This window comes from Moraxella sp. CTOTU48717 (assembly GCF_032057165.1).
In the GTDB taxonomy this organism is placed as follows: domain Bacteria; phylum Pseudomonadota; class Gammaproteobacteria; order Pseudomonadales; family Moraxellaceae; genus Faucicola; species Faucicola tetraodonis.
In genome coordinates this window covers 1-57671 of record NZ_DAMBBC010000006.1, presented here as the reverse complement: position 1 = coordinate 57671, position 57671 = coordinate 1, and the positions used below count along the sequence as shown (strand labels likewise).

Genomic DNA, 57671 nt, shown 5'->3' with positions numbered 1-57671 from the left:
GCAAACCGTGTCTCGTATGCTCGAGCGCGATGACTTCTCAAAACGCTATCACAGCCAAACGCCGATTTCGATTCACGAATTTTTGTACCCACTGGTGCAAGGTTATGACTCAGTCGCCATGCAGGCCGATGTTGAGCTAGGTGGTACTGACCAAACCTTTAACCTACTCATGGGTCGCACCTTGCAATCTCGCTATGGTCAAGTGCCACAAGTCTGTATCACCGTGCCGATTTTGGAAGGCTTAGACGGCGTACAAAAAATGAGCAAATCGCTTGGCAATTACATCGGCATTTATGACAGCGCAGGCTCCATGTACCAAAAAATCTTGTCCATGCCAGACACTTTGATTGCGCGTTATTTTGAGCTACTTAGCTTCAAACCCATGGATGAAGTCGAAGCCTTGCTAAAAGACATCGAAAACGGGCGCAATCCGCAAGAAGTCAAACGTATTTTGGCACTAGAGCTGATTGAGCGTTTCCATGATAAAGAAGCCGCTGAAAACGCTCACAAATCAGCGGGAAATCGCTTGGTAGATGGTGAGTTGCCATTGGATTTGCCAGAAGTGACGATTAGCCTTGATGGGCAAGCGCAGTTATTTATCACCCAAGTGTTAAACCAAGCCAATTTGGTAAAAAACTCAGCACAAGCGAAAGACTTTTTGAAAAACCAATCGGTGAAAGTGGATGGGCAGGTGGTGGATGCAGGATTTGCTCTCACCGCAGGACAAACGGTCGTGATTCAAGCAGGCAAAAAAGCGTATGCGAAAGTGACGATTTCCTAAAGTCTATTGCTTAACCAATAATTTTATTTTAAAATGTAGTGACAATATCACTACATTTTTTGCTTTTTATAGAGGTTAGTAGCTATGACACACTCAACTATGTATCAATTTCGACTTGATGCCAATGAAAAGCGCCAAGCCTTTGAAGTGTTTGACGAACTAGGTATTAAGCCTGCGCAAGCGATTCGTCTATTTTTACGTCAAGTTACGGCAACAAAGTCTATTCCGTTTGACGTCGCAATTCCTAACGCCACCACACAACGTGCGATGCAAGACGTTGACGCCATGATTGCAGACAAGCAAGCCCGATTTAGCAGTAACAAGGAATTGTTTGATGCCCTCGAAAAAGCCGATTAATTCAAAACGCACGAATTTACCAAGAGCCTCAGATTTTACCAAAGATTTTTTGAATGATTGGCAAAGACTAGTGAAAACAGGGCGTTATGACATGGTCAGGCTCAAAGAAGTCATGCTGTTATTAATTGCCAATAATGAGCCGTTAGGGGCAGAGTGGAAAGACCATGAATTAAAAGGAAATTGGGCAGGATTTCGAGAGTTACATGTGGGTGGTGATTTTTTATTAATCTACAAAATTCAAACCATCACAAAATTTGAGACAATTTATTTTACTCGTGTAGGAACACATAGCGAACTATTTGAATAAAAAGGGATTTAAAAATGAAAGCCATCTTCCTCGACCGAGCTACCTTTTCCGCTGATTTAGCATTAACACCCCCACACGGACTGAGCGACTATCAAGTCTATGCGCAAACGCCCAATGACCCCAAAATCATTATTGAGCGTTGCCAAGACGCGGATATTGTCATCACCAATAAAGTTGAGCTTACCGCCGAAATTATCGCGCAGCTCCCAAAGCTCAAACTCATCCAACTGACCGCCACAGGGATGAACAACGTCGATAAAGACGCTTGTGACAAGCACGGCATTACTGTTAAAAACGTCGCAGGCTATGCGGTCAAAAGCGTCCCCGAGCATACCTTTATGCTGATACTCTCAGCCATGCGAGCGGCTCGCCACTATCATCATGAAGTGGTCAAGGGTGACTGGCAAAAAGATGGTCGCTTTTGTCTGCTCGATACACCACTCATTGACCTTGAAAGCAAAACGCTGGGCATTATTGGCTATGGCACGATTGGCAAACGGGTTGGGGAAATTGCCAAAGTCTTTGGTATGACAGTATTGATAGCCGAACACCAAAACAAACCGCCAAGAAATAGCGACTATAGCGCGTTTGATGATGTCCTTGCTCAGTCCGATGTCATTACCCTGCATTGTCCATTGACCGAGCAAACGCAGCATTTAGTGAATGCCGATACCATTGCCAAAATGACAAAAAAACCATTGATTATCAATGTCGCGCGCGGTGGCGTGGTCGATAGTCAGGCAGTGGCTGATGCCGTTACACAAGGTAAATTATTGGGCTATGGGGCAGATGTGTTTGAATATGAACCGATTAAAGACAACGACCCATTACTCACACTTAAAGACCACCCAAGAGTGATTTTTACCCCCCATAATGCGTGGGGAAGCGTCAATGCCCAGCTTAACCTATGGGACATACTGTGTCAGCAAGTGCAAGAGTTTATCCAACTATCGCATAAGGGAAAATAACGAAAATAACGGAAAATAAATATGACAAGTAAACTGCAATTTCAGGACCTAATTATCGGCACAGGTAAAACTGCCGAGCGTGGGGCACTGATTACCGCGCATTACACGGGCTATCTGCCAGATGGCACGGTATTTGACTCATCGCATCACCGCGGGCAACCCTTTGAAGCTGTGATTGGCACAGGGCGGGTGATTAAAGGTTGGGACGTGGGCGTTTTGGGTGGCGAATACGCGCAAAAAATCGGCTATCAAGCCCAAGTTGAAGACCCTGCCAATCTCATAGCCATGCAAGTTGGTGGCAAGCGCAAACTCATTGTGCCAAGTCACTTGGCGTATGGTGAGCGCCAAATCGGAAAAATCCCGCCAAATTCAGACTTAACCTTTGAAATTGAATTATTGGATGTCAAAACTCGTGATTGAGATTACATTGGGTATTTATCAGCACTACAAAGGCAATCTGTATCAAGTGCTGCACATCGCCAAACATAGCGAAACTGAAGAGGAGTTGGTCGTCTACCGTGCGCTCTACCAAGCGTATGGGGTTTGGGTGCGACCGCTTGCGATGTTTGCCGAAACGGTGGAAGTCAATGGCGAAGCTGTGCCAAGATTTAAGCTGATAAAACCGCTAGACAGTTAAGTTTGGCGGTAATTGATAGGGGGCAGTGATACAAAAATGACCGCTAACAAAAAACCCCAAACTAATAAGCTTGGGGTTAATCGATTTATACCTAAGACAAATGATGGTGGCGTGGGGCAGGATCGAACTGCCGACACACGGATTTTCAATCCGTTGCTCTACCGACTGAGCTACCGCGCCATGTTTGTCAGCATCAGTATTTGAGCGGCTATTAAACTAAAAATCGCCAAAGGTGTCAAGCACTATTTTAAACTTTTTGCAAAAAGTTGCTAGTAACTGGCAAAATACTCATTTATATCAACTCGTACATGGCTAAAATACGATGAATTGCGCCGCAGCCCGGTACAAACTTGGTATTGCCTTTTTTGCGCTCAATGTCAGTGACTTGTTTGACAAATTTGGGGGCAAGACCGCGCCCGCGATTGGCAGGATGTAGTACGATGTACTGTAGCAAGCGGCTAGACTCGATGCCTTCATTAAAGCAGCCCATCGCGGCAATCGGTTTTTCATTAAACATCCCCAAATACAGGATATCACCCTTGGCAAAGGCCTTTTCAAAAAACGCCACAGCATCACGACCTGTCGCAAACTCAGGCGAGCTGTCGTACAATTTTTCCACCCGCAATTTGAGTTCAGGGTCGTCAATGCTGTTGTTTTCAAAGTTATTGATGGCAACGGATTCTAATGGCATAAAGCCCTCCTTGTTAATTAGCTCACGTTTTAATTAGCGCATGTTGATTTAGTATAAAATAGTCACTAGGATACCAACAAACTTATAATTGTTATTCCGTGTTTTTTGCTAAAAATAAAAGCTTGCAAGGCGTTGGTCAGACCTTGGCAAGCCGTGATGGTTTTTTGGTTAACCAAATCTTGGATAAACTCTGTGAAATGATAATGTGTTTTTCAAAACAACCTGCTCGATGCCGTCCACTAACGGCGGGCGAAAAAGCCATCGCGGGTAGCGTATTTGGTGATACGTTACAGCTTGATAGTATACGCCTAAAAACCGCATGGTGGGTGCTCAAAGGCTATGCGGTCAGTCCCAATGGTCATGTGTATTTTCATCCAGCAGATTTTTGTGATGATTTTAGCCAGCAAAATATCTATCTGCGCGCGTGGCTGGTGCATGAATTGACTCATGTCTGGCAAATCCAACAAGGCGTTAAGGTGTTTCGCCGCGCCCTGCTCAATCGGCGCTATAGCTACGAGCTGCAAGCCAATAAGCCATTTGGTCGTTATGGCATAGAGCAGCAAGCGCGTATGGTGGAAGATTATTATCGAAAACGTGAGCTCAAACAGGATTATGAGCCATTACTCGCCTTTATTCCGTTTGCCAGTTTACAGCCTGCCACTGCCTAGCGCTATCAACTCTCTGTGTCGCTGTCACTACCTAATGTTTGTAGCGATTGCGGTGGTTTTTTTAGCATAATTGCTTGATAGATGGGTGTCTTAAGGTTCAGTTAAGCTAAATCTGTATGATAGCCTCATCCTAAATTTGGTTATTATATAATGGCTATTTTTTGGTGCATTTAGATAAGGTAAGTAATCGTATGTCAGTGAATAACTCTCGATGGTTAGCATGGCGTCAACAAGGTATTAATACTAAAGGTGTTAGTACTCAAGGTGTCAATGCTTATGTGATGATGGGTATTGTCGCGCTATTTTTGACCCTAACCGCCAATATTACTTTCTTTGATAAAGCCACGGCAGTCTATCCGTTTGCCCAGCATATTGGCTTTATAGGCTCATTGCCGTTGGTGCTATGCGGTGTGATGCTACTGGTTATTGTGCTGCTTAGCTATCGTTACACCCTTAAAGCGGTATTGATTTTTTTGCTATTGACCGCGGCAGTCACGGCATATTTTACCGATACCTATGGCACTGTCTATGATGTCAATATGCTACAAAATGCGCTACAAACCGATAAAGCAGAAAGCGCTGATTTGTTTAACGTCAATTTTATCTTACGCATTTTATTGCTTGGGGTATTGCCTAGTGCGTGGGTGGCGTGGAAAAAGGTCACATTTCCGCCCATTAAGCGCAGCATATTGCAGCGCGGCTTGACGTATTTGGTCAGCATTGGCTTGGTGGTGTTACCGATTTTGGCGATGAGTAAAAATTACGCCAGTTTTTTCCGTGAACATAAACAGCTTCGTAGCTATACCAATCCTGCCACCCCTGTATATGCACTGGGTAAACTTGCCAGTATACAGCTCAAACAAGCACAGGCACCCAAAACCCAAATCATGCATGCAACCGATGCGGTGCAGGTGAGCAACCCCACCACCCGTAAGCCAAAGCTGGTGGTATTGGTAGTCGGAGAAACCGCGCGCGGCGACCATGTGCAGCTAAATGGGTATAACCGAACCACCTTCCCGCAGATGGCAGCGACGGCTGGGGTAACTAATTTTAACCAAGTCATCGCCTGCGGTACCTCAACCGCTTATTCGGTGCCCTGTATGTTTAGTTATGTCGGTATGAAAGACTACGATGTGGATACCGCCAACTACCAAGAAAACGTACTTGATACCTTACATCGCCTAAAGGTCAATATCTTGTGGCGTGATAACAACTCAAGCTCAAAAGGCGTCACTAATCGTTTGCCCGCGGCAGATTTTGTCGATTATAAAACCGCGCGCAACAATACGATGTGTAATACCAACCCCTATGGCGAGTGCCGCGATGTGGGTATGCTAGTAGGCTTAGATGACTACGTCAAACAACTAGCTAACCAGAATACGCTTAACCAGGACACCCTAATTGTGCTGCACCAAATGGGTAATCACGGACCTGCGTATTTTAAACGATATGATAAGCAATTTGAAAAATTCACCCCAGTCTGCCAAAGCAATGAACTTGCCAAATGCGACCCACAAAGCGTGATTAATGCCTTTGACAATGCGCTACTTGCCACCGATGACTTTTTGGCAAAAACGGTGAACTGGTTAGACAAATACGACAGCACCCACCAAGTAGCGATGCTGTATGTCAGTGACCACGGTGAAAGTCTGGGCGAAAACGGCATCTATTTACATGGTATGCCTTATAAAATCGCGCCTAAAGCGCAAAAACACGTCGCATCGATGTTTTGGGCAGGTAAGCACTCAGGCATTCAAGCAGTGCCATCTAATACTGAGCTCACCCATGATGCTATTACCCCAACTTTGTTAAAACTGTTTGATGTGCGTGCGCAAACCGTACAAGGCAAACCCTTGTTTATCAAGTAAAGTTATCCAGTAAAGCCATTTGGGTAATTAGAGCCATTTAAGTAATGTTAGACATAACAAGTGTGTCCAACTCCAGTGACAGTGACGGCAAGATAGATGGTTCAAAATAGATGATTATACAGATCGCTAAATTAAAAAATTTTGCCAGTAGGCAGACCGTGCTCGGACTGGTGCTGGCGATTATCTTTACGCTAACGCTGGAGCACAGCGCCATTGATGTAGCCATCAGTCAGTATTTTTATTCCCCCACAGATGGCTGGCTGCTTGCCAAAGAGTCACTACTCCCTAACTTAATTTTTTATACCATTCCCAAAAGATTATTAATTGCGTTTGAAATCTATATGGCAATCGCATGGCTACAACGCTACTTATTACAACGCCGCGCATCAAGTCACTGGCTTGCCAAGCAACAGGCATGGTTTAAGCCTTTTAGCCCACTATCACTGACTGAAATGGGCTATCTATTCGTCGTGATGGTGTTGGTACCTTTGATTATCGCATCGCTTAAAGGGGTGACGCATGTGGTGTGTCCCAATCACTTGCAAATTTTTGGCGGTGAATATCGCTATCTCACGATACTAGAAGACATCCAAGCCGGCACCCGCTCAAAATGCTTCCCTGCAGCGCATGCTAGTGCTGGGTTTGCCCTGTATGCTTGGGCGTTTATCCCAAGTCTTTGGCACAAGCGCTGGCAAATCGCAGCGATGGTGACGGTGATAGCTTGGCTAATGGGTGGATATAAAATGTTGATAGGTGACCATTTTTTAAGTCATACGCTGGTATCTATGAGCTTGGCATGGGGCATTTGCGCGGCAGTGGCATGGGCTTGGTGTCGGTTCTACGCCAAAGCCGAATCCGCAAAAAATTCATAATGCTAACAGTTCATCGTATAAAAGCATAAAGGTATAAAAAAGCGTTGAGGAATACCCCACGCTTTTTTTGGGTGTCATGACTAGCTTAACCGATTGATGGTCATTACCACTTTATAGCCACCCGGATGACTGGCAGTTAAGCGAGAAGGCAGTTTATCGTTACTGTTGCTATAGCTAAAGGTGGCTGTCCAATCGCCATTTTGGGCACTCACTAGGCGATTAGTGCTGTCTTTTTTATCATTAGCATCACTGGGTGCTGGCTGCCCTTGAATCCAGTAAGGCAGCTGTGAGATGGGCGCTTGCCAACCGGTTGCACGTAATAGCAATTCTTCAGGGGTAGCGGCATTGATGGTACCTTTTTCGTTGGTTAACGTCGCAGATTGACCATTGTAGCTGATTTTGGTTTGACCCGCATTCATCGCACCGGCAATCTCAATGGCAAAGTTTTGACCTTGCTGTGTCCAAATATAAAACGCGCTGCCTGCCTGCTGCGGCGTGGTCATGCCAATTTTACCATTGATGGTAAATTGCGCGCTTGGTAGCGTACTTGCAGCCGCTTGCTCAGTAGATGTGGTCGATTGCGCCGTGGCTGTTTGGGTATTGACCACAGGGGTTGTCATCCCTGTGGCGACAGGTTTGGTTGTGATGGGCTTAGTTGTTGCCTGTACTGACTGACAGCCTGTTAGCAGCATACTACTGATGCCCAAACAGGCAATACTTAACCCCGTGACTTTGCTGGTGACCGCTGGTAATAAATGCATAATATCCTCAAATGTTAATCAAATTTGTTAATCAAGTTTTCATCAAATGTTAACTGGTTTTGCTCAAGTATGATTGTTTAAAAAACCGATGGGTAAACTATAAATAGCCATTGTTAAGCCTGTTTTGCTTAACTGCTCAAATTGGTGAAAAAGCGGTTGTTATTTATCTCTCGTTTTCCTGCCATTTACCTACCACTTATCTGCTTTACAAACCGTCATTGCTCGCTAGTCGTCATGCTCAGAGACGATGTTAGGCAATGCTATTGTAGATTTTCGGGTTGATAACCGAGTTCATTAACTAAGATTTGGTTGATGCGAGCCGCTTCTTTTTGGTTGCCCAAATTTAAGTAGGCTTGTTGCAGCAGCAAGCCGCTAATCACATCGGGTACGATATCAAAATTATCTGATAACAGACTAATGACGGTGGCGTTATTAGCCTGATGCAGCGCTTGTTGCGACAGTATTTGCCGCGCCTTTAAACCGACTTCTTTGTCATTGATTAATGCCGTCAGTATGGCGGTCACTTCTTCATTATTTTGTTTTAAATTGACCAAGGTTTGCGCATATTCGAGTTGATAATCCACGTTTGCCGGTGCAAGTCGAATCAACTCTTTTAACAGTCGCAGTTTACTGACGTCATCATCATCGGGCAGTAACAATACCTTGGCAAATAAAATATCGGTATTATTGGGTAAACTGGTTTGCGCGCTATTAAGCAAGGCTAACGCTTGCGCGGTTTGGTTATTTTTTTGCAAAATGTTGGCTTGCATGATGTAGCTTTGCGGTGCAAAACTGTCAAATTGCTCCCGTAATTTGACGCTACTGGCAATCGCTTCCTCAAAACGACTTTGCGAGATTAATAAATTAATCTGTTGCTGTCTGGCTTTGAGCACCAAATCAGGTTGCATCACTTTGCCATAGTAGCCAATCGCATCATTGAGTAGGTTCTGGCGTTCGGCACTGACAGCCAAATAATAATTGGCTTGGTCCTTAAAGTTGGGGCTGGCAATCAACGCTTTGAGCAAGCGATCTGCTGCGGCGTATTTTTTTAAATCAATACCCACCAAAGCGGCCAGTAGTTTGATTTCTTCATCTGCCAAAAACTGCTGATTAGTACGGGCATTGAGCTGTTGCCAGACCTGCGCGCTTTTGCCTTGCTTTAGCATATAGCGAATTTGATAGACAAATAGCGCTTTATTGTCAGGCACGGTTTTACGCGCCTGCGCAATAAACACAATCACTTGATTACTGGGCGATAACGCTTGCAGAATATCTGCTTTTAACGTCAAAAAAGCCGGGCTTTTTGGGTTGGTTTTAAGCGCCCGATTAATCGCCACTAACGCGGCTTTGGGCTGTTGAAACTGTAGCAACAGACCTGCTTTCATGACCAGTAGTGAAGGGTTGTTTTTGATGTCTAATCGATTGAGCGTAGCAAGCAATTCAGCTTGGTCACGGGTTTCCGTGGGATAAATCCCAATCAAAATCTGACTTAAATCAGCGTCAGGATCGTACTGCAAAATTTGATTGAGCTTTTCACCGGCTAATTCATACTCGTGCGCTTTGAGTGCCAAATGGGTCACATAAAAAATCGCCGGCACATGGTCAGGGTTTTGCTGTTGCCAGGCATTGGCAAAAGCGAGTGACAACTGTGGCGGTTCATTTTGTAAAGATAAACCCAGTGCGCGTTCAAATACCGGGGCCGCATCCGCCAAAAAAGACTGCTGCTTATAGGTCGCTAACGCCTGATCGATACGACCGCGATCTGCGGCAAACTCTGCCATCAAAATCGCATACAGGCTGGGCTGGCTAACAGACTGATTCACAGACTGACTAGCAGATGCAAAATTTGCCTCCGCACTAAAAACTGCTGGGCTAAACAATAAGCTCGCCAACGTGAGTGTAGTCGCGACTACATTTTTGCCTAAAGCGGTAAAAGGTTTAAATACATCAAGCGGCTTTAAGTTAGATTTCAGATTGGGCTTTAGCTTGACAAAAAGTTGGTGCGGTGTTGATAACTGCATCGGTAAATCAATCGATAAACAATAAGGATTGACATATTTCGACGCAAAAAAGCGTGGATTGAGGGGACAACCACGCATAGCACAACAAGCCGATGAAATAACCGCTGGAAACAACTTTCGCATTTAGCTCGCTTGGACAGTAACGTACCTAAAAATTACAGTCAGTATTACAATCAGTGACAAGTAAGATGTAACAAAATGTTCATGATAAAATTGAATTATACGGCTTCAACTGGTCGAACTATGTAGAATTATGGTTAAATCGTATGAGTAAATAGCAACCAAACGAGCAGATGTGGCAGAATTAAGTAAAAAAATACCATAATAGCTCGAATGACTGTTCAAAATGCTAGGCATGCTAGATAAGGTAATGCTTTAAATTGTAATGCTTTAAAGCCTGGCTAAAGAATTTCCCTGAATCAAAAAAGCAGGATGTTTTTCATTTTTTATTAGCAATGGTATAATAATCCACTTTTCTACTTTACTTTTATTAAGTGGTTATTATTAAGTTGCTTTAAGTTTGTTTATATTGCCACTTTTCCCCCTGTGTTATCAAGCATGACAAACGTCGATAGACTGATATAGGCTGGATGTCGCTTAGCTAGCACACTTAGCTAGCAAACTTGGGTTCACAAAAATCGGCTTTGATAAACGCGGTCATTTTTAAGGTCATTACGTTATATGCAGCTTCTGGTTATTGGGTTAAATCATAAAACAGCGCCAGTTGCCATGCGTGAGCAATTGGCGTTTGCTGCTGAAGATTTGCCGATTGCCCTAGATTCGCTCAAAGCGATCACCCAAGGCGCGGTGATTTTATCGACCTGCAACCGCACTGAAATCTATGCCCTAGCCCCTGAAGGACAGACTCTCACTAGCACGATGTCACAAGTGATTGAATGGCTAGCGGCTTTTAAAAACACGCCCATGCAAAAAATCGCGCCACACCTGTATCAATATCAAAATAACCATGCACTGCTACATTGGGTGCGGGTAGCGTCTGGGCTAGACTCGATGATTTTGGGCGAGCCGCAGATTTTGGGACAAATCAAACAGGCGGTGCGCCAATCCCGTGCCAAAGAAGGTATCTCGAGTAAGCTTAGCTGGGTGATTCAGCAAGTATTTGCCGCCGCCAAACAAGTGCGTAACGAAACGCGGGTAGGCTCACAAGCGGTATCGTTAGGCTTTGCCGCGGCCAAATTGGTGACCCAAATTTTTCAAAAACCTAGCAACAACACTTTGCTGGTGGTCGCGGCAGGTGAGATGAATCGGCTGGTTGCGACCAATATTGCAGGTTTAGGTGTCGGCAAAGTCATCATCTGTAATCGTAGTCCTGAGCGTGCCGCGCTGCTCGCCTCTGAGCTTGAAACGATTGTGCCGCACATTGAGATTACCCCGCTTGATCAATTAGCCAGCGTGTTGCCGCAAGCGGATATTGTAACTAGCTGTAGCGGTAGCCTATATACCTTGATTGATAAAACCATGGTGAAACAGGCGTTAAAACAGCGCCGTCATCAGCCCATGTTAATGATTGATTTGGCAGTCCCTCGCGATATTGAACCTACCGTCAGTGAGCTAGATGACGTGTATTTATACTCAATTGATGACTTGCAACATGTGATTGCAGGCAACCTTGAACAGCGTCGCCAAGCGGCCGTAGAAGCAGAATTATTGGTGAGCCAAATCGTGGTGGCGATTGAGCGCAAATACTTGGTGCGCCAAGTGGGTCAGGATATTCAGCAGTACCGTGAGCAAGCCAAACACCATGCGGATATGATTTTAAGCCAATCTTTACAGCAGCTTGCCGATGGTCATGCAGCCGAAGCCGTGTTAACCGAACTGACCCGTAAACTCACCCAAACGTTAACCCATGCACCGTCCAAACTATTGCGAGAAACGGCTAGCGAACAGCCCGTAGAAACCGTCAATTTTGTCGCACAACATCTGACCCATGCCTTTCGCAAAGACAAATGCCCCTATCTTACCCATAACAACACCCTGCTTGATGACGAGCCAGCGTCACCATCTTTTGACAATCAATAATTTTCCTATCGCTGAGCTTTTAAGCCCAAGTTTTTAAGCCTAAGTTTTCGCTACAAGCGGCGGCTAGCTTTTTTGCATCAAATTTGTAATACTTAAAATTGCTCTGCTAACTCTGATAACAATGGCGTCGATTAGGATTTGCTATGTTTACTTGCCCACCGATACTACCGTATTTTACCCCACTGCCTGCGCTTAGCCTGCAAGGCGAAGCCAATCTTGGCATACCCACTTGGTTAGCAGCAGTGGAAGCGGACTTGGATAAGGCGTTGGCATCTGGCACACCGATTCGCCAAGTCGTCATGGGGCGCTGCTGTGCGATTGATAGCATGATGGAAGCCTTATTTGAGTTGTATGAACTCGATCAAACCGATTTGACGTTGTTTGCCACAGGGGGGTATGGGCGTGGGGAATTGCACCCGTTTTCAGATGTGGATTTATTGCTGTTAAGTCCCAACCCGATTGATGAGGCCTTGAACCAAAAAATTTCGCCGTTCGTCGCCAAGCTTTGGGATATTGGGATTGATCCTGCTTTGGTGGTGCGCTCTGTTGAAGAGTGCGATGAGGCTTGTCACGATGATATCACGGTCGCAACAAGTCTGTTAGAAGCACGAATTTTGGCGGGCAATGTTGCCCAAGCTGGGTTGCCGATGCAGCTACTCAATAAAAACTGGTCACAAACCAAGTTTTATGAGGCCAAAATGGCAGAAGCTAAAGAGCGCTATCTTAAACATAATTCGACGGAGTATAACCTAGAGCCTGACCTTAAAAACGCGCCAGGGGGCTTGCGAGATATTCATACTGTCGGCTGGATTAGTAAGCGCTATTTTCGCGTGACAAACTTGTTTGGACTGGTGCAGCAAGAATTTATTACCGAAAAAGAATTTGATGAGCTGCAACAAGCGGAAGATTTTTTGTGGTTGATTCGCCATCATCTGCACAAAATTGCCAAACGCAATGAAAACCGTGTTTTATTCGACTATCAGCGCCTGATTGCTGAGCGTATCGGTTACCGTGACAATTCGCATCCCAATGCCGCAGTCGAGCAGTTTATGCGCGATTATTACCGCTATGCCATGTCAAACTCAACATTGTCTGAAATGCTCACCCAGCACTACTATGAAACGTTGATTGAAGCGCGTCTACCCGATGAACAGCGCCCCGTGCGTAAGGTGATTAATGAGCGCTTCAAACTGGTCGGTGATCGCATTGCGGTGACGCATACCCGGGTATTTGCCCAGCATCCGACCGCGATTTTAGAAATGTTTTTGTTGATGGGTCAGCAAAATATTCGCCATATTCGTACCCGCACGCTACGGATTTTGAAAATCGCCGCGCGAGGCATTGATGAGCATTTTCGCAATGATCCCGCCAACAAAGCCATGTTTATGGACAATATCAAAGAGCAAAATTTGCTATTTTGGCGACTGCGAGTCATGAAGCGTTATGGCGTGCTAGGTAGTTATCTGCCTGCTTTTGGGCAAATTACTGGGTTGATGCAATATGACTTGTTCCACCGTTATACGGTGGATGCCCATATTTTGATGTTAATACGTATGTTGCACCGCTTTACCGATGACAATTATGTTGATACCTATCCGCTTGTCAGTGGTATCTACCGCCGTATTGACCGTAAAGAGATGCTGGTGTTGGCAGCGATTTTCCATGATATTGCCAAAGGTCGGGGCGGTGACCACAGTGAACTTGGCGAGCAAGATGCCATCAAGTTTTGCTTGTCACATGGCTTGAGCCAAGCCGATGCCGAGCTTGTCGGCTGGTTGGTGTCTCAGCATTTATTGATGTCGATGACCGCGCAGAAAAAAGACATCTCTGACCCCGAAGTTGTCGCAGAATTTGCCGATAAAGTCGGGAATGTGACTTATTTGAATTATTTGTATGTGCTTACCGTTGCCGATATGAATGCCACCAACCCACAGCTTTGGAACAGTTGGCGCGCAACCTTGATGCGTCAACTATATACCCAAACCCGCCGTATCCTGCGAGCTGATATCGATGCGCCGATGAACCGCCAAGACATGATTGCCAGTAACAAGCAAAGCGCCCGTGATTTGCTAGCGGGTGATAATGGCTTGGCTGACATTGAAAGCTTGTGGGATGGGCTAGGGGAAGAGTATTTTTTGCGTGAAGTCCCAAGCGATATTGTTTGGCATTCTAAAGCCATCATGGCGCATGATGAGGTACAAAAACAACGCACAGAGAGCGAGCAACCTGAGCCGCTGATTATTTTGCGTGAACATCGCGAGTTGGCACTCGATGCCGTGCAAGTATTTATCTACACCCATGACCAATCCAATTTATTTGCGGTGACCATGACCGTGTTTGACCAAATGGATTTGGACGTACTCGATGCGCGCGTCATCACCGCCTCGCGAGATTTTGCCCTAGATTCTTACGTACTGCTTGACCGACATGGCACACTGCTCACTGATACCGAGCGCCAAACTGAGCTCGTTGAGCGTCTAAAACAAGCCTTTACTAGTCCAACGCTGCCTGAGGTGGCGCAGCGACGCATGCCCAGACAGCTCAAGCATTTTCATGTGCCCACCAAAGTGTCTTTTAGTTTTAACCCGCAATCCAATCAGCATATGATGATTTTGGAAACCCTTGACCAGCCAGCCTTGCTTGCGCGTGTGGGGCAGGTGTTTTTGGCGCATGATATTGAAGTGCATTTTGCCCGCATTACCACATTGGGTGAGCGCGCCGAAGATATGTTCTTTATCACTGACCATGAAGACAAACCGCTATCGGATGAGCGACTAGAAAAACTCAAACAGGCATTGGTAGAAACGCTGAATATCAGTTAACTTGTCAGTGGAAAAATTCGGTGGCAAGCAAGCCCAATCGTAAGCCTAAGTGCAAGCCCAATTACAAGTAAGCTACTGGGTTTGATTACTTTTGGTTGCGCGCCAAATACACCATTAGGCAAACCATGGCAATGAGCGCGATACCTGCCCCTACATAACCCACCATCGCCAGTCCTAGGCTGGCAATCACCAATCCACCGACGAACGCGCCGCCGCCGATACCAACGTTATAAATTCCTGAAAAAATTGACATCGCTACATCAGTGGCATTCGGCGCAAGCTGCAATACGCGTAGCTGCAAAGCAAGGCTAATCGCCGTAATTGCCAAGCCCCATAGCATCGCTAAGGCAAGCCATAAGATTGGCACATGGGGCAGCCAAGCGGATGCCAACAACGAAAACAGCAGCGTTGCCATCGCGCTAATCAAAAACGCCCGTGGAAAACGGTCATAAAAGTGCCCAAATAGCCAGCTCGCTAGCAACCCTGCCACCCCAAAACTCAGCAAAATCACTGTGGCAAATTGCTGACTAAACTGACTAATCGTCAGCATATAAGGCTCAATATAACTGTATGCTGTAAAGTGTGCCGTCACACATAGCACAGTGAGTGTATAGACAGTGAGCAAGGGAATATTATTAAAAATACTGGGTAGACTTGCGGCTGAGCCGACATCTTTGCTCGGCAGTTTTGGTAAAATCCACCACACCATAATCATTGCCAAGAGCGCAGCCGCGCCAATCGTACCAAACGTCATCCGCCACCCAAGCCACTGCCCAATCATCCGACCCAACGGCAGCCCAAGCACCGTCGCCAGCGCGCTACCCATCGACAATAGCCCCAAGGCTTTGGTTTGACGATCTTTGGGCGCCACACGCACCACAAGGCTTGCGGTAATTGACCAAAACACCGCATGCGCTAGCGCAATCAATGCCCGCCCAACCAGCAGCATGGCAAAACTTTGCGCCATCACCGACACCGCATGCCCTCCGATAAAGATAACAAATAATGCTATCAATAGCTTACGGCGTTCGATACGGGCAGTGACAAGCATGGCAGGGAGCGACAAAATAGCCACAATCCAAGCATAAATGGTTATCATATGCCCCACCGTTTCTACCGGCATGGCAAAGCTATGACCAATGTCAGACAGCAGCGCAATCGGCACAAATTCGGTGGTATTAAAAATAAATGCCGAAATCGCCATGACAATCACGCGCCACTGGCGAATTTGGTTGGGATAGTTGGGATTGGACTGGGTGTGTTGACGTAACTGGTGAAAATGACTCATTGCGGACAGGATGGCTAAGGCTGATGGCATACCTTAGCGGCTCACTCTATAAAATAAAAGCAATTTTACGTTATTTTATGATGAAAATAGCTTTGGTAGTAAAAAATCGACTCATAGGCTAGCGCGCCAACCCCAACTCACCAAAAAAGCAATACTCACTAGCCAAGCCACATAGGGATAAGGGGTTAGAAAACTGGCAGTCAGTCCGACTATTTACCTTTGGACAAAATCGCCACTTGGCGAATATAAGTGTGTAAATCAGCCACACTCTCATTCATCAATTCATCATCTTGGGTGTATTCGGCATAGGCAATCCAAATCAGCAGCTGCTTGATAGTGTTGAATTCACTGTCAAAAAAGGTTTTGGTAAATTGTTTTAAGGTATTGTCATCTTGCAAATTTAGGCGCGTTTGCCAACTTTCAATTTTGGCTTGTTGCTCAGGGCTAAAGGTATGGCGAAATAAAAATTCGACAATCGCATGCGGTTCTTCTTCAGCCAGCAATTTACCCAAACGCTTAATGTGACGTTTACGTGCTTCATGGCTAGTAATATCGGCAAGCTGCAGCAAGTCATCCAAAAAAAACTCACTGGCAGGCAGTGCCTTCATTTGTTTTTTTGACAAATTGGCAAGTGGCTCAGCCAGTCGCTGTAGGCGCTCATGGGCTTTTTTTAGTTCGGTACGGCTAACCGCCATATCCATTTCAGCAAAATTAATCATTTATCAATCTCAAAGTTATCAATCATAAGTACAAAGTTGATTCAGAACGCACTACCAGCGGTTTTTTTCACGGTGCTTGATACGTACTACCATCTCTTTGGGTAGCGATTGGGTCAGTGACTCGCCCAACTTTTCTGCGATATACACAGAGCGGTGTTTGCCCCCAGTACAGCCGATAGCGATGGTCACGGTATGGCGATTATTGTGCAAAAAAGGCGGTAACCATTTTTTAAAAAAAGCGATAATATCATTCGCCATGTCATCTACTTCACTGTAGTCATCAAAAAATGCTTTGACATCATCATCTAGCCCTGTCTGGTTGCGCAGTTCAATCTTCCAATGGGGGTTTGGTAGGGTGCGCACATCAAAAATAAAATCGGCATCAATCGGTGCCCCATATTTAAACCCAAAGGATAAAATATTGACGGTTACCGCATTATCCACGCCCAAATGATCGCGGATGACTTCTTTGAGTTGGTGGATATTAAGAAGGCTTGTGTCAATTTTGATATCAGCGCGGATGGCAATCGGCTCTAAAATATCGATTTCTTTTTTGATGGCATTGGGTAGATTACCCGATACCGCCATTAACGGATGCAGACGGCGCGTGGCGTCAAACCGTGCCACCAGGACGCTTTCTTGGGCAGTCACATACAGTATTTTAATCGCCGGTTTGCTATAAGTCTCTATGAGCTTATGATAAACCTCGGCAAACCGCGATAAGTCCGCTTGTGGCGAGCGTACATCGATACCAATAGCGATTTTATAAATTTGGCTGTCATGTACAAGTTTATCAATGGCACTAGCTACTAGCGAGAGTGGCAAATTATCAATTGGATAATAGCCAAAGTCTTCCATGATATTGAGAACCGATGTCTTACCCGAGCCTGAACGTCCTGAAACAATGATAACTTGTAGCGTTGACATAGTTAATCCTTTACAGATGCGGTGGTAGGTTGTTGATTAAAATCGCTAGCTGATGGCTGATTTAGTTCCTGATTCATTTCCCGACTAAATTCTAGGTTATCTAAAAGCCGTGTTTTCTTGCCCAAAAAAGCGGCGGTCAAAATTACCAAGTCTTTATCAGTGGGCTTCGGCGGCTGTAATAAGCGATTTTTAACTTCCAAATAATCCACTTTAAAGCCTGAATCAGCCACCGTCAGGCGATTTAACTTATCAATTGCGCCGGCAATAATCTTGTCAAAATCGGCAAAATTGGCAGTTGTTAACTCATTGGCAAGCTGTTGCAAGCTTTTTTGCAAGGTGGGGGCAAGTTGACGTTCTGCTTCGCTTAGGTATTGATTGCGAGACGATAATGCCAACCCGTCATAAGCACGCACGATATCCACCCCGACAATCTCAATCGGGAAATTTAGCTCAGCGACCAACTGGCGGATAATGGCAAGTTGTTGATAGTCTTTTTTGCCAAAAACAGCGATGTCAGGTTGGACGATATTAAACAGTTTGCTCACCACCAAGCCCACGCCATCAAAGTGGGTGGGGCGAGTGTTGGCACACAAGATTTTGCTAATATCGCCTGACAGCACTTGCACGTTGTTAGGGTAGGTCGGGTACATTTCTTCCACGCTTGGGGCAAATACAAAATTTGCCCCCGCCTCGGTAAGTTTTGCCACATCGGCCTCTAGCGTGCGTGGGTAGGTATCAAAGTCTTCACCCACGCCAAATTGGGTTGGGTTAACAAACACACTGACCACCACGATATCGGCAAGTTCTTTGGCTTTTTTGACGAGTGTCACGTGACCGCTGTGCAAATTGCCCATCGTGGGGACCAGCACTATCTTTGGCGCTGCCGCTTGATGGCGTAAAGGGTTTAAGGTGTCACGTAATGCGCTGATGGTATGAAATACTTGCATTGTTTTGCCTTTATGATTACTAAAAACTATGGGCTGGCGTTGGGAATGTACGCTCTTTGACCGCTTTATGATAGGCTTTAAACGCCCCGGTGATATCTTTGGTTTCGTTATGCTCGTCGGTCAAAAAGTCTTTGACAAATTTGGCAGGTTTACGGGTATATACCCCAAGCATATCGTGCATGACCAGCACTTGACCATCACAATCCACGCCCGCACCAATACCAATCACTGGCACAGGGAAAGTGTCACGCACTTTTTTGGCAAGCTCAGCAGGGACACATTCGAGTAGTAAAATGGCGGCGCCTGCTTCTACCACTGCTTGACAGTCAGCCATGAGTTTTTCCGCTTGGGCATCGGTTTTGCCTTGTACTTTGTAGCCACCAAACACATTCACTGATTGCGGCGTCAAACCTAGATGCACGCAGGTCGGCACGCCGTTGTTGGCAAGCACTGATACGATTTCGGCAAGCTCGGCACCGCCTTCGATTTTGACCACATGCGCGCCTGCTTGCATCACCGCTTGGCTGGCATCGAGTGCGCGCTCAAGCGTGGCAACGCTCATAAAAGGTAAATCACATAAAATCAGTGCATGACTGTTGGCACGAGCCACGTTTTGGGTATGATACACCATGTCTGCGATCGTCACCGGCAAGGTTGAGGTTTGTCCTTGCACCACCATGCCAAGGCTATCGCCAATCAAAATGGTATCAATCCCTGCAACTTGCATGGCTGCTGCAAAACTGGCGTCATAACATGTCAAACACGAGAACGTCTCGCCATTGGCTTTGAGTTTGTTTAAGGTGGACAAAGTCACAGGTAATTTAGGCTTGGTCGTCGCTGCGGCAGATGTTGACTCAGTTGTTGAATCAGGGTTAGATTCTAGGTTGCTAACGTAGCTCATGCGGTTTCCTTTAAAAAGCAAGGTTAAAAGAATCAAGGGTAAAAGAAGTAAAGCTAAAAGAAGCAAGGGCAAAAGAAACAGGCAAAAACAAGAAATAGGAAAAACAAAAAACGTTACTTTATCAATGGTTTAATTTTTTACGATTTCAAATCCATAGCATCAATAATTTGTTAATTGTTACAAAAAACCATGTTAATTGATATGAGTTAAAGCACGGTTAATTTTTCCAAGCCCTGCCACTGTTGACTGGTCGGTAAGTCTGCCAATTTTTGTCCATTTACCATGAGGGTTGGGTCAAGCTCCAACATCGGAATTAGCACAAAATTACGCGCAAATAAACCCTCATGTGGCACTACTAAACGCGCATTGTTGATTGTGTCATCGCCATACAATAATACATCGACATCCAAACTACGCTCACCCCAGTGACGCAAACGCGTGCGCTTGGCAGCGCTCTCCAAACTTTGGCAAAAATCGAGTAAGGCTAAGGGTGCCAAATCGGTATCAACTTTTACCACTGCATTAAAAAAATCAGGCTGGTCGGTGACCCCAAAGGCTTTGGATTGATACAGTGATGATGCTGTAACATTGGCAAAGTGCGGCGATGCGTAAAACGCCGCAATGGCATTGGCAATATGCTGCCTTGGCGTACCAAGCGCGTTTGCGATATTGCCCCCCAAACCGATATAGCAAGTAATCATGGCTGAGGACCGTCGATTTTGACCGCGCGTTTGCGAGTGCGTTTTGGCGCTGCCGGTGCCTCGTTCTCAGTCACCGCTTCTGCTGAGACTTTGCTATCAGTAACTGCTTTTTTACGCGTCCGTGGCGCACGCTTTGGCTTTAGCTGTACCATGACATTTGCCGTGATATTTTCAACCGCTGATTCATTTTGTGGCGAATCATTGACGGTCTTAGTCACTGTATGAGTGTCGGTAACGCTGTTATTTTCACTGCTAAGGCTGACCGGTTCGCCACGCAAATCACTAGCGGATGTTGCAATATCTGCTTGCTGACGTTGCTCCAAAATCGACCAGTTTGAGCTAGGGGTACGTCGCGCACGTTTGGCAGGTACACTCGCTGCCGATAAATAGGCTTTGTCGCGTTTGCGTGAGCGACCTAGGTTCGAATTATTTGGGTGTGAATTATTTGGGCGTGCGCTTGTCTCAGTATAAGCTGATACTGAAGCAGAAACTGTCGGCTGATAAGGGTGGTCATCGTCTTTTTGCGCTGCGATTGGCGCTACGATAAGTGACTTAGCGGGTGCTGAGTTGGTGTGAGTGGCAAGCGATAACTGCTGCAGTTGGGCTTTTTCAAGTTGCTGCTGCTGTGTTAGTTTGTGCGCTTTGGTAGATAGTGACGTATCTTGCAGCGGTTCACGCTCGATTTGGCTATTTGCTGCCAACGGCAAATGACGTCGTTCGCGGCGGCGCTTTCCATGACTAAAATCGCTACCCATGCCTTCTTCATTATCATGCACCGCATCGCTAGTTTGGTAAGCAACACTGTCATCCTCAAAACTGGTCTGATTGACAATATTGGCAAAGCGCAAACGTACTGATTCAAGGTCAAACTCATCAATCGCTTGTTGCTGCTGTTTGGCACCTAGGGTTTGAAACCACGCCCACCAATGTCCCATGCCGTTGGTGCTTTCATCATCAAGCGTAATCGCTGCGCCATGCTGTTTGGCAAGCGCTTGGTTTTTGGCTTCTACTTGCTCACGCATCATCAAAAAGTCATAGGCAGCCCGAAAACGCGGATTTTCAAACAGCTTTTGCAGATTTTTTTTGCGCGGCTGGGCAAGTCGTGGCTGCATGAGCCAAATATCTTTAATAAACTGCTCGGCAAACTTGGGCATGGCCGTGTGCTGGCGCTGCTTGTCCAAGACTTTATTGGCGGCTTGGTTTTGCGCGTCGCTAAACGGTGTGTTCTTTTTAAACTTATCCAATAAATATAGATAATTTTCCCACAAAATAGTCGCATAAAAAAACGCAGGGTTAATGCTTTTACCACTGCCTATGCGCCTATCGGTATTTATGGTGACTTGGTTGAGTAGCGGTGTCACGGTTGTCGGTGGGTAAAACAACAACTGGGAAAACGCACCATAATCAAATAGCAGTGGTAACATCGGCACCAAGTAGCCGCCTGTGAACATTTTTTGCGTTTCATCGTACAAGCGGTGAGGGGATACTTGTGCCAATAATGCCCAGTTTTGCGCATTGAATTGTTGGTTTAAGGCATTGTCAAAATCAAACTGCAATTTTGCTTTAAAACGCAGCGCTCGTAGCAGACGTACAGGGTCTTCTTCCACCCGTTTTTGGGTGTCACCGAGCAGACGAATGGTGCGGTTTTCAACATCTTTTAGCCCACCACAAAAATCATAAACGATGTCGTCAAATGGCTGATAATACAGGGCATTGATACTAAAATCGCGGCGCACCACATCTTGGTAGATATCACCCCACACATTGTCACGCATAATCATGCCGTCTTCGGTGAGATGATTGTTATCCTTAGGCGGCGCGCGAAAGGTGGCAACTTCAATCATATCGCGACCAGAATACACATGACACAGCTGAAAACGCCTTCCGATGATGCGGCAGCGTTTGCCAAATACTTCTTTGATTTGATTGGGGGTGGCATTGGTCACAGCATCAAAGTCTTTGGGCTTTAAGCCTAACAAGGCATCACGCACTCCACCACCGACGATGTAGGATTCAAAACCCGCCTGCGTCAGTGTGCTAATCACTTCTTTGATGGAGTTGGGTAAATCAGCTTTGTTTAAGCCCAGTTTTTTGGCATCCCGGCGAGCCGACTGTCTATCTAAAACATAATCGGTTGCGGCATTGCCAGCAGTGGTTGCTGTGCTAGGTGATTTGCGAGTTTTTTTTGCCATGTATAGTAACCAAAATCCATGAAAACGGCAGAAATTTATTAGCGGTTAGTGTACCAAATTTCTGCCTAACTAGGGATATTAATTCACGGTTACAAAAAATCCAGTGAGCGAAAATATTGTCTACTGATTGATTATCTGTAGGACGTGAGCGCTACAGGATGAGACGGTTTGCTTGCTAGTACAGAATATATAAAAGATGAGAATAGGCTTGTGATAATTGCCCATGCTTTGCTATCACTATTGGGTGGTAATGCGGTGGCGATTTTTATCGACAGTCGCTTTACCGATACCTTTGACGTTGGCTAGGTCATCCGCTGTGGCAAACGGCGCTATCATTTGCCGGTATAAAATAATTTGCTGGGCTTTTTTGGCGCCGATACCATCAAGCTGTGTAAGCTGTGCTTCACTGGCGGTATTGATATTAATCACTTTGGGCGAATTGGCAAGGATATTTGCAGAGGATTTTTTGGTATTACCGTTAGTCCCCGTCAAATTTGTCACTGCCAAAAAAGCCTGCTCGGGCGTCAAGGTTGGGGTACAAATTGGTTGGGCATAAGCAATGCCACAGTAAACTACAAAAGCATTGGTAAGCAAAACGTTTTTTAACCATCGGCTAATCATTATTGAAACCTAAATCTTCTTGTATTGCTTTTTTGGTTTTTGCCAAGAATGGGGCTTGAGAAATAAACACAATAGACCACTGAAATGCGCCTTTTTGATTATATTCTTCCGCAATATAGTGATACTGATAATAACGCAAACTAAATGCCACGCTTAACCATATCATTAACATGGCAATAAAATACATTGGGTTTGGGGTTTTTCCCTTAAAATACTGATAAAAAATCAAAGCAGCCAATGCAAACAAGCTGAAAAACCAAAATACCGCCCCAATCCCCCAAACAACTATTTTCCCACTTGACATATAATGGACTTGGTATGATTGAGAAAAACTAAATCCGCTTAACACTAACATAAATAAAGCTAATGATACCATCAAAAAATTTGCGTGATTTGTTTGAGTGAGTATTTTGATAAATAGAAACAGAAATATAAAATTGGCATATATGGCTAATATTCCATAGTAACCTTTTATAAGGGCGAAAGGTGAGTAGATTGTCCCAAAAAGAACAACCGCAATTCCAGGCAAAATGCCCCCGCTCATAGTAGAAAAATCGATAGCGGGTAGTAGCAGTGAAAGCGAATAAGTCGCACCAATGAAGAATAGTAATAGGCTATACCTTTTTCCATTAGTGTTCAGATTTAATAATAGTGGCTTTAAGTCATTAAGGTTTGTCATGTTTTTCCTTTAACTTTGCCAAATCCCACAAGTTATCCATTTCTGCTAAGCTAGCAGTTTCAGGGGTTTTACCCATTTTAGCGAGCTCATCTTCAATAAAGCCAAAACGATAGCGAAATTTATGCACGGTGGTCAAAGTCGCTTTTTCGCTATCAATGCCCAGTTTGCGAGCAATATTGACTAGGGCAAAAAAACAATCCCCCAGTTCTTTTTCTAGCAGCGCTTTTTGCTCAGGCGTCGGTTTTTGACCATCGATTGGTAAGATTTCTTTGAGCTCTGCCACTTCTTCATCCAATTTGTCCACCGCACCCGACACTACATCCCAATCAAAACCGACTTTATTGGCAGTTTTTTGTAGTTGTTGCGCTTGCATTAACGCTGAGCCTGCCTTGACCGCATCAAGGGTGCGGCGATGGTTTACCAGTTTACCCTGTTTGGCTTTTTCGGCATTTTCCAAGGCTTTGATTTCATCCCAGCGTTTTTTGACATCTTCATCGGTTTTTAGATTTTCTTTGTCAAACACATGCGGGTGACGGCGAATGAGTTTTTGTTGCAAGGTGAAAATCACCTCGCTGATATCAAACTGCTGCTGTTCTTCATATAGACAAGCGTGAAAAACCACTTGTAGCAGCACATCGCCAAGCTCACCCTTGATGTCGTCAATGTCACCTGATTGTATGGCTTCGACGAGCTCATAGGTTTCTTCTAGGGCATAGGGAATGAGGCTGTCGTTGGTTTGTTTTTTATCCCAAGGGCAGTCTTGGCGCAGTCGTGCCATTAAGGCAATGAGGTCAGCAAAATTGGAAGTTGGTTGCATCGTTATCTCTAAAGGGTGATTGATAGTAAATGATGAAAAATTCACAATATAATTGACCTAGCTATTTTAGCGCATTTGACATGGCAATCTAAGTCCATTGGTAAGTATTTGCCTTGACAGTCTAGATGCCTAAAATACAGAGGCTTTAAATACAAATACCTAAAACACAGAGGCTGCAAAATAATCGTTGTCATCGCTATGCCATTTTGTCAAACTATAGTGATATTGGCAAAAACTTACCTAATTTAAAAATATAAGAAATATCAAGGCTAAAAATACGCGACGGTGTCGCTAATTTTTGCTGCGATTCGTAAGGTTCCATCACCCATGATTACAACTATTTTTGTCATTGGGGCAGGCTATGTCGGTCTGTCCAATGCGGTACTTTTAGCCCAGCCAAAACTTGCTAACCAAGTCACCTTGGTCGATATCGACGCCCAAAAGATTGCCCAATTACAACAGCAAGCGTCGCCGATTGACGATGCGTTGATTGCGCAGTTCTTGGCAACCCAGTCCTTGAATTTAGCGGCGCAGTTGGTAAGTGAGGCGGATTTTTCAACCGCAGATTTGGTGATTATTGCCACACCGACCAACTACGATGTCGCCACTGGCAAATTCGATACCTCATCGGTGGAAGCCAGTATCCAAACCGTACGCGCTCACAACGTACAAGTGCCGATTGTGATCAAATCGACTGTGCCGATTGGATTTACCGTTGACATGCAGGCAAAATTTGATACGCGTATTTTGTTTATGCCGGAGTTTTTGCGGGAGGGCAAAGCGTTATATGACAACCTGCATCCGTCACGTATTATCGTTGGCTGTGATATAAACCATGTGCCAGCGCTGCAAGATGTTTGCCACCAACTAATCGTCCAATACCAAACTGCCAGCGAACAAACTGACACGCTAAGCCAAACACCAAGCCAAATTATGCCGCCCACCGAGGCGGAGGCGGTCAAACTATTTGCCAATAGCTACCTTGCCACACGTATTGCATTTTTTAACGAGTTAGATAGCTTTGCCGAAAGCATGGGGCTTGATAGTGAGTCGATTATCACCGGTGTGAGCTTAGACCCGCGGATTGGCATGCATTACAACAACCCATCATTTGGGTATGGTGGCTATTGTCTACCCAAAGATACTCAACAGCTCAAAGCCAATTATGAAGGGATTCCTGCCAATGTGATTCATGCGGTGGTGGATGCCAACAATACCCGCAAACGCTTTGTTGCCCGTCAAATTATCGCCAAGCAGCCTAATACCGTGGGTGTGTACCGCTTGAGCATGAAAAAAGATGCCGATAACTTTAGAGATTCTGCAATTTTGGACATTATTGAACTGCTCAAACAACATGCCATTGATGTAAAAATCTATGAGCCCAGTCTGTCGTCACCGCAGTTTATGGATTGTCCCGTAGTCAATGATTTAGCGAGTTTTTTGGAAACGAGCGATGTGATTGTCGCGAACCGATTACATCCCGAATTAGCGCACGTCAAGACAAAAGTGTATAGCCGCGATGTGTTTGGTGATAGCTGATCATTGCCAGTGAATAACTGATTGTGAATAATTAACAGTTAATTGAATGACATTCTTAATTCTTAATCCCATGAGCCACGTATATGAATGATTTTTCTCCCATCACAATTTCGTCTTTTAAAGCCTATGACATCCGCGGCGAACTCGGTAACAACCTTGACGAGAACATCGCCTACCGTATCGGACGTGCTTTCGCCCAATTTTTAAGTGAACCGCTATCAAATCAGCAAAAATCAGCGATTGTGGTTGGCTGTGACATTCGGCCCAGTAGTGAAGCCCTTAAAAAAGCCACCATTCAAGGTATATTAGATGCAGGCATCGATGTGATTGATTTGGGCATGACAGGCACTGAAGAGGTGTATTTTGCCACCAGCCACTATGGCGCGATTGGTGGTATTGAAGTAACCGCCAGTCACAACCCCATCAATTATAACGGGCTAAAATTGGTGCGTGAACAGTCAAAACCCATTAGCGCGGATACCGGCTTGGCAGACATTCAACAAATCGCAGAAAAAGGCGCGTTCAAAGCGGCAGCCAGTAAAGGCGAGTATCAGTTAAAAGAAGACAAAACCGCCTATATCGACCATCTCATCAGCTATATTGACGTCACCGCGTTACGACCTTTGACAGTGGTCGTTAACTGTGGTAATGGTAGTGCCGCGCCAACGATTGATTTGCTTGAGCAGCGTCTACAAGCTGCCAACGCGCCTATTAATTTTATCAAAATCAATCATGCGCCTGACGGCAGTTTTCCCAATGGTATTCCCAACCCCATGATTATTGCCAACCGTAAAGTGACGGCAGACACGCTATTGGCGGAGAAAGCGGACTTGGCGATTGCGTTTGATGGTGATTTTGACCGCTGTTTTTTCTTTGATGAAAACGCTCGATTCTTGGAAGGCACTTATGTAGTGGGGGTGCTTGCCAAAGCTTTCTTGGATAAAAATCCTACCGAGGCGATTGTCTATGACCCGCGCAATATCTTAAATACCGAAAGCGTCATCGCGGCGGCCGGTGGCAAAGCGACCATCAGTAAGTCAGGGCATTCTTTTATCAAACAAGTCATGCGTGAAAACAACGCAGTGTATGGCGGTGAGATGTCTGCGCATCATTATTTTCGCGATTTTAACTACTGTGATAGTGGCATGATTCCTTGGTTATTGGTGATTGAATTGCTGTCAAAATCAGGCAAAATAGAAGCGCCAAAAAAACTGTCGCAACTGGTTGATGAGATGATTGCCGCTTTTCCCATCTCAGGTGAGATTAACTTTAAATTAGACGGTATCACTGCGCCTGCGGTGTTGGCAAAACTTGAAGAAAGCTACCAACAATTTGATAGCCAAACGGCGACCCTTGATAAACTCGATGGCTTATCGGTCAATTTTCCACGCTGGCGCTTTAACGTCCGCGCTTCTAACACTGAGCCACTGATTCGTCTCAATGTTGAAGCAAGCGGTGATAAAACGCTATTGGATGAAAAAACCAAACAGCTAAAAAACTGGATTGTGGCACAAGGCGGCACGCCAGCCGACCACTAGGTTTTATTAACTACCATAAAAAAAGCCGCTCCTATAAAAAAAGCCGCTTCAATGCTAATTCAATGAAACGGCTTTTTTACTATTTAAGCTAAAACCATCTGGTTTAAAACCATTAATCCTCAGCAAATGGCTGTCGGATTATTTACCACCACGCTCAGCACGGGCTTTATTGATGAGATAGTTAACCACTTGTGGCACTTTACCATCCTCACCCTCAACAACGTATTTGCCATCAACGACAACCGCAGGTACCCCTGATAGTTGAAAGCGCTGCGCCGCATCTTTTGAACGCGCGATACGGGTATTCACCGCAAAAGAATTGTACATACTGTTAAATTTATTGATATCCACACCTTTTGATGCGTACCATTGCCCGATAGAGGCTTGGTCAAATAATTTTTGACGGTCTTTTTGAATGGCGTCAAACATCGCTTGGTGGGTTTTGCCTTGATAACCTAACAACTGTGCGGCATAAAAACCGCGCGCGTTTTGTTCCCACACAGGGTTCATTGCAGCTGGCGTCTGCATAAACACCACATCAGCTGGCAATTTTTTTGACCACTGTGCCATGTAAGGTTCTAATTTGTAGCAGTGTGGGCAACCATACCAAAAAAATTCACGAACAATGATTTTATTGCCTTCAATTTTTTCTGGGTTTGCAAGCACCTTATAGTCTTGACCCGCGACAAAATCTGCAGCTTGGGTTGATAAACTGGTTAAGCCGATAGCGGCGGCGATTGCGGTCATTGCTAATTTTTTCATGGTTGCCTCATTAACAGTCAAATCATAGGGTCTAGCACGGCTCATATCTTATAGTATCTTATAGAAAATCGCTTGCTAGTAGGGCTCAAAATACGAAAATACCTGCGCGTTATACTATCATAAATTGAGGACGTGCCTAAGTGTAATCCTTTGTAAACTAAAAAAAACTACAGTGGTGAAAAACATAAGCAATATGTTAGTTAAATTTTCTAAATTACAAAGTATATTTTTTTTAAGTTTATTTTATCAGTCATACTTAAAGTTGGGCGGTTATGCGGCTGGGTAGTAATCAGCTATTTTACGCTACAATTTTACGCTATCAGCCTGCCACATAAATTCTACAGCGCATGGGCTAAAAGCTGTTAGAATAAGGCTATTTTTGATAGCAATTGTGGTTAGCCAGCAACCGCATTTCAAAAAACGCGATAACACGCTATTGAAGTAACGCTATTAAAGTAAAAAGTATCGAATTAAAAAAATAGCGAAGTAAAAATCAAACGGAACTATCATCATGACACAACCGAACCTACAGCAAAACGTCGACTTACAAGAAGTACAAAAATTTACCGATCTTGCCAATGAATGGTGGGACAAATCAGGCGCGTTTGCCACCTTGCACCAAATCAATCCGCTACGCTTAAACTGGATTGAACAGCAAACCATCGCCCGCCAGCAATCAGGATTAACGGGCAAAAAAGTGTTAGATGTCGGCTGTGGTGGTGGTATTTTGTCACATAGCATGGCAGTGCGCGGTGCCACGGTGAAGGGTATTGATTTGGGAGAGGCGAACATCAAGGCAGCACAAATCCACGCCGAGCAAACTAGCCAAGCGATTAATTTTGCTTGTGTTGCTGTAGAAGATTTTGCCAAAGCGCACGCTGGTGAGTTTGATGTGGTGACTTGTATGGAAATGCTCGAGCACGTGCCAGACCCGCAGTCTATTATCAATGCTTGTTTTACCCTGCTCAAACCCAATGGCGTATTGGTACTATCGACCATCAATCGCAACCCAAAATCCTACCTGTTTGCGGTGATTGGCGCTGAATACCTATTACGCTTGCTGCCACGCGGCACACATGATTATGAAAAATTCATCACCCCAGCCGAGCTAGATCGATTTGCTCAGCGTGCAGGCTGCAAGCGTCAAGATTTAATTGGCTTACATTACAATCCCCTGATCAAGCACTATTGGCTGGCACAAAATGTTGACGTTAACTACATGATGGCAGTCTACAAACCTCAGTAGTTGACTTTACTTAAATATTAATCGTTGATTTGAGCAAAAAATGACTGAAAAATGCCAAGCTGTATTGTTTGACCTTGATGGTACCTTGATTGATACAGCGCCTGATTTTATTCGGATTATTAAGGTGATGTGCGCCAAACACCAACACCCAGCGCCCAGTGATACCGCCATTCGCGAGCAAGTTTCTGCGGGCGCCAGAGCGATGGTCAAGCTGATGTTTGGCGAGCTTGCCAATGTGACTGAGGATGACTCAACTTTGCTGGCTTATCGGCAAGAGTTTTTGGACACCTATGAGGCCGATATCTGTGTCGATAGCCGCTTGTTTGATGGACTTGATTCGCTGTTAACACACTTGGAATCACGTGGCATTGTATGGGGCATTGTCACCAATAAACCGCGTTATTTGGCGGAAAATTTGTTAGACAAGCTGCAGCTAACTGAGCGCTGTGCGGTACTGGTATGCCCTGATGATGTCAAACACACCAAACCTGACCCAGAGCCCATGTATTTGGCAGTAGCGCGTTTGAATGAACAACTCGGGCGTCAGTTACAGCCTGAAGATTGTGTGTATGTCGGTGACCATATTCGTGACATTCAAGCGGGCAATGCGGCGAATATGCGTACGATTTTGGCAGCTTATGGCTATATTCCCCCTGAAGACCAAGCGGATTTGGGCAGTTGGGGCGCAGATAATATAATCCATAGCGTCGCTGAATTGACCGCTTTGCTTGGCGATTGGACGGATGCTTGAGTGGACACTTGAACAAGCAACTAGGCGGTTGATGCATAGACAAGGTGTTAACAATTTGACCGATTTTTAGGGAATTTTTTAGCAAGCTTTTGAGAAAAATATTGAGGAAACTATGACTTTAGCAACGCATGATGATATCCGTAACTTTATCCCACCTGCCGATTGTCTGAAAGGTAAAAATATTTTGGTCACAGGGGCAGGTGATGGCATCGGTAAAGCAGCCGCGCTAAGCTATGCAAAATATGGCGCGACCGTGTTACTACTTGGCAAAACCGCGAGCAAGCTTGAAGCTGTATATGACCTAATTGAAGCTGAAGGCGGTGCACAGCCTGCGTTGTTGCCAATGAACCTTGAGAGCGCCAGCTACACCGAAATGCAGCAATTGGCGATTTTGATTGAGCGTGAAGTCGGGCATTTGGACGGTGTTTTACACAATGCAGGGTTGCTCGGTGTATTAACCCCACTTGAGATGTATGACCCGATTATTTTTGAGCAAGTGATGAAAGTCAATTTTAATGCCACCTTTACCCTTACCCAAGCTTTGTTACCGCTCCTCAAATCTGCACAAAGTGGCTCAGTGGTGTTTACCTCTAGCAGTGTCGGCAGCCGTCCACGCGCGTTTTGGGGAGCGTATGCGCTGTCAAAATTGGCGGTAGAAGGGATGAGCGATATTTTCACCCAAGAAACCCAAAAAACCACCACCCTGCGCTTTAACTGCATCAATCCCGGTGCCACTCGTACCCAGATGCGGGCTGCTGCTTATCCAAGCGAAAACCCCAACACCTTGCTTGCGCCCGAAGACTTGATGAGTGCGTATGTCGCCTTGATGACTGATGAAGCAGCAGGTATCAAAGGTCAGGTGATTGATTTACAGCCACAATAAAATGGCGCGATGACGGGTTTAATACGCTATTGAAATTTGATAAAACCACTACCATATTATGATTAACCTATTAAAATTTAAGGAAAAATATGGCAAGTGGTTGGGCTGCGGATGGCGCAGAAAACGAGCAGATTGAAGCGACTATTAATGATGCGATTGAACGGGCAAAACGCGCATTGCCACAGGGTGAGAGCTTAACTCATTGTGAGGAGTGCGATGCCCCAATCCCCGAAGCACGGCGTCTTGCGATGCCTGGGGTGCACTTGTGCGTGCGTTGTCAACAATCGCTAGAACAGCATCAGCAAAAAGTTGAGCTATTTAATCGCCGTGGTAGTAAAGATAGCCAATTGCGCTAAGCGTATTGGCTAATGCTACAGTTCATAACAATGACAGCTTATAAAAATTTTTCAAGCGGCAGGTGCGATAGCATCCATACTAATGTACGCTGCCAAGGCTTGGTTTGTGGCTCTTCATCATACGTGACGGTTTGACCGTTCTCGAGCGTTGACCACTGAATGTTGTCATCTTTGAGCGACAAGGTGTAGCTAGTTGTTGGCAAGGCTTGCAAAAATTCATTGCGGATTTTGTTGGCAAGTACAGGGTGGGCGATGGCAACGCCAAGTTCGGTATTGGTCAATGCTGAACGTGGATCAAAGTTGAATGAGCCGATATACACCTTTTCACCATCGCTTTCAAACGTTTTGGCATGCAAGCTGGTTGCAGAGCTTCCCGTCAAATATGAATCACGCAGATTGTCTTTAATGGCATTGGGCTTGAGCTCATATAGCTTGACCCCAGCTTTTAGTAAGTCTTTGCGGTGTTTGGCATAGCCAGAATGCACAAGCTTGACATCGGTGGCGCTCATGGCATTGGTCAAAATATTCACCGCTACGCCTTTTTTTGCAAGGTTGATAAAGTAGTCTTTGCCTTGCTCCGTGGGTACAAAATACGCAGAGATTAAATTGAGTTCACGGCTGATTTTGCCTAAGCTTTGGTTGATGTCTAACCCTTGGGTATTGGCTTTGCTGCCCAGTTTGTCGGGATTGTCCGTCAATAGCTGGACGCTTGCCCAGTAGAGCGGCAATTTTTGTTGTTTGATTTGGTTGACAAAGTCGATTGCCACCAAGCGCTTTAGATAGTCGTTTTTCAGCTTTAGCACAGGGTCGAGTTGTTGCGACGCAGGTTTATCAGCTTTTTGGGTTTTTGGGGTAAACACTTGGTTTAGGGCAGATGGCTCAGGTTTTTTGACCAAATCGGTGATAGGAAAAGCCAGTTTATGGTTCCAATATTGGTCAAACGCTTGTGACATCTGCGGCACAATATGCCCAACCATCAGCACATCTAGGTCAGAAAATACCATCTCTTGGTTTAAAGAAAAATACTCATCTCCGATATTGCGCCCGCCTGTGATGGTGATTTGGCTATCAGCGGTGATGGATTTGTTGTGCATACGGTGATTGAGCCGCTCAAAATTGCCCACAAACCCTAGCCAGCGCCACGAGCGAAAACGGTTGGGGTTCATCAATCTTACTTCAATATTGGGGTGTTCATTGAGTAGCCACAGCGTTGGGTCGAGACCACGGGTATTGTTGTCATCTATTAATAATCGCACGCGCACACCGCGCTCTGCCGCTTCTTTGATGGCTTGGAACATTAGATTGCCAGTGATATCGTTATTCCAAATATAATACTGCACATCTAGCGTTTTCTCTGCGGTGCTAATGAGCAGCATACGTGCGGCAAACGCATCCATGCCATCAGGCAAGGGATAAACGCCCGTTTTTTGTGGATTGCTTTTAACCAACTCTGCGATGCCATCGGCCATGCTTTGCGAGCCAAATTGGCGAAAACGGCTGGAGGGCTCATCAGGTGGCATATCCGTTGCCACCGTTTTTTGATGGTCTTTGGTAATGACGGCAGTTTGATAGGTGCTGGATTTGCCCGTGTTGACAGGCAGACGACCCCACCATGCGATAAAAAACAAAATCGCCATACACACCAAAAACAGGCTGGCTAAAAAAATAAGACGACGTTTGAACAGGGGTCTTAGCATGATGGCACCCACCAAGGTCAATTAAGCCATGGGTTAAATTAGTTAAATTGACGCCCAATAAATTTGACGGTTTCATCCTTGGCTTTTTTGACGGCAAGCTTGCGGTTTTGTCCCAGCAGTAATTTGATTTGCCACAGTTTTTCTTGATACAAGGTTGTTGCAGGCGTGTGATACATGGCATTGATGATGCGTTTGCTCGCCAAGACAGCATCGGGGGAGCGATTACTTAATTCTGTGACCAAATTCTTCGCAACTGCCATCGGTGTATCGCTTAGATGGCTGACCACACCGTATTCAAAGGCTTGCTGACCGTCAAAAACCCGTGCCGACATCGCTAATTCCTTGACGATATCGGCGCGTAGCACCCCCATCGCAGACTGGGTCAGTCCCATATCCGGTACCAGTCCCCATTTGGCTTCCATAATGGCAAATTGGCAATCCGCTGTGGCGATACGAATATCGGTCGCCAGTGCCAACTGTAGTCCTGCGCCAAGGCAATGTCCATGCAATACACTGATGACAGGCATCGGCAGTTCTCGCCACACAAGGCACACTTTTTGAAATTTACTTTGAAACGGTTTGATAAGCTCCCAAGCGACCTGTTTTAGATTTTTTGCGTTGTTTAAATCTGCCAAATCAATGCCGGTAGAAAAGCTTTTACCTTCACCTGCCAAAATCACCGCCCGCACGTCCGTCCATGTGGTAAGCAGGTGGGCTAAATCAATGAGCTTATCCATCAACGCAAAACTTAACGCATTGCGCTTGTCAATCCGTGTCAGCCAAACAATGACGCTATCATCACCGCTAAGTTCCAACCGCACATCGGGTGCAAGGTTATCGTTTGCAGCTTTGATACGCTGCGCTAAAGATGAAGCAGTAGTACGCTGAGAAAATGGCAAAAACCCTACACCCGGCAATATTTTTGATACCGACAAAACCGACATACGCATCCTTAAAATTTGACCAACCCAATAAACTTAAAAAAATGTTGCAAGAACGCGAAGATTTGCAATCATTAATCTCACTTTACTGATTTTGTTGGTTTGGCACAAGAGGCGATATCGGACGATACGTTTAAGAAAAGTAACGTGGAATAGCAAGTATGCCAAACCTAGGCGGCATTGTGGTGATGGGTGTCAAATCATCTTCCAGGTCATGTCGTTTTCTTTGAGCTGGGCATATTTGAGTGCAGGGAATTGACTCAAATCAGCCTTTGCCAAGTTATCGAGCGCTTGTAGCATTTGCTCATAATAAGGCGCCAAAATGGCAAATTGCGCAGGCGAGCTATTGTTGATATTTAGCAAGCACTTGTCTTCAAGATTTTGACTGGCTTGGCGTAGCTGTGGTACGCCGGTATAACGACTCGCCCCTAAAATGCGATGTGCGACGTGGGACAAGGCTTGCCTGTCGTGGCGCTGCCAAGCCTGCTGCAAGTCACTTTTTTCCTGCTCAATTGATTCAATCAGCAGGGTAATTAAATTGGCTGCCAAATCAGGCTTGCCTGCTACCCGCATCACCGCATCATCCCAATCAATGACCGCAAGACTTGCTAGTGACTCAGCGCTATGCTGACTGCTGACCGATGGTAGGCTTGGCAGATTAGCGTTGTCATCGGTGGTAGTCGCTGAGGCGGCTAATGGCGTATGAGCAAATACGGCACTCTCTTTGGGGGTTGCAGGTGCAGTACGCAGGTTATTTGCCCCAGACGCTATAGGCGCTATCGAGCGCGCCGAGATGGGTGAGTTGATAGCCGATTTGTCAGAAACCACATCAGCGGATACGGACGTGCTGTGTTTACCCAACCAACGTTGCAGGATTTGCAATAACTGGGCTTGACTAATTGGTTTGCCCACATAGTCATCAATCCCAGATGCCAATAATGTATCGCGTTCATCCGATAGACTATGCGCGGTCAGTGCAATAATCGGAATATGTTGATGTCCTGCTTGCGTTTCAACCTTACGGATTTGGATGGCGGCTTCACTGCCTGACATTCTTGGCATTTGAATGTCCATAAAAATCAAATCCACGGCGGTATCGCTTTGTGACTGGTGGGTGGTGATGTATTCAATGGCGTCAAACCCACTATTAACCGTCACCACATTAATGCTCAGCTCAGCCAATAACGCTTCTAGTACCAACAAATTGGGAAGATGGTCATCCACGGCAAGCACAGTAAAGCCATGCCACTGCGGCAGTGTGGGCTCTTGGCTGCTGGCAGAATTGCTATCAAGCAGCTGGTAAAGCTGGCGACGATCGAGCGGCTGATACAAGGCTTGTGCTTGATAACGCGACAACAATTCTGGCTCAAGATTGACTTGATAGCCAAATAGTAGCAATTTACCGGCATAATGTAAGCGTACTTGTTTGAGCAGCGACGTGGTATCCTCAGTGGTGCCATTGTCCACGATGACCCAATCCCAATGATTGCCTGTTTCTTTGAGCGATTCAAGTAGGCTTGCTAGCGTACTTGCGGTAGTAATGGCAATCGGCAATTCGCGCAGCGAGCCTTTTAACACTTGTAAGCTTGCAGGATGGTCAATCCAAACCAAAATATTTACCGCAGCGATAGCATCAGCCGCCATATAACCGGCATCGGTTTTTGGCGGGACGATGGCGGGTAACTGCCAAATGGGGTCATGGATAAGCAGCCGCTGCTGCTCTTGGTTACTGATGGTCATCGGCAAGGTAAACCAAAACGTCGTGCCTTTGATTTTGTGCGATTGGCTCGCATCACCCGCTTGCTCAGTGGCGTTGTCATAAAAACCAATATTGCCGCCCATCAGATAGGTAAGCTGTTTTGAAATCACCAACCCCAGCCCCGTACCGCCGTACTGGCGAGTAATCGAAGGATCGCCTTGCGAAAAACTTTGGAACAGCACTTTTTGATGCTCAGGCGAAATCCCGCGCCCTGTGTCTTGCACACTGATATGAATTAAATCATCGATGTCATCATCCAGACTGACCCGCACAATGACCTCGCCATCATCGGTAAATTTGATGGCGTTGTTAACAAGATTGGTTAACACTTGCTTGGTGCGTAACGCGTCCCCCACCAGATAATGTGGCACATCGTCATAGAAGAACACCGCCAGCCGTAAATCTTTCTCTGCCGCCAGTGGCGATAGCATATCCACCACGTCGTAGATACTGGCATACAGGTCAAATTCATGACTATCCAGTACCAGTTTACCGGCTTCAATCTTAGAAAAATCAAGCACGTCATTGACCAGTGCTAATAGGTGCGCTGAAGACTTACGAATCGTTTGCACGTACAAGTCTTGCTCGGCATTTAAGCCCCCATGACGGGATAATAGGTTGATAAAGCCATCAATACTGTTAAGTGGGGTGCGTAATTCATGACTGATATTGGCTAAAAATGCCGATTTGGTTTGACTGGCTGAAACCGCGGCATCACGCGCATTGCGAATTGAGATGTTTTGCATTTCCATCTCATCAAAAGCCAATCGTAAATCATCTTCAGTCTGTTCGGCATGATTTTTGAGTTCTTGGAAACTTTTATGCAGACGTCTTAAGGTCTTGACCAAATCCTGTTGTAGTTGGTTGATTTCACCACTGGCGTTGATGGTCATCGGTTTATACAGGTTGTTGGCGTTGGTGCGCTGCAAATGTAACCGCATCTCATAAATCGGCGCAATCCAGCGTCTGGCATATATGTGGGTGGTCAATAGCAGCAGCAAAATAGTAAAGAGTCCGGTAATCGCTAACGCTAACATCACTTGATAGCGAGCCACTTGTAGCGGCTCATTATCAATATTGACAATAATCCATAAGGTCGGTAGTGGGGCAGTCGCATTGGCGGGCGCGCTTAGTACCAATTTTCGACCAAATAAACTACTACCCTTGCTATTAAACAGGCTGTTGGATTGGGTGTTGAGCTGCGTGAGCAAATAAGTTTGCTGCGTATTGCTTTGCGCCTCAAGGTGGCGTCCCAAAAAAGGCAACAAGCGCGGATTGGGCTGTTGTGACAAATCACCAAAACTGACCAACACGTTGCTTTGTTCGTTGACAATCGCCACGCCTTGCAAGTGTTTGTCGTTGATGGCATTTTGTAGGGCAAATTTCACACTGGCTTGTAGCGCCGCCAACTCTTTGGGCGATAGCTCAGCTTTATTTGCGCTGTTTTTGTTTATGCTATCTTTACTTGAGCCATCTTTATTTAAGCCATCTTTACTTGAGCTATTATCGCTATTAGGCTGAGTGCTAGTTGTAGATAGCGCTTGGTTGATTTTAATCAGATTCGTCTGCATAGAAGCGGCGACTGGCTGTAAAGTCACTAGCAAATTATCGGCGGTTGATTGCTGAATGGTACGCGCAGCACGGCTGGTATCCGATAACACCAAAAAACCACCCGTCAACGCGAGTGCGCTAATCGGCAAAAACACCAACAGTATCAACTGTCCATAAGCGGTGGAAAAATCCAAGTGAAATCGTTTGCTCACATTGCTAGCCTTGCATCAGCCTAATTTAGGCATCAGATTTTTTATCAGGGTTTTGGGGGATAGTGTTTCATTTTATAGGATTTTAGCCAATTTTGCTTGTGTAGCTAGGGTTTTTGTCGCAAGTAAATTTTTGACAAGTCTATACCCCAGCAAAAAATCGAGATAAAATCAGATGGGGTGGCGGTGGAAAATGACTGGCACAATAATCATGATTCGCCACTGACGGGTGATACGAATTTTGCTAAACTACGCGCGCAATCCAAAAAATTTACTGTTAAAAAAACTAATCAACGCTAGCTAATCTATAAGCTATACTAAATTTCGTCTACTCAAAACTCGTATTATCAAAAGTTCATGGCCAAAAACTAAGGTTGTCTTATGACCCACAATAATTTCATCACTGAAACCAGCACGCTCAATGACTGCATTGGACATACACCACTGGTCAAGCTGGCGCGATTTGCACCGCAAACCGACCAAGGTACAGCCACACTGCTTGCCAAACTTGAAGGCAACAATCCAGCGGGCTCAGTGAAAGACCGCCCTGCCTATAACATGTTTTATCAAGCGGAAAGGCGTGGCACTATCAAGCCAGGCGACACCATCATTGAGGCCACCAGTGGCAATACAGGCATCGCCCTTGCCATGGTCGCGGCAATGCGCGGCTATGCCATGACGCTGATTATGCCTAGCAACTCTACCCAAGAGCGTAAAGACGCTATGGCAGCGTATGGGGCGACATTGATTGAAGTCGATAACATGGAGTCGGCACGTGACCTTGCCCAGCAAATGCAGGCAGAAGGTAAAGGCATCGTACTCGATCAGTTTAACAACCCTGACAACAAACAAGCGCATTATCTGACCACAGGTCCTGAGATTTGGCAGCAAACCAATGGCACGATTACCCACTTTATTAGCTCAATGGGGACCACAGGCACCATCATGGGCGTGTCCAAATACCTAAAAGAACAAAACCCAAACGTGCAAATTATCGGTTTACAGCCCGCTGAAGGTGCTAATATCGCAGGAATTCGTAGATGGCCAGCCGCTTATTTGCCAAAGATTTTTGAGCCAAGTTTGGTGGATAGGGTGATGGACATCGATCAGCACGATGCGGAAGTGTTTATGCGTAAGCTTGCCCGCGAAGAAGGGATTTTTGCGGGGGTATCATCCGGTGGTGCGGCGTGGGCAGCGTACCAAATCGCTAAAGAACACCCGGATGCGGTGATTGCATTTATCGTCTGTGACCGTGGCGATCGTTATCTATCAACAGGGTTGTTTGGTGTTAAAGATGACGCTTAATACCCAATAACCTAAAGCAGAAACTAACAAGGAAGTATTATGGCTACGCCAGCGCCGATTTTAGTATTTGATATCGAAACCATACCCGATGTTGCCACAGGCAAGCGGCTATACCCTGAGTTGGCTGGGTTATCGGATAACGATGCCATGACCAAGCTTATGGCACTGCGTGAGCAAGATGTTGGGCATCCTTTTATGCCCCTGCCCTTGCACCAAATCGCTTGTCTTTCGGTGTTGTGGGTCGCGGGCGGCAAAATGACCCTCAAATCGCTGTCGCTGGCTGACCATAGCGAAGCGCAAATGATTCAAACCTTTTTTAATGCCATTGAAAAAAATCCGTTGTTGGTGAGCTGGAATGGCAAGGGCTTTGATATACCCGTCATGGTGTATCGGGCGTTACAGCATGGTCTAACCGCGCCCAAGCTGTTTAGCCAAACCGGTGAGATGAGATACAACAACTATATCAACCGCTATCATGACCGTCATACCGATTTGATGGTGAAGCTTGCCATGAATAGCACGTCGCAAAAACTTGATGTCGTGGCATCCTTATGCGGCTTTGCAGGCAAGCAAGCGTTGGACGGCTATGATGTGGTGCCTATGGTGCAAGCAGAGGCATGGGATAAGCTCACTACTTATTGTGAAAGTGATGTGCTTAATACTTGGCTGATTTTTTTGCGCTACCAACGACTCACGGGACAATTTTCAGCGCAGCAAAGCGAGCAATGGGAGTCCACCACCCGAGACTATCTGCAATCGTTCACTAATCAAGACAATAGCCTGCGCCATGATAAATTTTTGCAAGCGTGGCAACCTGCTAGCAATTTAGCCGCTGACCAACGTGTCACTGATATCGCCATCACCCAGCTATCATCTGATAACCCAACCACCCAAGTAGAATCACCATGAATACGATTTTTCCACCCAGCCAAGTGGTGGCACTGCCCATCCATCAATCTGAGCAAACCTTTCCTGTCCGCCGCGTGTATTGCGTGGGGCGCAACTATGCCGACCACGCCCGAGAAATGGGTAGTGACCCAGACCGTGAGCCGCCATTTTTCTTCTGTAAAGCCGGTGACAGTGAGTCGATTATTGCAGTTCGACCCGATAGCGTTGCCCAATTGCCTTATCCGACTAAAACGCAAGCGCTACATTATGAAGTAGAATTGGTAGTTGCGATTGGCAAAGCGGGCGCTAATGTGAGTGTGGCAGAGGCACATAACTTGATTTTTGGCTATGCCGTGGGGCTCGACATGACGCGCCGCGACTTGCAAAACGTCATGAAGCAAAACGGTCGTCCGTGGGAGATTGGCAAAGCGTTTGACTATTCGGCACCCATTGGCGAAATTTATCCCGTTGCTAGCGTTGCTGAGATACAACAAGCAAATATTTCACTGGCGGTGAATGGCGAGCCCAAACAACAAGGCAATATCAATCAGTTAATCTGGAATGTGGCAGAGACCATTGCCAATTTATCTGAGTTTTTTGAGCTCAAAGCAGGGGATTTGATTTTTACAGGGACGCCAGCGGGCGTCGGTGCGGTGGTCAAAGGCGATACCATCCTCGCGCAAATTGACGGACTGGGTAAAATTGAGTTGCTGGTTGTGTAAAACTTCGAGTATAAAAGATGAAAAAAGGCGCTAATAACAGCGCCTTTTTTATTAAGACGATTAATTTTATTGTTACGTTTGTTATAGCACTTTTTCAATCTGAAAACCCATCTTTTGCATGAGTTCAGCTTTATCAAACGGCGCAAGGCTGGCACGAGTAAATGGCTTGTCTTTGAGGTAGGTGGTTGTTACCCGCTGTAAATCATCAAGGCTGACCGCCAAGATTTTGGCACGCATCGCTTGTTGCCAGTCTTTGCCGCGACCATGCAACTCAGCAAACAGTGCCTTGACCGCTTCACCCGCAGGACTTGCGGGCTTATCCATGCCTGCCATCAATCCTAAAATCGCTTCTTCAATCCAAGCATCGGTTTTTTCGCCTGTGGTTTGCGCCAGTAACCAATCAATACTAGCCAAAAAATCATCAAACGTGGCTTGGTCACGTGGGTCACGGTAGCTATAAAACTTGAAAGAGCAAGCATTGCTATCATAGCTCGCCCCGCCGCCATACGCCCCGCCTTGCTCACGAATGGTACGATGCAGATAGTTGTTGCGTAGCACGCTTGAGAGCACCATCAAGGCAGGGGCATCGGGATGGTTGGTCGGCACGGCGTCAAAGACAAGCGCATGATGAAATACATTGGTTTGCGCAAGCCACGCGATATCGCTACCGTCAGTGGTAATGGGCGATTCGATTAAAGTAGCGGTAGGCTCTTCAACAGGCGTTTGCCAGCTCTCGCTAATTGCTTGCTGCAGCGTCGGTAATACCTCTGCTTCGGCGATGATAAGTGCTTGTTTTGGCAGGGCTTTGATGTAGCGATGTAAATTGGCTAAGCGCTCTCCCAGCTTTTGCCACGCACTGCTATCTTGCTCCGCTTGCTGCAAAAATTCAGTTAAGCTATTTAATGCAGGCAAACCACCGCGTACATATTCAAGACGGGCGATTTTACTGGTGTTACGGCTCGCTGTTTGCATGGCATACGCATGACCTGCATTGGCAAGGCGCGATTGCCAGCCCATTTGTTTTTGGGTCAGTAGCTCTTCCATCCGCGCATATTCGGTAAAAATAGTGTCGTTGAGTACTTCTTTAAGCAGCTCAATCGCTTCAAATTTACGTGACAATGAGCGGGTAGCGACCACCAAGAAGCTATCCATTTTTTCGGGATTGTCAGGTGACGTGCGCTGGCTGATTCTGACCGTCACACCGCTTGAATGGCGTGCTTGCCGCGCTTGAAATGCCAAGGCATCGTGTTTGCACGTGCCCACTTCGCTGATCAAGCTCAGATACGTTGGTAAATCTGAGTGATTGATGAGCGCTTCATGACCCTCTAGGGGCATAATCACTTGATAATAGTACAGACCATTGGTGCCTGCTTCATATTCATACAACGTACTTGGCACACCACTTAAAGTGATATCGCGTTTTGTACCTGTTTTAAATTGAATTTGGGCAGGAATATCCACCAATCCCACTTTGGGTAGCAAATCCACATCATCAGGCGTAGCTTGGCGTTCGGCAAGGGCTTTGGCTTGGGTGATGAGCGCATTACGCGTGTCATCGGTCAGTGCCGCTGCGATGGTGTCAAGTTTGGCTTGCTCATCCTTGGCTTGTTGCTCAGATTTGCTCGCATCAGGGATGAGTGTCAAACGCACGCGATGCGGATTGTCGAGCAAAAAGCTGCGAATCAAATCGGCGATAAAATCAGGATTTTGTACTTGTTCACGTAGCCAGTTTAGGTTTTCATCGATGTCCCACACATGCATGGGGTCACCGTCGTGGATAGCAGTACTAAAGCCTTCAAGCATCAAATTTAGACCATATGGCATACTATCGCCACCGATATGACGTTGGTCGATTTCGATTTGGTGCAAAATGGTTTCAATCGCTTCACTGTCCACAGGCTGGTCCGCCACTTGTTTGAGTAAGTCCAAAATTCCTTGCTCAATGGCATCGCCATGCTCAGGCTCAGAGCCACGAACCCCGGCATAAAACACCATCTGATAATGGCTGTCATCCAAGCCCAGTAGCGGCGTTGGGGCAGATGCCAGCGGATGGCTATCAAGATACGCCCGCAGCGGCGAACCTGCATGTTCAACCAATACGCCTTCAAGTAATCGCATAGCCAGGCGCTGTTTACCGTCTAAAATCGATGGTAATAACCATGCCATGACGTGATGGGTTTGTTTGGGTTTCACCGTATCGACACTGTAAGTGTCCGTCACGCTGATTGGCGCGGTCAATGATTCTTCGAGTCGTGAGGCGTGTTTTTGCCCTTTAGCAAACGCTTTGCCTGACACCGCCAATGCATCCTCATGGATACGGGCTTGGGTCTCTGCCACAGGGATATTGCCAAAGCTCATCACCACTGCATTGCTTGGGTGATAGTGACTTTGATGAAACTTGACCAAATCAGCATGAGTCAGCTCGGTAATGGCAGCGGGCTCACCGCCAGAATTGTAGTGATAAGTGGTTGTGGGGAATAAATGACGCGCCAGCGTATGATACAACTGGTCAATCTCGCCACTCATCGCGCCTTTCATTTCATTAAATACAATGCCTTTATACTGTGGTTTGCCGTCATCATCAAGCTCCACACGAATCCCTTCTTGGGCAAAATCGAGCGGATTTAAACTTGGGAAAAATGTCGCATCTAGGTACACCGACAACAAGTTAAAATAATCTTGACGGTTTTGGGTGGCAAACGGATACGCCGTCCAATCTGCCGCGGTAAACGCATTCATAAACGTATTGAGCGACCGCTTAATCATGCTAAAAAACGGGTCGCGCACGGGATATTTTTCAGAGCCACATAGACTGGTATGCTCCAAAATATGCGCCTCACCGCGGTCGGTCATCGGCTGGGTGCGAAAGCCAATCATAAAGGCATTTTCATCACTCGGGTGGGCGAGGTGATAATGAATCAACCCAGTGGCGTTATGCTCGCTCACCAGCACATCAAGCGATAGCGCATCGATGCGCTCATGAGAGCGTAGGGTAAAAGCAGGGTGCAGGGTCAAATCTAAAGTAGAGTCGTGAGAAGTTGCGGGCATGAAGTTACCTGTGTGTCATAATAATATTTGTCAGAATTTATCAGCAAAACCAACGATAAAAACAAACAGAAAGTATAGCAGTTTTGTCGGATTTATTTTGAGTTAAATGGGGTCAAAACCTGCTTTATAAAGGCAAAAAAACACAGATACTACAGATACTACAGATAATACAGCGCCACTCATTTGCCCGTGTTAGCCAATTTTCAGATATTAACTTTGACAGTTTTAATTTACAATGACACCACGTTGAATTTAACTCATCTATTTTTTCCAAAATCGTTAAAAAGGAACCACAATGGCAAAAATCGTCGCCATCGGCAATGCGTTAGTCGACAGTGAATTTGTCGTCACTGATGCACAGCTTAACGCCACAGGCTTGACCAAAGGCAACATGACCCTAGCCAGTCACAGTGAGCAAGCTGACCTCATCGCCTCGCTCACCACGCAAAATATCACCGCGACTAAACAAGCCGGTGGCGGCTCGGCTGCCAACAGTATCTATGCCGCTGCAAGCCTCGGTAGCGATACTTTTTACGCTTGCCGAGTAGGCGAAGACGAGGCAGGGCGTTTTTATTTGGCTGATTTAAATGCCGCAGGTATCAAGACATCTACCAAGTCATTTGCTGATGGTACCACAGGTAGCTGTATGGTGATGGTGACCCCAGATGGCGAGCGCACCATGCAAACACATTTGGGCACTTCAGCAGAAATCAGTGAAACCGATATTGACTTTGATGCGCTCAATGATGCTGATTGGTTGTATCTTGAAGGTTATCTTGCCATGTCACCCTCAGCACAACAGGCGATTGCTCAGCTAAAACAACAAGCCAAAGCCAAAGGCGCTAAAATCGCGGTCAGTTTTGCCGACCCTGCCGTGGTCAAGTTTGGTCGCGAAGGACTTGATGTCATGCTAGAAGGTGGCGTGGATGCGGTGTTTTGTAACTGTGATGAAGCGCAGCTATTTACCAACCAAACCAGTCACTCGCAAGCCGCAGCAGCGTTATTGTCAGTCGCCAATATGGCAGTGGTGACCAATGGTGCAGCAGGGTCAATCGTTGCCGTGCGAGACGATGTTTCACGTGAAACAAAATTGATTGACGTGGCATCGCTAGCCGTTGACCAAGTGTTAGATACCAATGGGGCAGGGGATAATTTTGCGGGCAGTTTTTTATATGCGCTATCGCACGGTCATGCGTTGGCAGATTGTGGCAAATTAGCCAGTAGCGTCGCAAGCCAAATTATTCAGCAGTTCGGACCCCGTCTCAAACCGGCGCAATACCAAGCGATTTTACAATCAACCTTAACATAGCGCACAGCTGATAAGGCGGATTTTGACAACCTATTTTAACAATCTAATAAAAAAGCCCTAGTTTTAGCTAGGGCTTGTGCTGACAAATCTAATCAATTAAGCGGTTTCGTTGAACAGCTCACGACCAATCAGCATGCGTCGTACTTCGCTGGTACCTGCGCCAATCTCATATAGCTTGGCATCACGCCAAATACGACCCAGTGGATACTCGTTGGTATAGCCATTGCCGCCAAAGATTTGGATACCTTCCCCTGCCATCCAAGTGGCTTTTTCCGCTGTCCACAAAATCACGCTGGCGCAGTCTTTACGCACTTGGCGCACATGGTCTGAGCCTAACATATCCAAGTTTTTGCCCACGGTGTAGAGAAAGCTGCGCCCTGCCTGTAAGGTGGTGTACATGACCGCCACTTTACCTTGAATCAACTGGAATTCACCGATGGCCTGACCAAATTGTTTGCGATCGTGGATGTAGGGAATGACATTGTCCATCACCGCTTGCATCAGCCCAATGGGACCTGCAGCCAGTACCGCACGCTCGTAGTCCAAGCCACTCATCAATACTTTAACGCCGTTGTTAAGACCACCCAGAATGTTGTCGCTTGGCACTTCGACATTGTCAAATACCATCTCGCCTGTGTGGCTACCGCGCATACCGAGTTTGTCGAGTTTTTGCGCAGTATAAAAGCCTTTCATGCCTTTTTCTACCAAAAACGCGGTGATGCCTTTTGCTCCAAGCTCTGGGTTGGTTTTGGCGTACACCACCATCACATCGGCATCCGGTCCATTGGTAATCCACATTTTTGAGCCGTTTAATACATATACGCCACCTTTGTCTTCGGCACGTAGTTTCATGCTGGTGACATCTGAGCCGGCACCGGGCTCACTCATGGCTAAGGCGCCGATGAATTCACCGCTGATGAGTTTTGGCAAGTATTTTTGTTTTTGGGCTTCTGTGCCGTTGCGTTTGATTTGGTTGATACATAAATTGGAGTGTGCGCCATAGCTTAGCGCCACTGAGCCTGATGCGCGGCTGATTTCTTCCATCGCCACCATGTGCGCCACATAGCCCATGTCCACGCCGCCGTAGGTTTCGGGTACAGTGATGCCATGCAGCCCAAGCTCGCCCATTTTTTGCCACAGGTCCATCGGGAATTGGTCGGTGCGGTCAAGCTCGGCAGCGCGTGGGGCGATTTCGGCATCGGCAAAGGCTTTGACGGTTTCGCGTAGGGCGTTGATGTCATCGCCAAGTTGGTAATCGAGTCCTAAGTTCATAGTCATTCCTTGTTTATTAACTGACTGTTAAAGATTTACGTTTATTTAAAATCGCTGTTGCCACCTTTGAGCCGTTTTGTCTGCCCAAAAACGCGCTGATTTTTTGTCCGACATCGACCAGTTTGTCGAGGTCAATGCCCGTTTCAATGCCCATGCCATGTAGCAGATATACCACATCTTCAGTGGCAACATTGCCGGTTGCGCCTTTGGCATACGGACAACCGCCAAGCCCTGCTACCGAGGTATCAAACTGCCAAACACCCATTTGTAATGCCGCTAAAGTATTGCTAAGCGCTTGACCATAGGTGTCGTGAAAATGCCCAGAGATATTGTCAATGTCAATATAACGCAAGGCAGCATCCAACGCTTTTTGCACCATGATAGGTGTGCCCACGCCGATGGTGTCAGCAATACCAATATGTTCAGCGCCAATGGCAACGAGTTTTTCTGTCACATAGGCGACTTTATCGGCTGAAATATCGCCTTCATACGGGCAGCCCACGGTACAAGAGATGACGCCGCGCACTTTGATACCATGCGCTTTGGCGGCATCAGCCACCGAGGCAAAACGCTCGATACTCTCAGCGATGCTACAGTTGATATTTTTTTGGCTAAAAGCTTCACTCGCTGAGCCAAAAATCACCACTTCATAATTGGCAAATTGGTCACGATGGGCAAGGGCGGCATCAAAGCCTTTCATATTGGGTGTCAGCACCGAATAGACCACGTCATCACGTTTGACAATGCCGTTTAATACGGCATCATTGTCCGCCATTTGTGGCACCCACTTTGGCGACACAAAGCTGGTGGCTTCAAGCTTGCGCACGCCTGCATTAATCAAGCCGTTAATCAACTCGATTTTGACGTCGCTGGGTACGGTTTGTTTTTCGTTTTGTAGTCCGTCTCTTGCGCCCACGTCGATGATTTTGACAAAGTTTGGATAGTTCATGATTGGCTGCCCGTATCAAGTTTTAATAGCTCATCGCCATCGGATACCAAATCCCCTGCTTTGAACAGCAACTCTGCCACCGTACCATCACTAGGGGCATTGATGGTATGCTCAATCTTCATGGCTTCAATCACTGCCAAGGCTTGACCTTTTTTCACTTCATCGCCCACATTGACCCGAAACGCCACCACTTGACCTGGCATGGGCGATTTTAAGCTACCGCCATTTTGGGGCTCGATGCCCACATGCGCCATGCTATCCACCAAGGTGATGACATCGCTGGCATGATTTGAGAACACATATACTTGCTCATTGTGTCGCCATGCCTGCATCTGTTGGCGCTTACCGGCTGTTTCTCCGTCACTTAGCCATAGCGTGAAGGTATCATCGGCACTGGGCAAATAACGAACATCGCCTTGATAGATGGGCGTGACAACGTCCGCGCCTTGTTTTTCCGCTTTGGCAATGGTGTTAATCGTTAGATGAAATGCTTGCCCATTGATTTCACTTATCACCGCCCGCAATGGCTTGTCGTGATACACCAAATCAAACGGACGCTCATAGTGGCTATACGCGCGCCATGCGTCGGTTTTGCTAAAGGGGTCGTGGTTTTGGGTTTGCGCTTCTTGTGCAAGCTCTTTGACAATCGCGGTGGCTACTAACCAAGGTAGTTCACCACGCTGCTGTCCAAACAGTACGTCTTTTTCACGTTCAATCAATGCGGTGTCAAGATTGGCATGTTTGAACGAATCTGATTGCACCACGTGACGCAAAAACGCCACGTTGTTGGGCAGACCGACAATACGGGTTTCTGCTAAAGCTTTGTCTAGTTTGGCAAGCGCTTGCTCACGGGTTGGTGCATGGACGATGAGTTTGGCAATCATTGAGTCATAGTAAGGACTGATGACATCGCCTTCGCGTACCCCATCATCCACGCGCACATCCGACATCCTAAACTCGCTGTGAGTTGGCGTGCGATAAACGTTTAGCGTACCTGTGGCGGGCAAGAAGTTGTTGTCTGGGTTTTCAGCATTGATACGTGCTTCAATCGCATGACCGTTGATGGTCAAGTCTGCTTGCTGTTTTGGTAACGGCTCGCCGCTAGCAATACGCAGTTGCCACTCGACAAGGTCAGTACCAGTAATCGCTTCAGTGACGGGATGCTCAACTTGCAGGCGCGTATTCATTTCCATAAAGTAGAAATTCATGCCGCCAAATTTATCTTCGGGTGAACACTCACGTTGCTCTACGATAAATTCAACCGTACCCGCCCCCACATAATTGACCGCTTTTGCCGCCGCTATCGCCGCTGCGCCCATCGCCTCCCGCATTGCCACGCTGACATCGGGGGCAGGGGCTTCTTCGAGCACTTTTTGATGGCGGCGCTGTACCGAGCAATCACGCTCAAATAAATACACATAGTTGCCGTGGCTGTCGCCAAAGACTTGAATTTCAATATGGCGGGGACGTAGGGCGTATTTTTCAATCAATACGCTGTCATTGCCAAAGCTGCTAATGGCTTCACGTTGACATGAGCCTAAGGCATCAATAAAATCTTCGGTTTTTTCAACTAACCGCATCCCTTTGCCGCCGCCACCAGAGCTGGCTTTGATTAGCACAGGGTAGCCAATTTTGTCGGCCTCGCTATGTAAAAAATCAGGGTCTTGGTTGGTGCCATGATACCCTGGAATGAGTGGTACATTGGCCGCTTCCATCAAGCGTTTGGACTCGGCTTTAAGACCCATGGCGGTGATGGCAGACGCAGGGGGACCGATAAACACCAAACCCGCATCCACGCACGCTTGGGCAAATTCGTCGTTTTCACTCAAAAACCCATAGCCAGGGTGAATCGCTTGTGCGCCTGTTTGTTTGGCAGCCTCCAAAATGCGCTCCCAACGCAGGTAGCTGTCTTTGGGCGCAGAACCGCCTATATAAATGGCTTCATCACACACGGCTACGTGCTTGGCAAAGCGGTCAGCGTCGGAGTATACCGCAACGGTACGCACACCCAGTTTTTTGGCGGTGGCTGCCACGCGGCAAGCAATCTCACCCCGATTGGCTATTAAGATTTTTGAAAACATAATCGTCCCTTTTTATTTTTTCAAGACCGCATCACCGCGAATCTAACTTGGCATACTTATAAAATTTGGCTTATAAAATCCAGCTTTTTACCTCAGTTATTTTATCTGCGTCATTCAAGCCAGCTTGGTTTACGTTTTTGCAAAAATGACTGTACGCCTTCTTTACCCTCGGCGGATGCGCGGATATCGGCAATGCCTGCAACGGTATCTTTGATTAACTGCTCATTAATCTCCGCAAATGCCACATCCTGCACCAGTTTTTTACACACCTTGACAGCATTTGGGCTAGCATTGACCAAGTGTTTGACCAAATTATCAAGGGTTTGTGTAAACTCTTCTTCATCCACCCGCTCATGGATAAAACCGATTCTTTTGGCTTCTTTGGCATCAAATACTTCAGCGGTTAAGAAGTACCGATGCGCGGCTCTTGCGCCCATCGCACGAATCACATACGGGCTAATGGTCGCAGGAATCAAGCCAAGTTTGACTTCACTTAAGCAAAAATTGGCGTTTTTGACGCTAATGGCGATATCACAAGCGGCGACTAGACCCATACCACCGGCATACACATCGCCTTGAATGGCAGCGACAGTCGGTTTTGGACAGTGGTAGATGGTGGCTAGCATTTGCGCAAGCTTGCCTGCGTCCGCTAAGTTCTCATCGTGGCTATAATCCGCCATCGCGCGCATCCAGTTTAGGTCTGCCCCGGCACAGAAGGCTTTGCCATTGGCAGTAAGTATCACCGCACGCACTTCGTCTTGCTCAGCGCAAAATTGAAACACATCGGTCAGTTCTTGGATGACCTCGTCATTAAAGGCATTGCGTTTGTCTGGGCGATTGAGGGTAATGGTCGCTACCTGCTGGTCAATGTCTAACAGTAGGCTGTCATAAGTCGGTAATTTCATCGTGTTTTTCCTTTGTTTGTTGGGTAAAGTTGAAGAGTTTTTGATGCTTGCTCAATGGTGATAAAACAAACAACCAAGGCTTCCGATTTTACACGCTGAAAATTACATTCTAAATACACCAAAGGTGGTGTCTTCAATCGGTGCGTTATAAGCGGCACTTAAGCCGAGTGCCAATACTTGACGGGTATCGGCTGGGTCAATCACGCCATCATCCCACAGTCTAGCCGAGGCATAATAGGGATGACCTTGCTCATCAAATTTCTGACGCACTGGCGCTTTGAACGCTTCTTCGTCCTCGCTTGACCAGTGCTCACCTTTGGCATGGTATTGGCTGCGTTTGACCGTTGCTAATACTGACGCCGCTTGCTCGCCACCCATCACCGAGATACGCGCATTTGGCCACATCCATAAGAAACGTGGACTGTAGGCACGACCACACATACCATAGTTACCCGCGCCGAATGAGCCGCCGACAATCACGGTAAACTTCGGCACTTTGGCATTGGCAACTGCCATCACCATTTTGGCACCATGACGGGCAATCCCTTCATTTTCGTATTTGCGCCCCACCATAAAGCCTGTGATATTTTGCAGAAACACAAGCGGAATTTTACGTTTGCAGCATAGCTCGATAAAATGGGTGGCTTTTTGCGCTGATTCGCTAAATAAAATACCGTTGTTAGCGATAATACCCACTGGCATACCTTCAATATGTGCAAAACCACATACTAGCGTCGTGCCAAAGCGTGCTTTAAACTCATCAAACTCACTGCCATCGACGATACGTGCAATGATTTCACGGATATCAAAGGGCTTACGGGTGTCAGTTGGGATGATGCCGTACAATTCTTTGGCGTCGTATTTGGGTGGACGCGGGGTTTTTTGCGCGGTAGCGTGGTGGATGGGTGTTTTTTGTTGGTTTAAATTGCCGATGATGTTGCGCGCCAGTGATAACGCGTGCAAATCGTTTTGGGCAAGGTGGTCAACCACGCCTGACAGACGGGTATGCACATCGCCACCGCCTAAGTCTTCCGCGGTCACTTCTTCACCTGTGGCAGCTTTGACCAGCGGCGGTCCACCCAAAAAAATCGTCCCTTGATCTTTGACGATAATCGACTCATCACTCATGGCGGGTACATAGGCACCACCTGCGGTACAGCTACCCATGACCACGGCGATTTGGGGAATGCCTTCGGCGCTCATATTGGCTTGGTTAAAAAAGATACGACCAAAGTGGTCTTTATCTGGGAATACTTCATCTTGGTTGGGCAAGTTCGCGCCGCCAGAGTCGACCAAATAGATACATGGCAAGCGGTTTTCTCGCGCGATTTCTTGCGCCCGTAAATGTTTTTTGACCGTCATCGGATAGTAAGTGCCGCCTTTGACGGTGGCATCGTTACACACAATCATACAATCAATGCCAGCGACACGACCGATGCCAGCAATCACGCCTGCGGCAGGGATATCGGCATCATACATGCCATACGCTGCCATCGGTGAGACTTCCAAAAATGGCGTACCGGCATCTAGCAAGCGCTCGACACGCTCACGCGGCAATAGCTTACCCCGAGCCACATGTTTGGCGCGAGCAGACGCTGAACCGCCCTGAGCAATGACCGCAAGTTTGGCTTTGAGGTCATCAACGATAGTTTGCATGGCAGCGGCATTGGCTTGAAATTCCGCGCCATTTGGGCTTAATTTACTTTGGATAACCGTCATTGTAAATCCTAATTCTGTCAAAGGGTGCAGCTAAATTGCTATTAGATGCCCTCTGTATTTATGTTAAGTTTTTGCTGAAGTTGAAAATTTAGAGTCCCAATTCTTGTGTCATCGCTTCCACGATTTTGAATTTTTGAATTTTACCCGTGACGGTCATTGGGAACTCGTCGACAAACTTCATGTAAGTCGGTACTTTATAGTGTGCAATGTGATCTTTACAGAAATCACGGATGTCTTGTTCGGTTAAGTTGCTGTCTTTTTTGGGGATAATCCAAGCGGCGAGGACTTCACCAAATTTTTTGTCGGGTACGCCCACGATTTGGACGTCACGGATTTTTGGGTGGCGATATAGGTAGTTTTCGATTTCAACAGGGTAAATGTTTTCACCACCACGAATCACCATGTCTTTACTACGTCCGACGATTTTGACATAGCCTTCTTCGTCCATGGTTGCCAAGTCACCGGTATACATCCAGCCATCGACAATGGCTTCCGCCGTTTTATTGGTGTCATTCCAATAGCCGAGCATGATTGAGTAACCTTTGGTACACAGCTCACCTGTCTCACCGATGTCAAGCGTTTCACCCGTTTCTGGGTTGACGATTTTGACTTCTAGGTTAGGCTGTACCAGACCTACGGTTGAGACTTGTTTTTCAAGTGGCGTGTGCTGGTTGGTTTGACAAGATACGGGCGATGTTTCGGTCATGCCATAGGCAATGGTGAGTTCTTTCATGTGCATTTGGTCAATCACGCGGCGCATGACCTCAATCGGACAGCTTGAGCCTGCCATGATGCCGGTACGTAAAGTCGATAAGTCATAATTGGCAAAATCTGGGTGGTCAAGCTCGGCGATAAACATGGTCGGTACCCCATGCAGACCTGTACATTTTTCGTTTTGCACGGTTTCAAGTACGGTGATGGGGTCAAAGCCATCGTTGGGATACACAATCGTGCCACCGTGGGTCAAGATGGCAAGGTTGCCCAGTACCATGCCAAAACAGTGGTAAAGCGGGACAGGGATACACAGACGGTCATCGGCAGTGAAGCTCATGGCTTCACCGATGAAATAACCGTTGTTCAAAATATTGCGGTGGGTAAGCGTCGCGCCTTTAGGCGTGCCTGTGGTACCACTGGTAAATTGGATATTGATGGGGTTATTGGGGTTGAGCTTTTTGGCACGTTCCGCCACTGCCGGATCATCGGCATCGCCTTCGGCAATCCATGCTGAGAATTTTTGCATATAGCTAAAATCCTCAGTGGACTCTGGGCTATCAATCCAGATGACCCGTTTGAGATTGGGTAATTGCACGAGCTCTAAATTTTGGTAGCTTTGGTGACGCGCTTCAGGTGCAAGCTCTTGCAGCATCACCGCGTAGTCGCTAGATCTGAAGTGGCGCATCAATACCAGCACTTGGCAGTCGACTTTGTTGATGGCGTATTCAAGCTCAAAGATACGATACGCAGGGTTGATGTTGACCAATATGATACCGGCTTTGGCTGTCGCCAATTGCATGATGACCCATTCAACGTTGTTGTGTGACCAAATACCCACGCGATCGCCTTTTTGTAGACCCATACGAATCATGCTGCTGGCTAGCTGATTGACTTTACGCTGTAGCTCGCGGTAGGTGAGACGAATGTTTTGGTGAGCAGAAATTAAGGCGTCTTTATCGGGGTGTTGTTCCACCATCTGATCAAAAAAATCACCAATGGTCAATTCTATCAGTGGCGTGACCGGTCCTTTATCATAGCTTTGGGTGAGCGGGGCGTTGGCAGATTTTGCACCCATTACGATGCGTGGCAGGTTTAGCACGTCTTTGGTCATGGTAGCATCCTTACTATCGTGTTTTTTATCGTGTTTTTCTATCGTTTTTTTGGGATGTTTACTAAAGGTATTGACGAAAGCTAGTGAAAACTTCGTGCTTACCTGAGTAAAAATTTTTACCCACTGATTAATACCCAAGTATTCCTTGACTTAAAGTATTGTTATAAAACTCATTTCAATTCATTTTTTTTAAAATTTTTACTGTGTTGAACCATCAATATGTGACATATTAATCAATAAATTATGAACTTGTCAATCTAAAACGAGACAATCTTTATCGAAATAAAAATTATCTTTAGGCTAAAAAAATATTCAATAAGTATTCAATGACACTTACTACCCCTAAGCCAGCCACTGATTTGGCTGACCATAAAAAAACCCATCTCACTATGTAAAGATGGGTTCTACACTCAACAGGATAAAATGGGATAAATTATTTTTCGCTATAGAGTTTGATGCCGGTAGCAAAGGGGCATTGTTTTAAACGAGCGGCTTGTACCATCGCATCACGTTGTCCCATAGCAATCGATAGATTATGACGGTTGCCGCCATTGATTGAGCCTAAGCCGACACTCACGGTAGGATAAATACCATGGCGATTGCCCGATACGCCAATCCCAATGCCTGAAGCCTGCAAACCGGTGCGCTGATTGGCATTGGCATCAATGTATTGATTGACCCGTGTGTACTCATTGGCAAGCGCAACACAGTCATAGCTTTGGTAATTGTTGGCGGATACGTATTCAGGGGTAGGCGTGGTCATACACCCTGTCAAACCTGCCGTAGTGGCAGTCGCTAAAAGTATTGAGATAGCTAATTTTTTCATCATCCTACTCCCTTATCCTAATTGCTTTAGCCTTAAAATAGGTTGAGCGGTTTCACAAATGCCAACGTCAAAATACCCATATAGGCAATAAAAGCAATCAACATACCTATTTTGGCTTGATTGGGCGTAGTGGTCTGGCGCGTGGCTTTGACAGTCGCTGATATGGCAACAATGAGTAACACTATCTTGGCAATCAACCAATGCGGTACTATACCTGCGCCAAATAATGGCATCGCTGTCACCGCGCCTGTCAAAATCACCAAGGCATACATCACGTGGGCGCCGATTTTGGCAGATTTTGGCAAGCCTTGTCCTTTTGGTGCGGTAAATACCAACACAGCTTGCCACAAGAATAAGGCAATTAAAATCAATGCCATCAGCATATGTGCGTGTTTCATACATCAACCTTTTTTATCATAATATAGCGTAAATTAACTCAAGAGGTCTGTGGTTTTAGCTTATGTTGACACTCTTTTTTATCTGTATATTACCCTGCGTTTTGTCCTGCGCAATTGGGACTTTCGGGAGATTGTCCAACCGCTTGCCATTCTGCTTGTGTATAAGCATGAATTGAAAACGCGTGAATTTGCCCACCGCCTTGTGACAGTAACGCATGGATAAGTCCATATACCAACTGATGACGCTGTAACAAGCGTTTGCCTGCAAATGCCTCACTGACAATGGTCAGTTTAAAATGGGTTTCTTTGCCTTCAAAATAGCCAGCATGGCGCATCGACTCGTTTTCTAGCTGATAGACACTGGGCTGTAACGTTTGCAAACGCGCTGTCACGGCATCGGCAATCGGGGTAGCAAGTTGACTCATGTCGTCCTCGGTTCACTGATTTTATTCATCAAAAATGGGTAGTCAATGACAAACCTAACTGGTCACCACTTACCGCATTTTAGCCATTTTAGCATAGTTTTAAGGTAGCCTAATCTATCAAATTGGCTCGACTGGCAAAAATAATCTTGTGTCAATACCGCTCAAATTTTCTCTATGTTTGATGGCTCACTAGCTTCTATGGCTCACTTGGACCAATATAGCAAGGATAAAATACCCGCGGCAATTAACGGACCCACCGCCACCCCGCGAAACAATACCACCCCTGCTACTGTGCCAATCATCAGCCCCGTGACCACGTTGGGGTCAACTTTCATTAAATTCACCCCTCTTGCGCCCAGCCAAGTCACTAGCAATCCCACAGCGATGGCCAATAATGAGCGCCAACTGGCAAAAGAGGTCATCAAGGCTTTGCTACTGACTTGCTCGGAGGCGATAGGCGCAATGACCGCAATGGTGAGCAGCAAAATACCCAAGTTGAGTCCATATTGTTGAATATAAGAAAAGATAGGTTGGTTGTTGGGTAAAAATTTGATGATAATTAGCGCAGTCGCACTGACCCAAATCGTGGGATTGTGCACAAAAATACCGCAGCCCAAAATGACGAACAAGACTAGCAAATTAATATCAAGCTGATTCATGGATTTACCCTATAGCTGTGACCAAACGCTTATTATGCCACTGACAATGCCGCTGTGCTGTTGAGATATTTAAAAAACTTCAATCAATCGGTTTTTTGACAACTTGTTAGGCTTGCTAGATAAATTGATGAGTAGGTAAATTGTTGAGTAAATTGATGCGCAATGGATTATTGTGGATAAGCAAAATTTTAATCGATCCGTTATTTTGATTACCAAATTTGCTCACTAAAAAAGCCAATATCAACTGCATATTGGCTTATAGCATACGAAGTTAAAATTAACGGTAACGGCTTTGTTGGTACAACGGCATCACACGTGGCAATAATGATTGAATAGTGGCAATACGTGTTGAGCTCACCGGGTGGGTACTTAAAAACTGAGGTGGCTCGCCGCGACCGCCCGCACTCTGCATTTTACGCCATAGGCTAACTGCTGCATTAGGGTCGTAACCTGCCCGTGCCATCAACTCTAGCCCCATCAAATCAGCTTCCGTTTCTTGAGTACGGCTATTGGGACGGGAAATACCCAAATCCCCAGCTAAGCCTGCTAACTGCGCCTGACCTTGAGATAAACCTAATACACTTGCGGCAATACCAATCCCTGTTTGGGTCGCCACGTCACGCGATAGACGCTCACGGGTATGCTCACGCAATGCATGCGCCATCTCATGACCCATAATCGCAGCAATCTCAGCATCGGTTAGATTCAAGCGATCGATAATACCTGAGTAAAAGACAATTTTACCGCCGGGTAATACGTGTGCATTGAGCTCATTACTTTTAATGACATGCACTTCCCAAGACCATTGTCTTGCATCGCTGCGATAGGCACCTGTCTGCGCAATCAGACGCTGAGAAATTTTCTGTAAACGCGCCAATTGGGCAGGATTGGTATCAAGCAGACCTTTGGCACGGGCGGCGGCAATTTCTTGTTGAAAAGCTTGATTTGAAAGTTGTTGCACCTGCTGATCGGATACTACCAACAACTGATTACGGTCGACGCCAATCGCCCCAGTATCAGTGGTGGTCGAGCAACCGGTGACAGCTACTGCAATGACGGATGCCGCCAAACTTGGCATCATAAGTTTTTGTGAAATTTTCATCTTATCGTTATCTCCAAATACAGCAAAAAGGACCAAGAGAAATAGCAAGTTTAAACGCATTATAGCGAAGTCATTAAAAAACAATCTGCTGAGATTTGCAGTAATTGCGTAACGATAGATACATGGTGTGTTTCAGAGTGTGATAAAAAAAACTAATAATTATGGTTAGAAAGGGAAAAGGTCATACGAGAATAGACATTTAAAAAAGCTATTTCTCAATAAAACCCAGTAAAAACAGTTAAATTTAAAAAAAACGTATTTTTTTGAATTTTTTTTGCAAAAATGCTTGACGCCGTATTAAAAATCCTTATAATACGCATCCACAACGACGCAACAAACATTCAAAATTGCTAGTTGACCACCTAATGCGGGAATAGCTCAGTTGGTAGAGCACGACCTTGCCAAGGTCGGGGTCGCGAGT

Annotated in this window: 50 protein-coding genes and 1 tRNA gene (1 of these 51 running past the window's edge); 21 read left to right on the top strand and 30 right to left on the bottom strand. The window is 46.2% G+C overall.

What is annotated here, in order from left to right; translation table 11 throughout:
- The 6 genes from tyrS to RT084_RS05185 form a co-directional block, all read left to right on the top strand.
- A protein-coding gene (gene tyrS / locus RT084_RS05210) for a tyrosine--tRNA ligase (RefSeq protein ID WP_313097887.1) crosses the window boundary here: on the top strand, window positions 1-781 show its 3' portion. It extends 440 nt beyond the left edge of the window; only the last 781 of its 1221 coding nucleotides appear in the window; the start codon falls outside the window, past its left edge; the stop codon is at window positions 779-781.
- Window positions 782-865: 84 nt separating this feature from the next.
- The gene (locus RT084_RS05205) at window positions 866-1138 is read left to right on the top strand and encodes a type II toxin-antitoxin system RelB/DinJ family antitoxin (RefSeq protein WP_007116581.1); all 273 of its coding nucleotides are present in this window, start codon (window positions 866-868) and stop codon (window positions 1136-1138) included.
- Complete coding sequence (locus RT084_RS05200) at window positions 1116-1445, top strand: type II toxin-antitoxin system YafQ family toxin (RefSeq protein WP_203171227.1); 330 nt, start codon at window positions 1116-1118, stop codon at window positions 1443-1445. Before RT084_RS05205 ends, RT084_RS05200 begins: the two co-directional genes overlap by 23 nt.
- A 14-nt stretch (window positions 1446-1459) precedes the next feature.
- Complete coding sequence (locus tag RT084_RS05195) at window positions 1460-2413, top strand: D-2-hydroxyacid dehydrogenase (protein WP_203171226.1); 954 nt, start codon at window positions 1460-1462, stop codon at window positions 2411-2413.
- A 21-nt stretch (window positions 2414-2434) separates the two neighbouring features.
- The gene (locus RT084_RS05190; protein WP_100274308.1) at window positions 2435-2833 is read left to right on the top strand and encodes an FKBP-type peptidyl-prolyl cis-trans isomerase; all 399 of its coding nucleotides are present in this window, start codon (window positions 2435-2437) and stop codon (window positions 2831-2833) included.
- Window positions 2814-3050, top strand: coding sequence for a DUF1653 domain-containing protein (locus tag RT084_RS05185; protein WP_286130682.1), 237 nt, complete (start codon window positions 2814-2816; stop codon window positions 3048-3050). The genes RT084_RS05190 and RT084_RS05185 overlap by 20 nt, the downstream gene beginning before the upstream one ends.
- 104 nt (window positions 3051-3154) lie before the next feature.
- Here the strand turns inward: RT084_RS05185 and RT084_RS05180 are convergent.
- Window positions 3155-3230, bottom strand: a tRNA-Phe gene (locus tag RT084_RS05180).
- A 112-nt stretch (window positions 3231-3342) separates the two neighbouring features.
- Entirely contained in the window at window positions 3343-3741 is a 399-nt protein-coding gene (locus RT084_RS05175; RefSeq protein ID WP_007116574.1) for a hypothetical protein, read from the bottom strand.
- 98 nt (window positions 3742-3839) lie between these two features.
- On the opposite strand from RT084_RS05175, the gene RT084_RS05170 reads away from it, so the two are divergent.
- The 3 genes from RT084_RS05170 (at window position 3840) to RT084_RS05160 (ending at window position 7149) form a co-directional block, all read left to right on the top strand.
- Window positions 3840-4409 (top strand): type IV secretion protein Rhs, encoded by a 570-nt coding sequence (locus RT084_RS05170; RefSeq protein WP_409418420.1) that lies wholly within the window; start codon window positions 3840-3842, stop codon window positions 4407-4409.
- 191 nt (window positions 4410-4600) lie between these two features.
- Window positions 4601-6277, top strand: coding sequence for a phosphoethanolamine transferase (locus RT084_RS05165; RefSeq protein WP_312384946.1), 1677 nt, complete (start codon window positions 4601-4603; stop codon window positions 6275-6277).
- Window positions 6278-6387: 110 nt separating this feature from the next.
- A complete protein-coding gene (locus tag RT084_RS05160) occupies window positions 6388-7149 on the top strand; it encodes a PAP2 family lipid A phosphatase (protein WP_312384945.1) in 762 nt (253 codons plus the stop codon).
- Between the two features lie 80 nt (window positions 7150-7229).
- Here the strand turns inward: RT084_RS05160 and lolB are convergent, their stop codons facing one another.
- Together lolB and RT084_RS05150 are read right to left on the bottom strand one after the other, a co-directional pair.
- On the bottom strand, window positions 7230-7910 hold the full coding sequence (lolB, locus tag RT084_RS05155) for a lipoprotein insertase outer membrane protein LolB (RefSeq protein WP_312384943.1): 681 nt from the start codon (window positions 7908-7910) through the stop codon (window positions 7230-7232).
- A 260-nt stretch (window positions 7911-8170) separates the two neighbouring features.
- A complete protein-coding gene (locus RT084_RS05150) occupies window positions 8171-10054 on the bottom strand; it encodes a tetratricopeptide repeat protein (RefSeq protein WP_313097879.1) in 1884 nt (627 codons plus the stop codon).
- Between the two features lie 558 nt (window positions 10055-10612).
- Between RT084_RS05150 and hemA the strand changes: the two genes are divergently transcribed.
- Together hemA and glnD are read left to right on the top strand one after the other, a co-directional pair.
- Entirely contained in the window at window positions 10613-11971 is a 1359-nt protein-coding gene (gene hemA / locus RT084_RS05145; RefSeq protein ID WP_313097876.1) for a glutamyl-tRNA reductase, read from the top strand.
- Between the two features lie 143 nt (window positions 11972-12114).
- A complete protein-coding gene (glnD, locus tag RT084_RS05140) occupies window positions 12115-14793 on the top strand; it encodes a [protein-PII] uridylyltransferase (RefSeq protein WP_313097875.1) in 2679 nt (892 codons plus the stop codon).
- A gap of 85 nt (window positions 14794-14878) precedes the next feature.
- On the opposite strand, the gene RT084_RS05135 is transcribed toward glnD, so the two are convergent.
- The 10 genes from RT084_RS05135 to mazG all read right to left on the bottom strand — a co-directional run bounded on the left by RT084_RS05135 (window position 14879) and on the right by mazG (window position 24585).
- Window positions 14879-16111, bottom strand: coding sequence for a sugar transporter (locus tag RT084_RS05135; RefSeq protein ID WP_227716703.1), 1233 nt, complete (start codon window positions 16109-16111; stop codon window positions 14879-14881).
- 179 nt (window positions 16112-16290) lie between these two features.
- Window positions 16291-16800 (bottom strand): ribosome biogenesis factor YjgA, encoded by a 510-nt coding sequence (gene yjgA, locus RT084_RS05130; RefSeq protein WP_007116564.1) that lies wholly within the window; start codon window positions 16798-16800, stop codon window positions 16291-16293.
- 51 nt (window positions 16801-16851) lie between these two features.
- On the bottom strand, window positions 16852-17727 hold the full coding sequence (rapZ, locus tag RT084_RS05125; protein ID WP_203171219.1) for an RNase adapter RapZ: 876 nt from the start codon (window positions 17725-17727) through the stop codon (window positions 16852-16854).
- Window positions 17728-17729: 2 nt separating this feature from the next.
- Complete coding sequence (panC, locus tag RT084_RS05120; protein ID WP_203171218.1) at window positions 17730-18674, bottom strand: pantoate--beta-alanine ligase; 945 nt, start codon at window positions 18672-18674, stop codon at window positions 17730-17732.
- Window positions 18675-18693: 19 nt separating this feature from the next.
- The gene (panB, locus tag RT084_RS05115) at window positions 18694-19575 is read right to left on the bottom strand and encodes a 3-methyl-2-oxobutanoate hydroxymethyltransferase (RefSeq protein WP_203171217.1); all 882 of its coding nucleotides are present in this window, start codon (window positions 19573-19575) and stop codon (window positions 18694-18696) included.
- A 206-nt stretch (window positions 19576-19781) separates the two neighbouring features.
- Complete coding sequence (gene folK, locus RT084_RS05110) at window positions 19782-20276, bottom strand: 2-amino-4-hydroxy-6-hydroxymethyldihydropteridine diphosphokinase (protein WP_203171215.1); 495 nt, start codon at window positions 20274-20276, stop codon at window positions 19782-19784.
- Window positions 20273-22468 carry a polynucleotide adenylyltransferase PcnB gene (pcnB, locus tag RT084_RS05105; RefSeq protein WP_313097869.1) on the bottom strand — a complete coding sequence of 732 codons (2196 nt, stop codon included), beginning with the start codon at window positions 22466-22468 and terminating at the stop codon, window positions 20273-20275. The genes folK and pcnB overlap by 4 nt, the downstream gene beginning before the upstream one ends.
- 237 nt (window positions 22469-22705) lie before the next feature.
- On the bottom strand, window positions 22706-23089 hold the full coding sequence (locus RT084_RS05100) for a ComEA family DNA-binding protein (protein WP_050325282.1): 384 nt from the start codon (window positions 23087-23089) through the stop codon (window positions 22706-22708).
- Window positions 23082-23768, bottom strand: a complete 687-nt coding sequence (locus RT084_RS05095; RefSeq protein ID WP_050325281.1) for a hypothetical protein — start codon at window positions 23766-23768, stop codon at window positions 23082-23084. Before RT084_RS05095 ends, RT084_RS05100 begins: the two co-directional genes overlap by 8 nt.
- Window positions 23755-24585, bottom strand: a complete 831-nt coding sequence (gene mazG, locus RT084_RS05090) for a nucleoside triphosphate pyrophosphohydrolase (RefSeq protein ID WP_313097866.1) — start codon at window positions 24583-24585, stop codon at window positions 23755-23757. The genes RT084_RS05095 and mazG overlap by 14 nt, the downstream gene beginning before the upstream one ends.
- Before the next feature lie 327 nt (window positions 24586-24912).
- Between mazG and RT084_RS05085 the strand changes: the two genes are divergently transcribed.
- Window positions 24913-26124, top strand: coding sequence for a nucleotide sugar dehydrogenase (locus RT084_RS05085; protein ID WP_312534256.1), 1212 nt, complete (start codon window positions 24913-24915; stop codon window positions 26122-26124).
- Between the two features lie 83 nt (window positions 26125-26207).
- On the top strand, window positions 26208-27662 hold the full coding sequence (locus RT084_RS05080) for a phosphohexomutase domain-containing protein (RefSeq protein WP_313097864.1): 1455 nt from the start codon (window positions 26208-26210) through the stop codon (window positions 27660-27662).
- 138 nt (window positions 27663-27800) lie between these two features.
- Here the strand turns inward: RT084_RS05080 and RT084_RS05075 are convergent, their stop codons facing one another.
- Window positions 27801-28424 (bottom strand): thiol:disulfide interchange protein DsbA/DsbL, encoded by a 624-nt coding sequence (locus tag RT084_RS05075; protein ID WP_040403627.1) that lies wholly within the window; start codon window positions 28422-28424, stop codon window positions 27801-27803.
- Between the two features lie 511 nt (window positions 28425-28935).
- On the opposite strand from RT084_RS05075, the gene ubiG reads away from it, so the two are divergent.
- From ubiG to RT084_RS05055, 4 genes are all read left to right on the top strand, one after another.
- The gene (gene ubiG, locus RT084_RS05070) at window positions 28936-29670 is read left to right on the top strand and encodes a bifunctional 2-polyprenyl-6-hydroxyphenol methylase/3-demethylubiquinol 3-O-methyltransferase UbiG (protein ID WP_313097862.1); all 735 of its coding nucleotides are present in this window, start codon (window positions 28936-28938) and stop codon (window positions 29668-29670) included.
- A 40-nt stretch (window positions 29671-29710) separates the two neighbouring features.
- Window positions 29711-30421: an HAD family hydrolase gene (locus tag RT084_RS05065; RefSeq protein WP_313097860.1), complete on the top strand. Its 711-nt coding sequence runs from the start codon at window positions 29711-29713 to the stop codon at window positions 30419-30421.
- Between the two features lie 112 nt (window positions 30422-30533).
- Window positions 30534-31304, top strand: coding sequence for a YciK family oxidoreductase (locus RT084_RS05060; protein WP_313097858.1), 771 nt, complete (start codon window positions 30534-30536; stop codon window positions 31302-31304).
- A gap of 89 nt (window positions 31305-31393) precedes the next feature.
- Window positions 31394-31660, top strand: coding sequence for a DksA/TraR family C4-type zinc finger protein (locus RT084_RS05055; protein ID WP_050325275.1), 267 nt, complete (start codon window positions 31394-31396; stop codon window positions 31658-31660).
- Window positions 31661-31698: 38 nt separating this feature from the next.
- Here the strand turns inward: RT084_RS05055 and RT084_RS05050 are convergent, their stop codons facing one another.
- The 3 genes from RT084_RS05050 to RT084_RS05040 all read right to left on the bottom strand — a co-directional run bounded on the left by RT084_RS05050 (window position 31699) and on the right by RT084_RS05040 (window position 37820).
- Window positions 31699-33357: a phospholipase D family protein gene (locus tag RT084_RS05050; RefSeq protein ID WP_313097855.1), complete on the bottom strand. Its 1659-nt coding sequence runs from the start codon at window positions 33355-33357 to the stop codon at window positions 31699-31701.
- A 38-nt stretch (window positions 33358-33395) separates the two neighbouring features.
- Window positions 33396-34301, bottom strand: a complete 906-nt coding sequence (locus tag RT084_RS05045; RefSeq protein WP_313097853.1) for a crotonase/enoyl-CoA hydratase family protein — start codon at window positions 34299-34301, stop codon at window positions 33396-33398.
- Window positions 34302-34493: 192 nt separating this feature from the next.
- Entirely contained in the window at window positions 34494-37820 is a 3327-nt protein-coding gene (locus RT084_RS05040; protein WP_313097852.1) for an ATP-binding protein, read from the bottom strand.
- 378 nt (window positions 37821-38198) lie between these two features.
- Here RT084_RS05040 and cysM point away from each other — a divergent pair, with 378 nt between their 5' ends.
- From cysM to RT084_RS05025, 3 genes are read left to right on the top strand one after another with little or no spacing between them, the layout of a single operon-like run.
- Window positions 38199-39122, top strand: coding sequence for a cysteine synthase CysM (gene cysM, locus RT084_RS05035; RefSeq protein WP_138018196.1), 924 nt, complete (start codon window positions 38199-38201; stop codon window positions 39120-39122).
- A 39-nt stretch (window positions 39123-39161) separates the two neighbouring features.
- The gene (locus RT084_RS05030) at window positions 39162-40031 is read left to right on the top strand and encodes a 3'-5' exonuclease (RefSeq protein ID WP_138018195.1); all 870 of its coding nucleotides are present in this window, start codon (window positions 39162-39164) and stop codon (window positions 40029-40031) included.
- A complete protein-coding gene (locus tag RT084_RS05025) occupies window positions 40028-40732 on the top strand; it encodes a fumarylacetoacetate hydrolase family protein (protein ID WP_203171206.1) in 705 nt (234 codons plus the stop codon). The genes RT084_RS05030 and RT084_RS05025 overlap by 4 nt, the downstream gene beginning before the upstream one ends.
- 81 nt (window positions 40733-40813) lie before the next feature.
- Here the strand turns inward: RT084_RS05025 and RT084_RS05020 are convergent, their stop codons facing one another.
- Window positions 40814-43780 (bottom strand): insulinase family protein, encoded by a 2967-nt coding sequence (locus RT084_RS05020; RefSeq protein ID WP_312384907.1) that lies wholly within the window; start codon window positions 43778-43780, stop codon window positions 40814-40816.
- Between the two features lie 295 nt (window positions 43781-44075).
- Between RT084_RS05020 and RT084_RS05015 the strand changes: the two genes are divergently transcribed.
- Window positions 44076-45089: an adenosine kinase gene (locus RT084_RS05015; protein WP_312384904.1), complete on the top strand. Its 1014-nt coding sequence runs from the start codon at window positions 44076-44078 to the stop codon at window positions 45087-45089.
- 96 nt (window positions 45090-45185) lie between these two features.
- Here the strand turns inward: RT084_RS05015 and RT084_RS05010 are convergent, their stop codons facing one another.
- The 11 genes from RT084_RS05010 to RT084_RS04960 all read right to left on the bottom strand — a co-directional run bounded on the left by RT084_RS05010 (window position 45186) and on the right by RT084_RS04960 (window position 57250).
- Window positions 45186-46361 (bottom strand): isovaleryl-CoA dehydrogenase, encoded by a 1176-nt coding sequence (locus RT084_RS05010; RefSeq protein WP_312384902.1) that lies wholly within the window; start codon window positions 46359-46361, stop codon window positions 45186-45188.
- Between the two features lie 16 nt (window positions 46362-46377).
- On the bottom strand, window positions 46378-47310 hold the full coding sequence (locus RT084_RS05005) for a hydroxymethylglutaryl-CoA lyase (RefSeq protein WP_312384900.1): 933 nt from the start codon (window positions 47308-47310) through the stop codon (window positions 46378-46380).
- Entirely contained in the window at window positions 47307-49391 is a 2085-nt protein-coding gene (locus RT084_RS05000; RefSeq protein WP_313097844.1) for an acetyl/propionyl/methylcrotonyl-CoA carboxylase subunit alpha, read from the bottom strand. Before RT084_RS05000 ends, RT084_RS05005 begins: the two co-directional genes overlap by 4 nt.
- Window positions 49392-49501: 110 nt before the next feature.
- Window positions 49502-50296: an enoyl-CoA hydratase/isomerase family protein gene (locus tag RT084_RS04995; RefSeq protein ID WP_313097841.1), complete on the bottom strand. Its 795-nt coding sequence runs from the start codon at window positions 50294-50296 to the stop codon at window positions 49502-49504.
- Window positions 50297-50398: 102 nt separating this feature from the next.
- Window positions 50399-52015 (bottom strand): carboxyl transferase domain-containing protein, encoded by a 1617-nt coding sequence (locus tag RT084_RS04990; RefSeq protein ID WP_312384894.1) that lies wholly within the window; start codon window positions 52013-52015, stop codon window positions 50399-50401.
- Between the two features lie 88 nt (window positions 52016-52103).
- Window positions 52104-53840, bottom strand: coding sequence for an AMP-binding protein (locus tag RT084_RS04985; RefSeq protein WP_312384893.1), 1737 nt, complete (start codon window positions 53838-53840; stop codon window positions 52104-52106).
- A gap of 433 nt (window positions 53841-54273) precedes the next feature.
- Window positions 54274-54669 carry a hypothetical protein gene (locus RT084_RS04980; protein WP_312384892.1) on the bottom strand — a complete coding sequence of 132 codons (396 nt, stop codon included), beginning with the start codon at window positions 54667-54669 and terminating at the stop codon, window positions 54274-54276.
- A gap of 29 nt (window positions 54670-54698) precedes the next feature.
- Window positions 54699-55064, bottom strand: a complete 366-nt coding sequence (locus RT084_RS04975) for a SirB2 family protein (protein WP_062333276.1) — start codon at window positions 55062-55064, stop codon at window positions 54699-54701.
- A gap of 89 nt (window positions 55065-55153) precedes the next feature.
- Window positions 55154-55489 carry a BolA family protein gene (locus RT084_RS04970; protein ID WP_284034896.1) on the bottom strand — a complete coding sequence of 112 codons (336 nt, stop codon included), beginning with the start codon at window positions 55487-55489 and terminating at the stop codon, window positions 55154-55156.
- 203 nt (window positions 55490-55692) lie between these two features.
- Entirely contained in the window at window positions 55693-56148 is a 456-nt protein-coding gene (locus tag RT084_RS04965; RefSeq protein ID WP_007116215.1) for a DUF441 domain-containing protein, read from the bottom strand.
- A gap of 277 nt (window positions 56149-56425) precedes the next feature.
- Complete coding sequence (locus RT084_RS04960; protein ID WP_409418419.1) at window positions 56426-57250, bottom strand: M48 family metallopeptidase; 825 nt, start codon at window positions 57248-57250, stop codon at window positions 56426-56428.
- Between the last annotated feature and the right edge of the window lie 421 nt (window positions 57251-57671).

Coding starts and splice junctions, on each gene's coding strand:
- RT084_RS05095 (WP_050325281.1), bottom strand. CDS start 23,768: ATGACAAACCTTAATGACTTAAAGCCACTATTATTAAATCTGAACACT.
- RT084_RS05190 (WP_100274308.1), top strand. CDS start 2,435: ATGACAAGTAAACTGCAATTTCAGGACCTAATTATCGGCACAGGTAAA.
- RT084_RS05195 (WP_203171226.1), top strand. CDS start 1,460: ATGAAAGCCATCTTCCTCGACCGAGCTACCTTTTCCGCTGATTTAGCA.
- RT084_RS04970 (WP_284034896.1), bottom strand. CDS start 55,489: ATGAGTCAACTTGCTACCCCGATTGCCGATGCCGTGACAGCGCGTTTG.
- RT084_RS05055 (WP_050325275.1), top strand. CDS start 31,394: ATGGCAAGTGGTTGGGCTGCGGATGGCGCAGAAAACGAGCAGATTGAA.
- RT084_RS04965 (WP_007116215.1), bottom strand. CDS start 56,148: ATGAATCAGCTTGATATTAATTTGCTAGTCTTGTTCGTCATTTTGGGC.
- RT084_RS05085 (WP_312534256.1), top strand. CDS start 24,913: ATGATTACAACTATTTTTGTCATTGGGGCAGGCTATGTCGGTCTGTCC.
- RT084_RS05005 (WP_312384900.1), bottom strand. CDS start 47,310: ATGAACTATCCAAACTTTGTCAAAATCATCGACGTGGGCGCAAGAGAC.
- RT084_RS05200 (WP_203171227.1), top strand. CDS start 1,116: ATGCCCTCGAAAAAGCCGATTAATTCAAAACGCACGAATTTACCAAGA.
- RT084_RS05015 (WP_312384904.1), top strand. CDS start 44,076: ATGGCAAAAATCGTCGCCATCGGCAATGCGTTAGTCGACAGTGAATTT.
- RT084_RS05165 (WP_312384946.1), top strand. CDS start 4,601: ATGTCAGTGAATAACTCTCGATGGTTAGCATGGCGTCAACAAGGTATT.
- RT084_RS05160 (WP_312384945.1), top strand. CDS start 6,388: ATGATTATACAGATCGCTAAATTAAAAAATTTTGCCAGTAGGCAGACC.
- RT084_RS04995 (WP_313097841.1), bottom strand. CDS start 50,296: ATGAAATTACCGACTTATGACAGCCTACTGTTAGACATTGACCAGCAG.
- RT084_RS04960 (WP_409418419.1), bottom strand. CDS start 57,250: ATGAAAATTTCACAAAAACTTATGATGCCAAGTTTGGCGGCATCCGTC.
- RT084_RS04980 (WP_312384892.1), bottom strand. CDS start 54,669: ATGATGAAAAAATTAGCTATCTCAATACTTTTAGCGACTGCCACTACG.
- RT084_RS04990 (WP_312384894.1), bottom strand. CDS start 52,015: ATGACGGTTATCCAAAGTAAATTAAGCCCAAATGGCGCGGAATTTCAA.
- RT084_RS05000 (WP_313097844.1), bottom strand. CDS start 49,391: ATGTTTTCAAAAATCTTAATAGCCAATCGGGGTGAGATTGCTTGCCGC.
- folK (WP_203171215.1), bottom strand. CDS start 20,276: ATGATTACTTGCTATATCGGTTTGGGGGGCAATATCGCAAACGCGCTT.
- RT084_RS05080 (WP_313097864.1), top strand. CDS start 26,208: ATGAATGATTTTTCTCCCATCACAATTTCGTCTTTTAAAGCCTATGAC.
- RT084_RS05045 (WP_313097853.1), bottom strand. CDS start 34,301: ATGTCGGTTTTGTCGGTATCAAAAATATTGCCGGGTGTAGGGTTTTTG.
- RT084_RS05075 (WP_040403627.1), bottom strand. CDS start 28,424: ATGAAAAAATTAGCAATGACCGCAATCGCCGCCGCTATCGGCTTAACC.
- ubiG (WP_313097862.1), top strand. CDS start 28,936: ATGACACAACCGAACCTACAGCAAAACGTCGACTTACAAGAAGTACAA.
- RT084_RS05065 (WP_313097860.1), top strand. CDS start 29,711: ATGACTGAAAAATGCCAAGCTGTATTGTTTGACCTTGATGGTACCTTG.
- panC (WP_203171218.1), bottom strand. CDS start 18,674: ATGCAAGTATTTCATACCATCAGCGCATTACGTGACACCTTAAACCCT.
- RT084_RS05185 (WP_286130682.1), top strand. CDS start 2,814: ATGTCAAAACTCGTGATTGAGATTACATTGGGTATTTATCAGCACTAC.
- pcnB (WP_313097869.1), bottom strand. CDS start 22,468: ATGGCAAAAAAAACTCGCAAATCACCTAGCACAGCAACCACTGCTGGC.
- RT084_RS04975 (WP_062333276.1), bottom strand. CDS start 55,064: ATGAAACACGCACATATGCTGATGGCATTGATTTTAATTGCCTTATTC.
- RT084_RS05010 (WP_312384902.1), bottom strand. CDS start 46,361: ATGAACTTAGGACTCGATTACCAACTTGGCGATGACATCAACGCCCTA.
- RT084_RS05060 (WP_313097858.1), top strand. CDS start 30,534: ATGACTTTAGCAACGCATGATGATATCCGTAACTTTATCCCACCTGCC.
- rapZ (WP_203171219.1), bottom strand. CDS start 17,727: ATGTCAACGCTACAAGTTATCATTGTTTCAGGACGTTCAGGCTCGGGT.
- RT084_RS05205 (WP_007116581.1), top strand. CDS start 866: ATGACACACTCAACTATGTATCAATTTCGACTTGATGCCAATGAAAAG.
- RT084_RS05150 (WP_313097879.1), bottom strand. CDS start 10,054: ATGCGAAAGTTGTTTCCAGCGGTTATTTCATCGGCTTGTTGTGCTATG.
- hemA (WP_313097876.1), top strand. CDS start 10,613: ATGCAGCTTCTGGTTATTGGGTTAAATCATAAAACAGCGCCAGTTGCC.
- cysM (WP_138018196.1), top strand. CDS start 38,199: ATGACCCACAATAATTTCATCACTGAAACCAGCACGCTCAATGACTGC.
- RT084_RS05030 (WP_138018195.1), top strand. CDS start 39,162: ATGGCTACGCCAGCGCCGATTTTAGTATTTGATATCGAAACCATACCC.
- panB (WP_203171217.1), bottom strand. CDS start 19,575: ATGAGCTACGTTAGCAACCTAGAATCTAACCCTGATTCAACAACTGAG.
- RT084_RS05100 (WP_050325282.1), bottom strand. CDS start 23,089: ATGATTAGCCGATGGTTAAAAAACGTTTTGCTTACCAATGCTTTTGTA.
- RT084_RS05135 (WP_227716703.1), bottom strand. CDS start 16,111: ATGCCATCAGCCTTAGCCATCCTGTCCGCAATGAGTCATTTTCACCAG.
- RT084_RS05175 (WP_007116574.1), bottom strand. CDS start 3,741: ATGCCATTAGAATCCGTTGCCATCAATAACTTTGAAAACAACAGCATT.
- yjgA (WP_007116564.1), bottom strand. CDS start 16,800: ATGATTAATTTTGCTGAAATGGATATGGCGGTTAGCCGTACCGAACTA.
- RT084_RS05025 (WP_203171206.1), top strand. CDS start 40,028: ATGAATACGATTTTTCCACCCAGCCAAGTGGTGGCACTGCCCATCCAT.
- mazG (WP_313097866.1), bottom strand. CDS start 24,585: ATGCAACCAACTTCCAATTTTGCTGACCTCATTGCCTTAATGGCACGA.
- lolB (WP_312384943.1), bottom strand. CDS start 7,910: ATGCATTTATTACCAGCGGTCACCAGCAAAGTCACGGGGTTAAGTATT.
- RT084_RS05050 (WP_313097855.1), bottom strand. CDS start 33,357: ATGCTAAGACCCCTGTTCAAACGTCGTCTTATTTTTTTAGCCAGCCTG.
- glnD (WP_313097875.1), top strand. CDS start 12,115: ATGTTTACTTGCCCACCGATACTACCGTATTTTACCCCACTGCCTGCG.
- RT084_RS05020 (WP_312384907.1), bottom strand. CDS start 43,780: ATGCCCGCAACTTCTCACGACTCTACTTTAGATTTGACCCTGCACCCT.
- RT084_RS04985 (WP_312384893.1), bottom strand. CDS start 53,840: ATGACCAAAGACGTGCTAAACCTGCCACGCATCGTAATGGGTGCAAAA.